The organism is Pseudomarimonas salicorniae, from assembly GCF_023156535.1.
Lineage (GTDB): Bacteria > Pseudomonadota > Gammaproteobacteria > Xanthomonadales > Xanthomonadaceae > Pseudomarimonas > Pseudomarimonas salicorniae.
This window is the reverse complement of record NZ_JALNMH010000008.1, coordinates 113,153-169,596: the sequence shown is the minus strand read 5'-3', so window position 1 is coordinate 169,596 and position 56,444 is coordinate 113,153. Positions and strand designations below refer to the sequence as shown.

47 protein-coding genes and 2 tRNA genes (2 of these 49 running past the window's edge) are annotated in these 56,444 nt (G+C 69.3%); 16 read left to right on the top strand and 33 right to left on the bottom strand.

The window, feature by feature from the left end; translation table 11 throughout:
• Together M0G41_RS10865 and M0G41_RS10860 are read right to left on the bottom strand one after the other, a co-directional pair.
• Window positions 1-516, bottom strand: the 5' portion of a protein-coding gene (locus M0G41_RS10865; RefSeq protein ID WP_248209219.1) for an ABC transporter ATP-binding protein. It extends 453 nt beyond the left edge of the window; 516 of the gene's 969 nt are visible here — the first part of the coding sequence; the start codon lies at window positions 514-516; its stop codon lies off the left edge, out of view.
• 11 nt (window positions 517-527) lie between these two features.
• Window positions 528-938: a GntR family transcriptional regulator gene (locus M0G41_RS10860; protein ID WP_248209218.1), complete on the bottom strand. Its 411-nt coding sequence runs from the start codon at window positions 936-938 to the stop codon at window positions 528-530.
• 537 nt (window positions 939-1,475) lie between these two features.
• On the opposite strand from M0G41_RS10860, the gene M0G41_RS10855 reads away from it, so the two are divergent.
• Window positions 1,476-2,738: a dipeptidase gene (locus tag M0G41_RS10855; RefSeq protein WP_248209217.1), complete on the top strand. Its 1,263-nt coding sequence runs from the start codon at window positions 1,476-1,478 to the stop codon at window positions 2,736-2,738.
• Between the two features lie 620 nt (window positions 2,739-3,358).
• On the opposite strand, the gene M0G41_RS10850 is transcribed toward M0G41_RS10855, so the two are convergent.
• From M0G41_RS10850 to M0G41_RS10825, 6 genes are all read right to left on the bottom strand, one after another.
• Window positions 3,359-4,552 (bottom strand): sensor histidine kinase, encoded by a 1,194-nt coding sequence (locus M0G41_RS10850; RefSeq protein ID WP_248209216.1) that lies wholly within the window; start codon window positions 4,550-4,552, stop codon window positions 3,359-3,361.
• Entirely contained in the window at window positions 4,549-5,244 is a 696-nt protein-coding gene (locus M0G41_RS10845) for a response regulator transcription factor (RefSeq protein WP_248209215.1), read from the bottom strand. The genes M0G41_RS10850 and M0G41_RS10845 overlap by 4 nt, the downstream gene beginning before the upstream one ends.
• The gene (locus M0G41_RS10840; RefSeq protein WP_248209214.1) at window positions 5,237-6,286 is read right to left on the bottom strand and encodes a type 1 glutamine amidotransferase domain-containing protein; all 1,050 of its coding nucleotides are present in this window, start codon (window positions 6,284-6,286) and stop codon (window positions 5,237-5,239) included. The genes M0G41_RS10845 and M0G41_RS10840 overlap by 8 nt, the downstream gene beginning before the upstream one ends.
• Before the next feature lie 241 nt (window positions 6,287-6,527).
• Window positions 6,528-7,139: a lysogenization protein HflD gene (locus M0G41_RS10835; protein WP_248209213.1), complete on the bottom strand. Its 612-nt coding sequence runs from the start codon at window positions 7,137-7,139 to the stop codon at window positions 6,528-6,530.
• Window positions 7,136-8,227 carry a tRNA 2-thiouridine(34) synthase MnmA gene (gene mnmA, locus M0G41_RS10830; protein WP_248209277.1) on the bottom strand — a complete coding sequence of 364 codons (1,092 nt, stop codon included), beginning with the start codon at window positions 8,225-8,227 and terminating at the stop codon, window positions 7,136-7,138. Before mnmA ends, M0G41_RS10835 begins: the two co-directional genes overlap by 4 nt.
• A 14-nt stretch (window positions 8,228-8,241) precedes the next feature.
• On the bottom strand, window positions 8,242-8,724 hold the full coding sequence (locus tag M0G41_RS10825; RefSeq protein ID WP_248209212.1) for an NUDIX hydrolase: 483 nt from the start codon (window positions 8,722-8,724) through the stop codon (window positions 8,242-8,244).
• A 73-nt stretch (window positions 8,725-8,797) separates the two neighbouring features.
• Here M0G41_RS10825 and clpS point away from each other — a divergent pair, with 73 nt between their 5' ends.
• Both clpS and clpA read left to right on the top strand, forming a co-directional pair.
• Window positions 8,798-9,124 (top strand): ATP-dependent Clp protease adapter ClpS, encoded by a 327-nt coding sequence (gene clpS / locus M0G41_RS10820; RefSeq protein ID WP_248209211.1) that lies wholly within the window; start codon window positions 8,798-8,800, stop codon window positions 9,122-9,124.
• Between the two features lie 75 nt (window positions 9,125-9,199).
• On the top strand, window positions 9,200-11,473 hold the full coding sequence (gene clpA / locus M0G41_RS10815; RefSeq protein WP_248209210.1) for an ATP-dependent Clp protease ATP-binding subunit ClpA: 2,274 nt from the start codon (window positions 9,200-9,202) through the stop codon (window positions 11,471-11,473).
• Between the two features lie 51 nt (window positions 11,474-11,524).
• Here clpA and M0G41_RS10810 read toward each other — a convergent pair whose 3' ends face one another.
• The gene (locus M0G41_RS10810; RefSeq protein ID WP_248209209.1) at window positions 11,525-11,878 is read right to left on the bottom strand and encodes a hypothetical protein; all 354 of its coding nucleotides are present in this window, start codon (window positions 11,876-11,878) and stop codon (window positions 11,525-11,527) included.
• 151 nt (window positions 11,879-12,029) lie between these two features.
• Window positions 12,030-12,248: a translation initiation factor IF-1 gene (infA, locus tag M0G41_RS10805; RefSeq protein WP_248209208.1), complete on the bottom strand. Its 219-nt coding sequence runs from the start codon at window positions 12,246-12,248 to the stop codon at window positions 12,030-12,032.
• A gap of 607 nt (window positions 12,249-12,855) precedes the next feature.
• Between infA and hisS the strand changes: the two genes are divergently transcribed.
• Window positions 12,856-14,247, top strand: coding sequence for a histidine--tRNA ligase (gene hisS, locus M0G41_RS10800; protein WP_248209207.1), 1,392 nt, complete (start codon window positions 12,856-12,858; stop codon window positions 14,245-14,247).
• A complete protein-coding gene (locus tag M0G41_RS10795; RefSeq protein WP_248209206.1) occupies window positions 14,240-16,135 on the top strand; it encodes an HAL/PAL/TAL family ammonia-lyase in 1,896 nt (631 codons plus the stop codon). Before hisS ends, M0G41_RS10795 begins: the two co-directional genes overlap by 8 nt.
• Before the next feature lie 402 nt (window positions 16,136-16,537).
• On the opposite strand, the gene M0G41_RS10790 is transcribed toward M0G41_RS10795, so the two are convergent.
• The 6 genes from M0G41_RS10790 to M0G41_RS10765 form a co-directional block, all read right to left on the bottom strand.
• The gene (locus tag M0G41_RS10790) at window positions 16,538-17,398 is read right to left on the bottom strand and encodes a M15 family metallopeptidase (protein ID WP_248209205.1); all 861 of its coding nucleotides are present in this window, start codon (window positions 17,396-17,398) and stop codon (window positions 16,538-16,540) included.
• Entirely contained in the window at window positions 17,388-17,936 is a 549-nt protein-coding gene (locus M0G41_RS10785) for a PH domain-containing protein (RefSeq protein WP_248209204.1), read from the bottom strand. The genes M0G41_RS10790 and M0G41_RS10785 overlap by 11 nt, the downstream gene beginning before the upstream one ends.
• Complete coding sequence (locus tag M0G41_RS10780) at window positions 17,933-18,115, bottom strand: type II toxin-antitoxin system antitoxin (protein ID WP_248209203.1); 183 nt, start codon at window positions 18,113-18,115, stop codon at window positions 17,933-17,935. Before M0G41_RS10780 ends, M0G41_RS10785 begins: the two co-directional genes overlap by 4 nt.
• Window positions 18,116-18,158: 43 nt before the next feature.
• Window positions 18,159-19,022, bottom strand: a complete 864-nt coding sequence (locus M0G41_RS10775) for an SPFH domain-containing protein (protein WP_248209202.1) — start codon at window positions 19,020-19,022, stop codon at window positions 18,159-18,161.
• Window positions 19,023-19,088: 66 nt separating this feature from the next.
• Window positions 19,089-20,045, bottom strand: a complete 957-nt coding sequence (locus tag M0G41_RS10770; protein ID WP_248209201.1) for a hypothetical protein — start codon at window positions 20,043-20,045, stop codon at window positions 19,089-19,091.
• A complete protein-coding gene (locus tag M0G41_RS10765; protein WP_248209200.1) occupies window positions 20,042-21,505 on the bottom strand; it encodes a transglutaminase-like domain-containing protein in 1,464 nt (487 codons plus the stop codon). Before M0G41_RS10765 ends, M0G41_RS10770 begins: the two co-directional genes overlap by 4 nt.
• A 74-nt stretch (window positions 21,506-21,579) precedes the next feature.
• On the opposite strand from M0G41_RS10765, the gene purT reads away from it, so the two are divergent.
• Window positions 21,580-22,773, top strand: a complete 1,194-nt coding sequence (gene purT / locus M0G41_RS10760; protein ID WP_248209199.1) for a formate-dependent phosphoribosylglycinamide formyltransferase — start codon at window positions 21,580-21,582, stop codon at window positions 22,771-22,773.
• A gap of 4 nt (window positions 22,774-22,777) precedes the next feature.
• On the opposite strand, the gene M0G41_RS10755 is transcribed toward purT, so the two are convergent.
• A complete protein-coding gene (locus tag M0G41_RS10755; protein WP_425511249.1) occupies window positions 22,778-23,935 on the bottom strand; it encodes an endonuclease/exonuclease/phosphatase family protein in 1,158 nt (385 codons plus the stop codon).
• A gap of 20 nt (window positions 23,936-23,955) precedes the next feature.
• Window positions 23,956-24,669: an arginyltransferase gene (locus tag M0G41_RS10750; RefSeq protein WP_248209197.1), complete on the bottom strand. Its 714-nt coding sequence runs from the start codon at window positions 24,667-24,669 to the stop codon at window positions 23,956-23,958.
• Between the two features lie 89 nt (window positions 24,670-24,758).
• Between M0G41_RS10750 and M0G41_RS10745 the strand changes: the two genes are divergently transcribed.
• The 3 genes from M0G41_RS10745 to M0G41_RS10735 all read left to right on the top strand — a co-directional run bounded on the left by M0G41_RS10745 (window position 24,759) and on the right by M0G41_RS10735 (window position 25,732).
• Entirely contained in the window at window positions 24,759-25,364 is a 606-nt protein-coding gene (locus tag M0G41_RS10745; protein WP_248209196.1) for an adenylate/guanylate cyclase domain-containing protein, read from the top strand.
• A 101-nt stretch (window positions 25,365-25,465) separates the two neighbouring features.
• A tRNA-Gly gene (locus M0G41_RS10740) sits at window positions 25,466-25,541 on the top strand.
• A gap of 117 nt (window positions 25,542-25,658) precedes the next feature.
• Window positions 25,659-25,732: transfer RNA gene (locus tag M0G41_RS10735), tRNA-Cys, on the top strand.
• Between the two features lie 139 nt (window positions 25,733-25,871).
• Here the strand turns inward: M0G41_RS10735 and M0G41_RS10730 are convergent.
• Together M0G41_RS10730 and M0G41_RS10725 are read right to left on the bottom strand one after the other, a co-directional pair.
• Entirely contained in the window at window positions 25,872-26,996 is a 1,125-nt protein-coding gene (locus tag M0G41_RS10730; RefSeq protein WP_248209195.1) for a hypothetical protein, read from the bottom strand.
• A 72-nt stretch (window positions 26,997-27,068) separates the two neighbouring features.
• The gene (locus tag M0G41_RS10725; protein ID WP_248209194.1) at window positions 27,069-27,884 is read right to left on the bottom strand and encodes a hypothetical protein; all 816 of its coding nucleotides are present in this window, start codon (window positions 27,882-27,884) and stop codon (window positions 27,069-27,071) included.
• A 115-nt stretch (window positions 27,885-27,999) separates the two neighbouring features.
• Between M0G41_RS10725 and mtnA the strand changes: the two genes are divergently transcribed.
• Window positions 28,000-29,046, top strand: coding sequence for an S-methyl-5-thioribose-1-phosphate isomerase (mtnA, locus tag M0G41_RS10720; protein ID WP_248209193.1), 1,047 nt, complete (start codon window positions 28,000-28,002; stop codon window positions 29,044-29,046).
• Between the two features lie 9 nt (window positions 29,047-29,055).
• Here the strand turns inward: mtnA and M0G41_RS10715 are convergent, their stop codons facing one another.
• From M0G41_RS10715 to M0G41_RS10680, 8 genes are all read right to left on the bottom strand, one after another.
• Window positions 29,056-30,000, bottom strand: a complete 945-nt coding sequence (locus tag M0G41_RS10715) for a 5-oxoprolinase subunit C family protein (RefSeq protein ID WP_248209192.1) — start codon at window positions 29,998-30,000, stop codon at window positions 29,056-29,058.
• Window positions 29,997-30,713 carry a 5-oxoprolinase subunit PxpB gene (gene pxpB, locus M0G41_RS10710; protein WP_248209191.1) on the bottom strand — a complete coding sequence of 239 codons (717 nt, stop codon included), beginning with the start codon at window positions 30,711-30,713 and terminating at the stop codon, window positions 29,997-29,999. The genes M0G41_RS10715 and pxpB overlap by 4 nt, the downstream gene beginning before the upstream one ends.
• Window positions 30,706-31,140 carry an HIT family protein gene (locus M0G41_RS10705; RefSeq protein WP_248209188.1) on the bottom strand — a complete coding sequence of 145 codons (435 nt, stop codon included), beginning with the start codon at window positions 31,138-31,140 and terminating at the stop codon, window positions 30,706-30,708. The genes pxpB and M0G41_RS10705 overlap by 8 nt, the downstream gene beginning before the upstream one ends.
• An 11-nt stretch (window positions 31,141-31,151) precedes the next feature.
• Window positions 31,152-31,814: a dienelactone hydrolase family protein gene (locus M0G41_RS10700; protein WP_248209186.1), complete on the bottom strand. Its 663-nt coding sequence runs from the start codon at window positions 31,812-31,814 to the stop codon at window positions 31,152-31,154.
• 124 nt (window positions 31,815-31,938) lie between these two features.
• Window positions 31,939-32,922: a 4-hydroxythreonine-4-phosphate dehydrogenase PdxA gene (pdxA, locus tag M0G41_RS10695; RefSeq protein ID WP_248209184.1), complete on the bottom strand. Its 984-nt coding sequence runs from the start codon at window positions 32,920-32,922 to the stop codon at window positions 31,939-31,941.
• Between the two features lie 39 nt (window positions 32,923-32,961).
• On the bottom strand, window positions 32,962-34,248 hold the full coding sequence (locus tag M0G41_RS10690; protein WP_248209181.1) for a peptidylprolyl isomerase: 1,287 nt from the start codon (window positions 34,246-34,248) through the stop codon (window positions 32,962-32,964).
• An 82-nt stretch (window positions 34,249-34,330) separates the two neighbouring features.
• Window positions 34,331-36,622 carry an LPS assembly protein LptD gene (gene lptD / locus M0G41_RS10685; protein ID WP_248209179.1) on the bottom strand — a complete coding sequence of 764 codons (2,292 nt, stop codon included), beginning with the start codon at window positions 36,620-36,622 and terminating at the stop codon, window positions 34,331-34,333.
• Between the two features lie 213 nt (window positions 36,623-36,835).
• Window positions 36,836-38,512: a WS/DGAT/MGAT family O-acyltransferase gene (locus M0G41_RS10680; RefSeq protein WP_248209174.1), complete on the bottom strand. Its 1,677-nt coding sequence runs from the start codon at window positions 38,510-38,512 to the stop codon at window positions 36,836-36,838.
• An 82-nt stretch (window positions 38,513-38,594) separates the two neighbouring features.
• Here M0G41_RS10680 and M0G41_RS10675 point away from each other — a divergent pair, with 82 nt between their 5' ends.
• Complete coding sequence (locus M0G41_RS10675) at window positions 38,595-39,086, top strand: FKBP-type peptidyl-prolyl cis-trans isomerase (RefSeq protein ID WP_248209172.1); 492 nt, start codon at window positions 38,595-38,597, stop codon at window positions 39,084-39,086.
• Between the two features lie 108 nt (window positions 39,087-39,194).
• On the opposite strand, the gene parC is transcribed toward M0G41_RS10675, so the two are convergent.
• Entirely contained in the window at window positions 39,195-41,444 is a 2,250-nt protein-coding gene (parC, locus tag M0G41_RS10670) for a DNA topoisomerase IV subunit A (RefSeq protein ID WP_248209170.1), read from the bottom strand.
• A 117-nt stretch (window positions 41,445-41,561) separates the two neighbouring features.
• On the opposite strand from parC, the gene M0G41_RS10665 reads away from it, so the two are divergent.
• The 3 genes from M0G41_RS10665 (at window position 41,562) to M0G41_RS10655 (ending at window position 46,747) form a co-directional block, all read left to right on the top strand.
• Window positions 41,562-44,504, top strand: a complete 2,943-nt coding sequence (locus tag M0G41_RS10665; RefSeq protein WP_248209169.1) for an EAL domain-containing protein — start codon at window positions 41,562-41,564, stop codon at window positions 44,502-44,504.
• Window positions 44,505-44,612: 108 nt separating this feature from the next.
• Window positions 44,613-45,941, top strand: coding sequence for a 30S ribosomal protein S12 methylthiotransferase RimO (gene rimO / locus M0G41_RS10660; protein ID WP_248209167.1), 1,329 nt, complete (start codon window positions 44,613-44,615; stop codon window positions 45,939-45,941).
• Entirely contained in the window at window positions 45,941-46,747 is an 807-nt protein-coding gene (locus tag M0G41_RS10655; protein WP_248209165.1) for a DUF3025 domain-containing protein, read from the top strand. Before rimO ends, M0G41_RS10655 begins: the two co-directional genes overlap by 1 nt.
• 71 nt (window positions 46,748-46,818) lie before the next feature.
• Here M0G41_RS10655 and M0G41_RS10650 read toward each other — a convergent pair whose 3' ends face one another.
• Window positions 46,819-48,174 carry a Vgb family protein gene (locus tag M0G41_RS10650; RefSeq protein ID WP_248209164.1) on the bottom strand — a complete coding sequence of 452 codons (1,356 nt, stop codon included), beginning with the start codon at window positions 48,172-48,174 and terminating at the stop codon, window positions 46,819-46,821.
• A 120-nt stretch (window positions 48,175-48,294) separates the two neighbouring features.
• Between M0G41_RS10650 and M0G41_RS10645 the strand changes: the two genes are divergently transcribed.
• On the top strand, window positions 48,295-50,475 hold the full coding sequence (locus M0G41_RS10645) for a winged helix-turn-helix domain-containing protein (RefSeq protein WP_248209162.1): 2,181 nt from the start codon (window positions 48,295-48,297) through the stop codon (window positions 50,473-50,475).
• On the opposite strand, the gene greB is transcribed toward M0G41_RS10645, so the two are convergent.
• Complete coding sequence (gene greB, locus M0G41_RS10640; protein ID WP_248209160.1) at window positions 50,462-50,983, bottom strand: transcription elongation factor GreB; 522 nt, start codon at window positions 50,981-50,983, stop codon at window positions 50,462-50,464. The two genes, M0G41_RS10645 and greB, sit on opposite strands and share 14 nt — an antisense overlap.
• A complete protein-coding gene (locus M0G41_RS10635) occupies window positions 50,983-52,623 on the bottom strand; it encodes an AbgT family transporter (protein ID WP_248209158.1) in 1,641 nt (546 codons plus the stop codon). Before M0G41_RS10635 ends, greB begins: the two co-directional genes overlap by 1 nt.
• A gap of 176 nt (window positions 52,624-52,799) precedes the next feature.
• Here M0G41_RS10635 and M0G41_RS10630 point away from each other — a divergent pair, with 176 nt between their 5' ends.
• On the top strand, window positions 52,800-54,203 hold the full coding sequence (locus M0G41_RS10630; protein WP_248209156.1) for a hypothetical protein: 1,404 nt from the start codon (window positions 52,800-52,802) through the stop codon (window positions 54,201-54,203).
• A gap of 746 nt (window positions 54,204-54,949) precedes the next feature.
• On the opposite strand, the gene M0G41_RS10625 is transcribed toward M0G41_RS10630, so the two are convergent.
• Window positions 54,950-56,444 carry the 3' portion of a TonB-dependent receptor plug domain-containing protein gene (locus tag M0G41_RS10625; protein ID WP_248209153.1) on the bottom strand. 1,109 nt of this gene lie beyond the right edge of the window, so the window shows 1,495 of its 2,604 coding nt (coding positions 1,110-2,604); the start codon falls outside the window, past its right edge — the gene reads right to left on this strand; its stop codon occupies window positions 54,950-54,952.

The following is a 56,444-nucleotide window of genomic DNA, read 5'->3' as shown; positions in this document are numbered from 1 at the left end:
CAGCAGCTCGGGGCGCTGGGCGAGGGCCATCGCCAGGTTCACCCCGGCGCGCTCGCCGCGGGACAGCTCGCGGATGCGCTGGCTGGCGTCGACATTGAAGTGCTCGGCGATGTGCCGGTAGCGGGCCTCGTCCCAGCGCGGATACAGCCGGCGCTGCATGGCGACCACCTCGTCGACCCGCAGCCAGGCCGGCAGGCTGTGCTCTTCGTTGACGAAGCCGATGCGCGCACGGTCCCCGGCGCTGAGCGACGCGCAGTCACGGCCGAGGATGCGTGCGCGGCCGGAGGTCGGCGACTGGAAGCCGAGCAGGATGCGGAACAGCGAGGACTTGCCCGCGCCGTTGGCGCCGACAATGGCGTGGATGCGCCCACGCGGGATCGACAGGCTAAGGGCGTCGAGCGCGTTGCGCCGCCCGTAGCTGAGGGTGAGCGCCTCGGTCTCGATCACCGGCTCGCCGGCCGGCAGGGAAGGGACCGGCACGGCGGCCGGGACGACGGAAAGATGGGTCGCTGACATGGTCGTCTCCTTCAGGCCGAGCGCCGCTCAAGGCAGGGCGCCAGCGCTTCGCCGACCCGGTCCAGCACCACCTCCAGCGGATAGCCGAGGCCAACCACCTCGGCCGCGAAACCCTGCACGGCAAGGCCCAGCCGCCGCTCCCGCTCCGCCTCCGAATAGCGCTGCCGCGGCTCGGCGACGAACAGCCCGAGCCCCTGCCGCGAGTCGAGCCAGCCCTCGCTGCTCAGTTCGCCGTAGGCCTTGGCGACGGTGTTCGGGTTGATCGTCAACTGCTGCGCAAGGCCGCGCACACTCGGCAGCTGGGCGCCGACGGGCAGCTCGCCCGTGGCGATCAGCCGGCGCACGCCATCGCAGATCTGCTTCACGATCGGCCGCGGATCGGCGGCGCTCAGCTCAAGCATCAGGGGAACGGTTCGGGACATCGGTGCACCTGCTGTACTGTGACGACTAGTACAGTAGTGACGGTTGGGGGGTGCGTCAACCCCGGATTGGCTGGCCGGGTTCCCTGGAGCAGGCGGGGGCGGTGTTGGGATGCGGTCAGCGCAGCACGCTGCGCTCTACAGGTGGGGTCGGGCGAGGTGCGGCGTGGCGGGTGGCGAGCCGTTCGCGGTTCGATACCTCACCGCGAACGGGGGCGGTGTGGCGATGAGGTTCTACAAGATCTGTAGCGGTCGCTTCTAGCCCCTCCCCTTGCACCGCGAAGCGACGTAGGGGGGTGAGGAGGCGCGCTTGCGAGCCGCAGGGTCGCGCGCCGAGGAACGCCCGGAGGCTGCGCCGGAGGGCCGGGCGGTTGGGAGGGGGTTGGCGCGCCAGCGCCGGGTGCAGGGTTGGGGCGGAGAAAGGACATGCGCTTGCCGATCAGCGCAGCACGCTGCGCTCTACGGGGTGGGTGGTGGGCGCAGGCTGCGATGCGGGCAGATCTGGTCGATACTGGCCAGCCCCGCGTTGACGGACCTGACATGCCGAGAGTGAATGCCTTTCAACGCACCCGCCTGGGTTTCGCGCTTGCCGCCCTGTCGCTGTGCGCCACGTCGGCGCTGGCGGCGCCTGCCGCCTGCGAGCGGCGGGAGGTCAGCGAGGACCAGGCCTGGGCGCTGCATTCGAAGCTGCTGACCCTCGACACCCATATCGATCTCGGTCGCGGCTATGCCTCGCATACGCTGGATCCCGGCCGCTTCACCCGGGCCCAGAACGACCTGCCGAAGATGCGCGCCGGCGGGCTGGATGCCGCCTTCCTGATCATCTACACCGGGCAGGCCAAGGTGGACGGCGAGGGTTACGCGGCGGCGAGGGCGAATGCCGAGGATGACTTCCGCCGCATCCAGCGCCTGGTCCGCGCCTATCCGGACCAGGTCGCGCTGGCGCGCTCCGCCGACGAAGTCGTCGAGCTGCATCGGCAGGGACGCATCGCCGTGCTGCTCGGGATGGAGAACGCCTATCCGCTCGGCGACTCGGTGGCCGATGTCGGCCTCTGGGCCGAGCGCGGCGTGCGCTATGTCGGCCTCACCCATATGGGACACAACCAGTTTGGCGGCAGCTCGAACCCGAATGCCGAACTGGGCGACGGCACCGAGGATGCCGGCCTGACCGAACTGGGACGCGAGCTGGTCCGCAGCCTCAATGACCACGGCGTGCTGGTCGATATCTCGCACGTCGGAAAACGATCCATGATGGAGGCGACCCGTCTGTCGCGGGCGCCGGTGATCGCTTCGCACTCGGGGGCGAGCGGCGTGTATGCGAACGCGCGCAACCTCGATGACGAGCAGCTCGACGCGATCCGCGAGAACGGCGGCGTGGCGCAGATGGTGGCTTTCCGCAGCTACGTCGCCGAGGTCGATCCCGCCCTGGCCGCCGGCATCGCCGCCCTGCGCAGCGTGTACATCGGGAACGGCTGGGATGCGGCCAGCGACGCCGACATCGAGGCCTACGCCGCGGGCGTCGCCGCGCTGCGCGCCAAGCATCCGGACGTCACCCTGGCGCAGTTCGTCGACCATATCGACCATGCCGTGCGGCGCATCGGCATCGAGCATGTCGGCATCGCCTCCGACTTTGATGGCGGCGGCGGTGTGCAGGGCTGGGACGATGCCTCAGAGACCGCCAACGTCACCCGCGAGCTGATGGCCCGCTGCTACAGCGAGTCGCAGATCCAGGCGCTGTGGAGCGGCAATCTCCTGCGCGCCCTCCGCGCCGCCGAGAAGGCGAAAAGCCAGGCTGCGTCTTGACGCAACGACGCGCGTCGCACGGTGCGACGCGCGTGATCCCGTCGGCGGCGCTGACCGTGCGACCCTCAGGTTGTCCCAACCGGACGTTCCGCCGCCCGTCGCGCGGTTGCGTATTGCCAGCGATGTGACCGGGGCTTGCCAGCCTGGATGACCAGCGTCGCCAGCCGCTCTGACCGCGATAGGAATGCCGTTTGCCCACTTCCGGCAGTCTTCTGACCGGCTGATACCGACCCGGAGTGAGCCGTCGCCGATGCGAGCTTCGGGCGCGAAGTTCGCATTCGCCCCGGTCCCGCTGTAGGAGCCAGCTTGCTGGCGATAGGCGCCCCGGATGGGACGATCGCCAGCAAGCTGGCTCCTACATTCGGGTGTTGTGGAATGTCTGCTTCGCGCCCGGAGTTCACCTTCCGCTACGCTCACTCCTGGCCGGTTCCGGCCGGTCGCACCACTGTCGGTCGTGGTCAGTCGAACTGCCGGGCGTGGTCAGAGTTGCTGGCAAAGGCGGTCAACTGGCGTGGCGAACGTGGTCAGATGGGTGGCGGGTTGCACGCAGTCGCGCACGGGGTGCCAAGGACGCCGTCGAACGCCTGACCTGACGCATCGCGAATCGCGCCGGCCTTCAATCAGTCCACAGACGACGCCACCGGCGCCGCATGCACCCGAAACCTGGTGCCCTCGGCATCGCAGTCCAGCGTCCAGCCGATTCGCGACAGCAGGCGCTTCGACAGCTCCAGCCCGAGGCCGAAGCCGGGCCGGTCGTTGCCCTCGTCCCAGGAATTCTCGACGCGGAGCGAATTCCGCCCCAGCTGCACGCTGACCTGGCCCGGCGCGCCGTGCTGGATGGCATTCAGCAGCAGGTTGCCGAGCACCGCTTCGACGGCGGCCAGCGGCAGCGACCAATGCAGCGGTGCCGCGACTTCGCAGTGCAGACTCTGTCCGCGCTGCCCGGCCAGCGGGGCCAGCTCATCGCAGAGCGCGCGCGCCGCGCTGCCGATCTCGACCGGCTCGGTGACCGGCGTCTGCTCGCCCAGCCAGAGCACCGCCGCGCTGGCGCGGTCAAGGCGCTGCAGGCTGCGCTGCAGTCGGAGGTAGCTTCCCGGTGCCGAGCCGGTATCGGTCAGGGAGGCCAGCGCCAGCCGCGCTCCCTGCAGCGGAGTGCGCAGCTCGTGGGCCAGGAAGCGCAGGGTTTCGCGCTCGCGCTCGACGGCCTCCAGCCGCTGTTGCAGGGAGTCGGCGAGGGCCAGCCCGAAGCGCCGGAACTCCTGAACAGGCTGTTCCGTCGCGAGTCGGCGCAGTGCGGCGACGTCGCCTTCGCCCTCGATGGCGTCGAGCAGGCCGGAGAGCCCGCGCTCGATGCGCCGGACGAAGCGCCGCGCCAGCCAGGCTGCGAGCATCAGGATCAGGCCCAGCAGCACCAGCACGCTGGGCGCGATGCGGCGCAGTTTCTCGCCCACGCGCAGCTCGTCGCCGGCATCGATGACCAGGAAGCGCGCCTCGCCGGCCTCGGCGGGCAGGCTGCGCAGGTGCAGGTAGCGGCCGTCCTCCAGCCGGTACTCGCGCAGGGCGCGGGGCGGCAGTGACTCAAGGCCTGGCTGCAGGGCCGCCGGCAGGTCCTCCGTCCGCAGGCGCTGCACCGGTGGGCTCGGGGCCACGCCGCGGGCCAGGGCCGCCTCGGCGTCGAGCAGGCGCTGGTCGATAAAGCTGTCTTCGAGCACGTACAGGGCGGTCGCCGCGACGAGGCCGAATCCGAGCAGCAGGACCAGGACGAAGCCGGCCCACTGCAGGCCGAGCAGCCGGGACAGCGAACGTGCCTTCACGGGGCGTCCCCGAAACGCACGCCGAGGCCGCGCACGCTGTGCACCGGGGCTTCGTCGAAGGCCTCGCGAAGCTGGCGGCGCAGGGCATAGAGATGGGTGCGCAGGTCGTCGTCCTCGCCGGCCTCGCCCCACAGCGCCTCGCCCAGTTCGGCGCGGCTGGCGCAGCCGGGGCTGGCCTGCATCAGGCAGCGGAGCAGGCGCGAGGCCGAGGCGGAGAGCTGCAGCGAAGTCCCGTCGCGTTCGAGCAGCCCGCGCTGCGGATCAAGCCGATAGCCCGCCGCCTCGATCCAGCCCCCACCGCGCGCCGGCAGGTGCCGGCACAGGGCGCGGATGCGCGCGGCCAGCTCGGCTGGTTCAAAGGGCTTTACCACGTAGTCCACCGCGCCGGCGGCGAAGCCGGCCAGGCGGTCCTCGAGCTGGCCGCGGGCGGTGAGGAAGAGCACCGGAGGGGTGTCGGCGGCGTCCTGCTTCAGCCGCCGGCACAGGCTGAGCCCGTCCTCGCCCGGCAGCTGCACGTCGAACAGCCAGAGGTCGAAGCGGCCCTCCAGGAGGCGCGCGCCGGCCTCCCGCGCGCTGGCGGCATGCTCCACCTCGATGCCGCGCGGCGCGAGGTAGTCGACAATGCCGCCGGCGACGTCGAGATCGTCCTCGACCAGCAACACATGCAACTTCGGCGGCGCGCGATCAGTCACGGGCCAGGCGGGCGAGGTCGACCATGCGTCCGATGTCCCGACGCATGCCGGCGATCAGGGCGTGCATCAGCAGCAGGCGGTTATCGACGGTGCCCAGACTCGATTTGAGGTCGCGGGCCGCGTCAAGGCCGTGGCGGTGCAGGTGGTGCATCAGGTCGACGGCCCGCTCCTCCGAACTGCGCGGCCGCGGCGCCGGTTCGACGCCGAGCGCGCGAACGGTCTCCTCGGCCAGCGCCCAGGTCGACCAGGGGTTCTGTCCGGTCAGCACGCGGCCGTCGCGGACGACATTCTCCAGATACATGGGGCCCTCGATGAACTGCGCCTGCGCAGCCAGCCCATCCTGCAGCATGAAGCCCAGCTCGTGCACCGGGTCGTCGATCAGGAACAGCTCCTCGGCATTGCTGAAGCCAGTGACCTGCCGGCCGGCGAGCAGGCTGCGGCCTTCCGCAAGCTCGACGCCGATCAGGGCGGCGGGGCCGTGGCAGACGGCGGCCAGCACGCCGCCGGCATCGTAGACCTCGGCAAGGATGCGCCGCAGCGCCGGGTCGCCATGCAGGTCGAGCATGGCCCCCTTGCCGCCGACGATGTAGACCGCGGCGTAGCGCGCAGGATCGATCTCGTCGAGACGCAACGTTTCACGCACCGCGGCCTGGGTGTCCGGCTCGTTGAGGAAGGCGTAGTCGGCGTCGACCAGGTCGTCGTCCAGCACCTGCGGCGGCTTGCCACCCTGGGGGCTGGCGATGTCGATGGCGAAACCCGCGGCCTCGAACACCCACCAGGCCCGCGACAGCTCGGTCAGTTCATAGCCTGCGCGTTTGCTGCCGCCCAGCATGCGCTCGGCGCTGCTGACCACCGCGAGGATGCGACCACGCTCCGCGCTCGGCGTGGCGGGCACCCAGCCCAGATCCGCGCGTCGCGCCTGCGGGTCTCCGCCGCTGTGGCTGAAGTCGATGCCCTTCAGCCACAGCCAGCCGGCAAGAATCAGCAGCGGGGGCAGGGACAGCAGGGCCAGGGTCCAGCGAATCCAGCGTTTCTTCAGCATGGTGGTCTCCTCGAATCCTTGGGAAGGGTGCGAGGTGAGTCTGGGTGGCTGGGCTCAGGTGAATCTCAAATCGGTGAGCGGCGGCGAAGCTGCGCGCTTTGCGGCCAGGCAGCGCCAAGGGGCAGCGCAGCAAGCTGCGCTGTACGGGGGCATGCGGAATCTGCGGGGTGGCGGGTGTCGTGCCGTTCGCGGTTCGATACCTCACCGCGAACGGTGCCGCGGCCTTGTGCCGCGCAGGCTCCTAGGGGAGGGTGCCGAGCCAGCGCTTGGCCGACTGGGCGATCTGCCCGCGGCGCAGGAAGAGGTCCCAGTAGCTGCCGCCCAGCTGGCGCCAGAGCACGGCCGAGCGGACGGCCGCGAGCAGCAGGGCGCGGATGGCCATCACCACCTCGTTGCGCGAGAGCTGCTGCGGATCGCCCTGGACCAGCACCCGCGGCGACAGGGTGCTGATGGTGCGCGCGTAGAGCTCGCCCAGTTCGGCCAGCAGGGCCGGGTCGGCCGGGCCTTCGCGCAGGTGCTGGGGGGCCAGGCGCAGGATGCCGTCCTGGATCTTCTGCATCAGGTCGCGGCGGCCGGCGAGCTTGCGCTCGACCTGCAGCACGGTGAAGGCGATGCGGCCCTGGGTGGCGCTGCTGCCGGGCTGGCCGCCGGCATGCGCGGCGAGCAGGGAGAGCCCCTTGCGCAGCTGTTCCGGGCCGCCGAACACCGCCTCGGTGGAGTCGGCGTCGATGCGGAAGATCGAATCGATGGCGGTCGCGAGGGCAGCGGGATCCCCCTTGCCTTCGCCGGCCAGCTCGACCACCGCATCGGCTGCCTGCAGCAGACCCGCCAGCGCCAACGCACGTTCCTTCATGCCGCCTCCTGCTTGGCCAGGGCGGGGGCGTCGGTGGCATCGATCACCGCGCCGCCCAGGCATTCATCCTGAACATAGAAAACCACCGACTGTCCGGGCGTGACCGCCCGCTGCGGCGCCGCGAAGCGCACGTCCAGCCGGCCACTTTCGCCGATCTCGACCTCGCAGTCGACATCCTGCTGGCGGTAGCGTGTCTTGGCCGTGCAGGCGAAGCGGCCCGCGGGCGGCGCGCCGGCGGTCCAGCTGGCCTGCGAGGCCTGCAGTTTCCGGCTGAACAGCCAGCGGCTGTCGTGGCCCTGGTCGACATACAGGATATTGCGCTCGACGTCCTTGCCGACCACGAACCAGGGCGCCTGAGGGCGTCCGCGCAGGCCGCCCAGCTGCAGGCCCTCGCGCTGGCCGAGGGTGAAGTAGAAGACCCCGGGATGCTCGCCGAGCACGCAGCCGGCGGGATCGCGGATCTCGCCGGGTGTTGCCGGCAGGTAGCGCGAAAGAAAACTGCGGAAGTCGCGCTCGCCGATGAAACAGATCCCGGTCGAGTCGCGCTTGGCGTGCACCGGCAGGCGGGCCTCCTCGGCGAGCCGGCGCACCGCGGATTTCTCCAGCTCGCCGATCGGGAATTCGGTGGCCGACAGCGCCTCCTGGCCCAGCGCGTGCAGGAAATAGCTCTGGTCCTTGCCGGCGTCGCGGCCGCGGAGCAGGCGGAAGCGGTCGCCGACCCGGTCGATGCGCGCATAGTGGCCGGTGGCGATGCGCCCGGCGCCCAGCGCGCGGGCATGGTCGAGAAAGCTGCGGAACTTGATCTCGCGGTTGCAGAGCACGTCGGGGTTGGGCGTGCGCCCGGCGCGGTACTCGGCAATGAAGTGCTCGAAAACGCCCTTCCAGTACTCGTCGGCAAAGTTCGCGCTTTGGAAGGGCACGCCGAGCTGGGCGCAGACCTTGAGCGCGTCGCGGCGATCCTCCTCGGCGCGGCAGCCTTCGCCCTCCTCCTCCCAGTTCTTCATGAACAGGCCGCCGACCTGCACGCCCCGACGCTGCAGCAGCAGCAGGCTGACCGCACTGTCGACCCCGCCGGACACGCCGACCATGGTGGCCGCCTGGCTCACAGGGCGCGGATCCGGTCCAGCGGCAGGGGCGGGGCGGCCAGGGCGTCGTCGACCGCCTGCATCACCAGCGGGCTGCGCAGGCGGCTGCGCGCGGCCTGCATCTCTTCGGGAGACAGCCACAGGGCGCGCTCGATGCCCGTATCCAGCGGCCGTTCGGCGTGATGGTGCAGGGCCTCGGCAGCGAAGGCGAAACGCAGGAAGTGGATGCCGTCCGGCGCCTGCCACTGGTAGACGCCAACCAGGCCGGTCAGGCGCACCTCCCAGCCCGATTCTTCCAGGGTCTCGCGGACCGCGGCGTCGACAAGGGACTCGCCAGCCTCGACGTGCCCGGCCGGCTGGTTCAGCACCAGCTCGCCGCGCACGCGTTCCTCGACCAGAAGGAAACGGCCCTCGCGATGGATCACGCAGGCGACAGTGAGATCGGGGTGAAAAGGCGCGGCCCCAGTCTCGGCTGGGTTCGGAAACGGCAAGGAATTCATTGCCTTAATGGTACACGACGCGCTCACATCCGGTGCCGCCAAAGGCCGTGCCGGCTGGCGGTATGATGCGCCCATGAGCCAAGGCAATCCCCCCGAACGAGAACACGACCATGGACTGGCGGTCGAGACCGCCAAGCCGGAAACCCAGCGTCCGCAGATGTTCCAGGTGGTGCTGCTCAACGACGACTACACCCCAATGGAGTTCGTCGTCGAAGTGCTGCAGATCTTCTTCAACCTGAACCGTGAACGCGCCACCCAGATCATGATGCACGTGCATACCCGCGGCCGCGGCATCTGCGGCGTGTTCACGCGGGAAGTGGCAGAAACGAAGGTAGCCCAGGTCAACGATTTTTCGCGGCACCATGAACACCCGCTGATGTGCACGATGGAACCGGCCTGATTCGCCCACATCTGTAGCTTGTCGGGGGTGCGTATCCCCGGGAAAGCCCACCGGGCAAAGGAGAAGCAAGACGCCATGTTCAGCAAGGACCTCGAGTTCAGCATCGGCCAGTGCTACAAGCAGGCGCGCGAGGCGCGGCATGAGTTCATGACCGTCGAACACCTGCTGCTCGCGCTGCTGGAAAACCCCAGTGCGCTGGCCGTGCTTCGGGCCTGTCATGGGGACGTCGCCCGGCTCGGGTCGGACCTGCGCGGGATCATCTCCGAGACGGTGCCGGTGCTGCCGGCAGACGACGGCCGCGACACCCAGCCGACGCTGGGATTCCAGCGTGTGCTGCAGCGGGCTGTCTATCACGTGCAGAGTTCAGGCAAGAAGGAGGTCACCGGCGCCAACGTGCTGGTGGCGATCTTCGGCGAGAAGGACTCCCACGCGGTGTACTTCCTCAACCAGCAGGAGATCACCCGTCTCGACGTGGTGAACTATATTTCCCACGGCGTGGCCAAGCTCGGTGGCGAGGCGCCACGCATCGAGGGCGAGCCGACCAAGGACGGCGATCCGGAGGAGGCCAAGGCCAACCCGCTCGGCGAGTTCGCCACCAACCTCAACGAGCAGGCGGCGGCGGGCAAGATCGACCCGCTGATCGGCCGTGCCGAGGAGCTGGAGCGCACCATCCAGGTGCTCTGCCGCCGGCGCAAGAACAATCCTCTGTTTGTCGGCGAGGCCGGTGTCGGCAAGACTGCGCTGGCCGAAGGGCTGGCCAAACGCATCGTCGACGGCGAGGTGCCCGAGGTGCTGGCCGAAGCGACCATCTTCTCGCTCGACCTCGGCGCCCTGGTCGCCGGCACCAAGTATCGCGGCGACTTCGAGAAGCGCCTGAAGTCGGTGATCGCCCAGCTGAAGAAGACGCCGGGCGCGATCCTCTTCATCGACGAGATCCACACCATCATCGGCGCCGGCTCGGCCTCGGGCGGCACCATGGATGCCTCCAACCTGATCAAGCCGGTGCTGGCCTCGGGTGAGCTGCGCTGCATCGGCTCGACGACGTTCCAGGAATATCGCGGGGTGTTCGAGAAGGATCGCGCCCTGGCCCGGCGCTTCCAGAAGATCGACATCGTCGAGCCCTCGGTGGCGGAGGCGGTGGAGATCCTCAAGGGCCTCGCCGCCCGCTTCGAGGAGCATCACCAGGTCGAGTATCACCCTGACGCCCTGCAGGCCGCGGTGGATCTGTCGGTGAAGCACATCGGCGACCGCCTGTTGCCGGACAAGGCCATCGACGTCATCGACGAGGCCGGCGCCCGCCAGCGCCTGCTGCCGGAGAACACCCGCAAGAGCGTGGTCGACGTGCCGGAGATCGAGCTGATCGTCGCCCGCATGGCGCGCATCCCGCCCAAGCAGGTGTCGGCCTCCGACCGCGATGTGCTGAAGCTGCTCGACCGCAACCTGAAGATGGTCGTGTTCGGCCAGGACGAGGCGATCGATTCGCTGGCCTCGGCGATCAAGATGGCCCGCTCGGGCCTCGGCAATCCCGACAAGCCGATCGGCAGCTTCCTGTTCGCCGGCCCGACCGGCGTCGGCAAGACCGAGGTCACCCGGCAGCTGGCCATGCAGCTCGGCATCGAGCTGGTCCGCTTCGACATGTCCGAGTACATGGAGCCGCATTCGGTGTCGCGCCTGATCGGTGCGCCCCCGGGCTACGTCGGCTTCGACCAGGGCGGCCTGCTGACCGAGAAGATCGTCAAGACGCCGCACTGCGTGCTGCTGCTCGACGAAATCGAGAAGGCCCATCCGGACGTGTTCAACATCCTGCTTCAGGTCATGGACCGCGGTGTGCTGACCGATACCAACGGCCGCGAGGCGAACTTCCGCAACGTGGTGCTGGTGATGACCACCAACGCCGGCGCTGTGCAGGCCTCGCGTCGCTCGATCGGCTTCACCCAGCAGGACCACAGCAGCGACGCGATGGAAGTCATTCGCCGCACCTTCACGCCGGAATTCCGCAACCGGCTGGACACCATCATCCAGTTCAAGGCGCTGGACATCGACCACATCCTGCGCGTGGTCGACAAGTTCATCATCGAGCTGGAAACCCAGCTGCAGGAGAAGCATGTCGCCCTCAACGTCGAGCCCGAGGCCCGGCGCTGGCTGGCCGAACACGGCTTCGATCCGCAGATGGGCGCCCGCCCGATGGCGCGCGTCATCCAGGACAGGATCAAGCGTGCCCTGGCCGACGAGCTGCTGTTTGGCGCCCTGCTCGGCGGGGGCCGGGTCACCGTCCGCGTCGAGGATGGCGAACTGAAGGTCGACTGCTACGCTGACGCCGATCGCCTGCTGCCGGCGACGGTGGACTAGCTCGGGTCTGCGGGCCGCCCGAGGGGTGGCCCGCAGGACGAATCCGGGCGCTCAGCGGCCCCTTGAGGCCAGGGCGAAGGTGTCGGCGTCGATCTCCTCGATGCTGGCCACCCGGCAGCTCCCGGAGCGCGCGCTGACTTTTCCCGGGCCCGCGCAGAGCACATCCGCTTCGCCCTGAGTGCTCAGGCGCAGCTTGGCCGCGGCCGGAATCGCGCCACACTTGCCGCCTGCCAGGTTGAGCCGAAAGTGGCGGCCGTCGTCGCGTATCAGCAGCTGCTGCCCGCCGCGGTAGAAGGTCTGGCGCTCGGCGCTGAAGCTGAAGCAGGTCTCATCGGCGGCATCGGCCGCCAGTGCAGGCGCCGACAGCGCGCCGCAGCAGAGCAGGGCATGGACATGAAGTTTCATCATCGGCTCCTGGTGATGCCGCCGGTGTGGCGGCAGGAGCCAGCCTGCTGATGCGGGCCGGTAGGACGCATCGCCCACAAGGCGGAGCGATTTCCTCAAGGGAAACCGTCGGGGCAGGAATCTGCGAGCGCCGGAGGCCCGACGCGGCAACCTACTTCATGCGGTAGGTGATGCGGCCCTTGGTGAGGTCATAGGGAGTCATCTCGACCTTGACCTTGTCGCCGGTCAGGATGCGGATGTAGTTCTTGCGCATCCGGCCGGAGATATGGGCGGTGACCACGTGGCCGTTCTCCAGCTTCACGCGGAACATCGTGTTGGGCAGGGTCTCCATGACCGTGCCTTCCATCTCGATGGAATCGTCTTTGGACATTCTGTCTGCGTTGTCGGGGCGGGGATGGCGGCTCTTGCGGCCGCCAAGCGCGCCATTGTGCCATGGATTGGCCGCGGAGTCAGGTGTCGGGCGGATTCCTGGCCGTGGATCCGCCCGGGCAGGGGCTTGAGGGCGTGCTTCGGGCGCAAAACGGACGTACCGCAGAGTCCGAATGTAGGAGCCAGCTTGCTGGCGATAGGCGCCCCGGAAGGGACGATCGCCAGCAAGCTGGCTCCTACACACGCAACGGCGCTGTCAGGCCCGGTTGGCGCCGCAAACCAGACCCTGCCGCAGTCAAATTGTGGGAGCGCCCTTGGGCGCGACCGCAGCGCTATGGATTCACCACGGACCGGGGCTGGGCCGTAACTCCGCGGTCGCGCCCAAGGGCACTCCCGCAGTCGGGCTTCGTTGGGCGTCAGCGAAGCTCCATACGGTGTGACCTGGCGCACCGATACGCGCGTTCGGACGGTACGCCCGGTGCGGCAAGCCGCACCCTATGACTGCCTTCTTTTCGCCCGATCCGGCCGTTTCCGGAGCCCGTCCGCTGACGAAGAAGGCGCAGGGGGGCGCTACAATGCGCGGCTTGGCTGCCTTGTGGAGACCGTCCTTGATCAAGCCGCGTACCGCGCCCGGTGTGCTCGAACTGCTGCCGCTGGACCAGATCGCCTTCCAGGGCATGCTGGATACGATCCGCCGCAACTACGAGCGCTTTGGCTTCCTGCCGGTGGAAACGCCGGTCATGGAGCTGTCCGAGGTGCTGCTGACCAAGACCGGTGGCGAGACCGAGCGCCAGGTGTACTTCCTGCAGTCCACCGGCGCGCTGGCGGCGGCCGAGCCGGGCGCGACGCCGGAGCTCGCGATGCGCTTCGACCTCACCGTGCCGCTGGCCCGCTACGTGGCCGAACACGAGCACCAGCTGGCCTTTCCGTTCCGCCGCTACCAGATCCAGCGCGTCTACCGCGGCGAGCGCGCCCAGCGCGGGCGTTTCCGCGAGTTCTACCAGTGCGACATCGACGTCATCGGCAAGGACAGCCTCTCGGTGCGTTTCGATGCCGAGCTGCCGGCGGTGATCAATGCAGTGTTCTCCGAACTGGACATCGGTGAGTTCACCATCTGGCTGAACAACCGCAAGCTGATGCGCGGCTTCATGGAAGGGCTGGGCGTTGCCGATCCCGAGCGCCAGACCCTGCTGCTGCGCGAGGTCGACAAGCTCGACAAGCGCGGCGCCGAGGCCGTGCGCGAGACCCTGACCGGCGCCGACTTCGGCCTGTCCGCGGCCGAGGCCGGCCGGTTGCTCGACTTCGTCCAGATCCGTTCCAGCGGCCATGACGACGCCATCGCCAAGCTGGACGCGCTGGGGCAGGGCAGCGAGGCCTTCAACCAGGGCATCGCCGAGCTGCGCGAGGTGCTGGAGCTGGTGCGCGCCTTCGGCGTGCCGGAGTCGCGCTACGCCCTGAACCTTTCGATTGCGCGCGGCCTGGACTACTACACCGGCACCGTCTTCGAGACCCTGCTCGACGCCTATCCCCAGATCGGCTCGGTCTGCTCGGGCGGTCGCTACGAGGACCTGGCCGGCAACTACACACGTTCGAAGCTGCCCGGCGTCGGTATCTCAATCGGTGCCACCCGCCTTTACTGGCAGCTGCGCGAGGCGGGCCTGATCGACACCGCATCGAGTTCCGTCGAGGTGATGGTCGCCCAGCTCGATGAGGCGCGCCTGCCGCAGTGTCTCGAGCTCGCCGGTCTGCTGCGCACCGCGGGCATCAATACCGAGGTCCAGCTGGAGCCAAAGAAGCTCGGCAAGCAGCTGCAGCACGCCGACCGCGCCGGCATCCGCTTCGTGGTCATGCTCGGTGAGGAGGAGGAGGCGCGCGGCGTGGTCGCGGTGAAGGACATGCGCAAGCAGGAGCAGTTCGAGGTGGCCCGCGGCGAGCTGGCCAAGACCCTGCGCGTGGAGATCGAGCAGGCGCGGGCCATGGGAGACGCGCGCCATGACTGATTCTCGTCGGCTTCGCCTCGACGGCGCCAGCCTCAGCCGGGCCGATGTGCTGGCGGTCGCCGTGGGCGGTCGCGGCGTCGAGCTGGATCCGGACCAGCTGGGCGCGGTGCGCCGGGCGGCCGACTTCCTTGACGAGCAGGTCCGTCGCCAGGAGCCGATCTACGGCGTCAGCACCGGCTTCGGCAGCAATGCCGATCGCCTGCTTGGCGCCCGCCGCGCCCGCGATGGCCTGCCCGGCGCGCCGGCCAGCGACCGCCCGCTGCTGGAAGAGCTGCAGCACAACCTGGTGATTACCCACGCGGTCTGCGTCGGCGAGCCCTTCCCGATCGACGTGGTGCGGGCGATGCTGGTGATCCGCATCAACACCCTGATGAAGGGGCATTCGGGGATCCGCGTCTCGACACTGGAGGCGCTGGCCGAGCTGCTCAATCGCGGGGTGATTCCTGTCATTCCGCGCAAGGGTTCGGTGGGGGCCAGCGGCGACCTGGCGCCGCTCTCGCACCTCGCCATCGTCCTGCTGGGCGGCGGTGAGGCCTTTCACGCCGGCGAACGGCTGCCCGGTGCCGAGGCCCTGCGCCGTGCAGGGCTGGAGCCGATCCGCCTGTCGCACAAGGAGGGCCTCGCCCTCAACAACGGCACCACCCAGATGCTGGCCACCGCGGTGCTGGCCATCGAGCGTCTGCAGACCCTGCTGGAGACCGCCGACCTCGCCGCGGCGATGACCCTCGAGGCCTTCGCTGGTCGCGGCCGGGCCTTCGAGGAGAAGGTCCACGCGCTGCGTCCGCATCCCGGCCAGGTCGCCGCGGCGGCCAGCCTGCGCGAGAAGCTGGCCGGCTCCACCCTGATCGACAGCCCCTATCACCTCGTTCCGCGCTTCCGCGCCTGGCAGCCCGAGTCCTGGAGCCTGCCCGAGGACCAGGCCCAGCATTTCGACATCGCCTGGGACTGGGTGCCACCCTCGCAGCGCCACGGCCGCGAGATGTTCTACCAGCGCTTCCTGCCCTTCCGCGGCGGAAAGAAGCACCAGCCGCAGGATGCCTATTCATTGCGCTGCGTTCCGCAGGTGCATGGCGCCGTGCGCGACGCACTGGCGCAGGCGATCCGGGTCATCGACGTCGAGCTGAACGCGGTCACCGACAACCCGCTGCTGTTCCCGGACACGCCGGACGCACAGGTGATCGAGGATCAGGTGATCTCCGCCGGCCACTTCCACGGCATGCCGCTGGCGCTGGCGATGAGCTATCTGAAGGCGGCCATCCCGGTGCTGGCCAGCATCTCCGAACGCCGCCTCAACAAGCTGGTCGATCCGGCTACCAATGACGGCCTGCCGGCCTTCCTGATCGGCAACGAGGATGCGACGGACTCCGGCTTCATGATCGTCCAGTACACCGCCGCGGCCCTGGTCAATGATCTCGCCTCGCGGGCCCACCCGGCCTCGGTGTATTCGATCCCGACCTCGGCCAATGCCGAGGACCATGTCTCGATGGGCGCCAACGAAGGTCGCCACGTTCTCGAGATGACCGAGGACCTGGCCCACGTGCTGGCGCTCGAGCTGTACACCGCGGCCCAGGCCCTGGACTACCGCCGCGACATGATCAATGCGGCAAGACGCCTCGCCAGCCGCGGCGACCTCGATGCGCTGTGCTCGAAGATCAGCAATCCGCCCCCGCGTGATTCGGCCGATTACCCGACCTTCCGCAGCGAATGCGCTGAGCTGCTGCGCCAGTTGGCCGCGGTCGATGAGTTCCAGCCTTCTTCGCGCGTGCAGGCCGTGCTGCAGCGGATCCGCGAGGACATCCCGTTCATGCGCCGCGATCGCGCCATGGACGGCGAGGTGCGGCGGATCTGCGAGCTGGTCGAGCAGGGCGCGCTGCTGAAGGGCGCTTAGAGGGCGCTCCGGGCCAGCGCGTTAGGGCGCGAAGAGGACCTTCATAGGGTGCGGCTGGCCGCACCGGGCGTACCGTCCGAACGCCCGAATCGGTGCGCCAAGGCACACCCTATGGGGCTTGCTGACGCCCAACGAAGCCCGACAGTGGGAGCGCCCTTGGGCGCGACCGCGGAAATCCGCTCTGGTCGCGGTCTGTGGTGAATCCGTAGCGCTGCGGTCGCGCCCAAGGGCGCTCCCAAAAACTGACAGCGGCAAGGCCTGCGTTGCGGCGCAAACCCGACCTTGCAGCGCCGTTGCTGTAGGAGCCAGCTTGCTGGCGATCGTCCCCTATCGCCAGCAAGCTGGCTCCTACATTCGGGTTCTGCGGGGCGTCCGCTTTGCGGGCCGAACTGGACCTGCGGGTCAAGCGCCCTCGCCGGTCCAGAACCAGTGCCAGGGCTCGTAGACGATGCCGTGCGGGTTGTCGCGGGGGTAGCTGAGGCGGAACTCGAAGTCAGCGGCGCGCTGGCACAGCCACGCGAAGGCGGGGGTGTGCTCGAAGCTTTCCTCGGCGGCGGGTTCGCCCGGGGTGCCGATGTCCAGGGCGCGGCCGGTATGGTGTTCGCTGAAGCCGGGCGCTGCATTGACCGCGAGGATCTGCTCGATGCCCTGGCCGCGGCGCAGCTTTCGCTCGATGATGCCGCGCTGATAGTCATAGCCGCGGAAGCCGGAGATCGCCTCCAGTTGCACGCCCTCGTCGCGGGCCGCGGCGCGCAGGCGCTGCCAGGCCTGGCCGCATCCGGCCAGTAGCCACAGCGGACGCCCATAACGATCGGTTCCCGCGAAGCGCAGGCGCGGCGGTTCGGCCATCAGTGGCAGCCCGGTCTGCTCGGCATAGGCGAGGGCGTCGATGCCGAGTCCGGCGAGGTCGCGAAGCAGGCGGACCACCGACGGCTCCAGCGGGGGCAGCGCGGTGTGCTGCCGCGGCAGGTGGGCCAGCCGGGTCAGCCGATGGGACTGGATCGGCCCCCGGGGGCGCAGGCCAAGACAGGCCAGCAGCTGGCCGATGCCGCGGGCAAGGCCGCTGCAGCCGGCGCCGATCGGACGCAGCAGGTAGCCCGCGGTGCCGCGCTCCAGTGTCGCGATGAAGCGCCCGTCGCGCTTGCGCCGCAGCAGCAGCTGGGCGCGGGCGAGCTGTCGCGCATCGGTATTGGACCGGGCGCGCAGGCGGTCCGCCGGCAAGGCATCTACCTCGTCCGCGTTGTACAGCCAATCAGCCTGCATGGGCCGCCTGCAGCGCCTCGCGCAACGCCTGCGGGCGCTCCGGGCTCAAGAGCAGGATGCCGCCGTCATGTCTCGGCAGGGCAAGGACGCGGGCCGGATCGGTGACCAGGCAGAAGGCCTTGCTCCGATTGCGCAGGCGGAAATGCCCGGCGCTGTAGCCCGGCAGGGCGAACCCGTTGGTTTTCAGCATCGGCCGGAGCTCGCTGTGTTCGGCGAGGTCGACGGCGCGCGAACGCTCAAGGTCCAGATCGGCGATCGGCACGCGCAGGTGGTAGAAGGCGGCCACTACGCGAAGCTGACCCGCTTCGAGCCGGATGCTTCGACGGCGCATCAGACCGAGCAGGGTCAGGGTGATCGCGGTCGACACCGCGGCTGCCGCGGAGAAGGCCGCGGCGCCGCCGGTTACGCCCAGGGCCACGGTCAGCAGGATCGCGCCCAGCGGCAAGAGCATGCCGAGGACCAGCAGGGTGACCCAGGCGCGTTTGGGCGGCGCAGGCACCGGGTGTTCGCGCGTGCGCTCAAGGCGCTGGATGCTCATTCGCTGTCCTCCACCGGGTCCACCTCCCGGGGTTTCAGTCTGCCTGATCTGCGCAGCGCCTCGCGCAGCACGTACTCGATCTGGGCGTTCAGCGAGCGCAGGTCGTCCTCGGCCCAGCGCTGCATGGCCTGCAGCACCTGCTCGTTGATGCGGAGGGGGAATGCCTTCTTCTCGCTCATCGCGATGCCGCGGCCGCCGGGGTCAGGCGGCGGCCCGGGCTCCTCAGTACAGGGTGCCGGTGTTGACCACCGGCTGCGTCGCGCGATCGGAACAGAGCACCACCAGCAGGTTGCTGACCATCTGCGCGCGGCGTTCCTGGTCCAGCTCGATCACCCCCTTCTCCTTGAGGTTCTCGAGGGCCATCTCGACCATGCTCACCGCGCCCTCGACGATGCGCGTGCGGGCGGCGATGACCGCATTCGCCTGCTGGCGCTGCAGCATGGCGTGGGCAATTTCCGGTGCGTAGGCGAGGTGGCTGATCCGCGCCTCGAGGACCTCGATGCCGGCGGTGGCCAGGCGCTCCTCAAGCTGGCGCTGCAGGTCATGACTGATCTCGGCAGCGTGGCTGCGCAGCGCCACCTGGTCGGGCTCGTGCTGGTCGTAGGGATAGCTGGTCGCCATGGCGCGGATGGCGGCCTCGGACTGCACGTGCACATAGCTTTCGTAGTCGTCGACGTTGAACACCGCCTCGGCGGAATCGACCACCTTCCAGACCACGACCGCGGCGATCTCGATGGGGCTGCCGTCGGCCTCGTTGACCTTCAGCTTGCTGCTCTCGAAGTTGCGCACCCGGAGCGACACCTTGCGTGCGCCGTAGAACGGGTTGTTCCAGCGCAGGCCGGCCTCCTTGACCGTGCCCACGTAGCGGCCGAACAGGGTGAGGACGGCGGCCTGGTTGGGCTCGACCATGTAGAAGCCGAGCATGCAGATGCCGGTCGCGATCAGCGCGATGACCGCCGGAATCGCCAGCAGCGGACCGGCGATCCGGGCACCGCCGATCAGCAACCAGAACTCGAGCACGATCAGGCCGATGAAGACGAGAAGCAGCGGAATGCCCGCCGCGGAACGGATTGCCTGTTCTTTCATGACCGCCTCTCCTGAATCACCGTGGGTGCTCCGCGGCGTTCCCGCGAAGCTAATATCAAAGTGATATCAATGTGAGGCTTGTGACTCGGTTGATTCAGCTTCTGTTTGGTTTTGGACGCCCATCCCGGGGACCGGCAGGGCAATCAACGGGACCGGCAATTTCTCCGATCCAATCAGCAAGCTGAGGCCATCTGCCGAGAACGTGACGGCTTCCGCCTGCGGTAGCCATGGGAAGGCGAGCACGATGGGCTCTCTGGCGGCCGCGCTGGTCCAGCTCTGCCCGGGGCTGCGCGGATACAGGGTCACCCGCCGGTAGTTGAGCACTGCCAGCCAGCGGTTGTCCGGCGAGACCGCGGCCGAGGTGATCTGCGAACGGTAGCGTCCGTAGACCGGATTGCGCTCCAGGTCGGCGGCGGTCGGCTGCTCGATGCCACGCAGCGTGCCCAAAGCCTCGGCTACCTCGACCTGGTCGCCGCGCGGCGCGGCCGGCAGGCGGAACAGCTCGGGTGGCACGCGCTTCTTGGAGACCAGCAGCAGCTCGCCGGTTGACTGGTCGACCGCCAGCGCCTCGCAGTCGCGGGCTCCGTCCGGCCAGCGGAAGCGCATCTTCCAGTGCACCTGCGGGCGCCCGTCCTGCAGGGTGGCCGGCTCGCGAACCGCGTAGATGGTCAGCTCCTGGCGCAGCCCGCCGTTGTCGCCGGTGTCGGCGATCAGCAGCAGGTCTCCGTCGGGGTGTCGCTGCAGGGCCATGTCCTCCCAGTCGAGGTTCCGGGCGCCGCGCAGGTGCAGGGTGGCGCGCACCTCGCCCCGGGGGTCGAGAGCAAAAAGCTTGGCCCGGTCGCCGCTGTCGTTGTGGGTCCAGATGATGCCGGGGTGCCGATGGGAAGCGGCAAAGCCGCTGATCTCGCCCACCCGTGGGTCGCGAATAAGGGCCCGGTACTGGGCCTCGTCGACCTCGACCGCCTCGGGCGCTTGGCTCAACGTGGCCAGCGCAAGGGCAGCCAGCACCCTGCGCCAGATCACGGCCCCCCTCCTGCCTTGCGGGTCGAGACCTCGACCAGCTCCAGACGACCGAGCAGCTCCAGCCCGCTGTAGAAGTCGAACGGTTCGCCATCACCCATCGCCAGGCCGATGTGCGCGGCGCCGAACGCGGGCAGGGCAGCGTCGTACCCCTTCCAGCGGTCGTCGATCCAGGCCATCACCCAGGCGTGCGGGACGAATACGTCCTGGCGTCCAGCGTAGCCGGGGGCGTAGGCCAGGCCGGTGACCACGCGGGCTGGGATCCCCTGGGCGCGAGCCAGCGCTGCCAGCAGTACGGCGTGTTCGGTGCAGTCGCCCTCGCGCAGCTCGATGACCTCGGCCGCCGAGGCGTACCCCACGCGAAGCGACTTGTGCTCGATGTGGCGGCGCACCGCTTCCTGCAGCCGGTACATCCGGCGCGCCGCCGAGCGGCTGCGGCCGACCGCCGATTCGGCCATCGCCCGGACCTCGGGGTCGTCACTCTGCAGCCAGCGCGCCGGTGCCAGGTCGGCGTCGGTCGGCGGCTGGTCGGCAGCCCCTTCCGGATCGATGCGCAGGCGGGCGACCCCGGCGGCATCGGCCTGGCCCAGTCGCTGGCCGGGAATGCCGCCGAGCGGAGTGAGGGCAAGATCACCAGCGCGCAGCGAGAAGTACAAGGGCCGCTGACGCTCGCGCTGGCTGATCGCGCGCGGTGCACGTAGAAGGGTGCTGGCCAGCACGTCTGCGGCGACCGGCGGCGCCGTGGCGCATTCGCGGCTGCAGGCGCGCAGCAAGAGTTCAAGACCGAGCGCCGGCAGGCGCATCTGCCGGGCATCGCCGGTCTCGGGGTCGACCCACAGCTCGCTGCGCACGCCGGCGCCGGCGGGGCCATGAACCTGGCGGATCCGCAGGAGCTGCGCCGGCCCTCCCTCCAGCTCGACGGTCTCCATCGCCAGGCGGGCGCTGGACAGGGGCAGGGCGTTGAGGGAGGCCGGGTCGAAGGCGAGCACGTCGCTGCGCACGGTTTCGCCGTCGAGAAGCGGTTTCATCGCACGTCGCTGGCCCTCGTTCAGCACCGCGCCCTCGGGCCAGGGGAATCGCTTCTCGCTGCGCTGGCCACCCTGTTCGATGCGGGCGGTCACCGTGCCGGCCTCGACCCGCGCTTCGACCGCGGCGAGCGTGCCGGTGGTGGCGAAGCGGCTGGAGAAGGCCAGCGGCTCGCCGTCGGCCGACTCGCGGGTCCACTCCGCGGACTCGACGGGCAGGCGCTCTCCGTTGCGCTGCAGGATCAGCACCAGCTCGCTGCGCGTCTCGATGGCGCCGTCCACCTCGCTTCGGCTGCGCTGCATGTGGCCGATATGGTCCTTGCCGAGATGGATGGCGTACCAGCGCGTTTCGGCGCGCAGCGGCGGGCTGGCAATGCCGCTGGCCAAGCAGAACAGGAGCAGGAAAAGACGCGCATTCATCGCCGCGAATGATGCCATGGGGGCGCGGTCCGGCGCGCCCAGCCGGTACACTTCGCGCCGTCGCGATGGGCGGCGCTCTGGAGCATGCGGGCATGGTCAAGCTGGGTACGCCTCTGGCACCGTCGGGATTCCGGGTCCTGCTGCTCGGCTCCGGCGAGCTGGGCAAGGAGGTCGCCATCGAGCTGCAGCGTTTCGGCGTCGAGGTGATCGCGGCTGACCGCTACGCCGACGCACCGGCCATGCAGGTCGCCCATCGCAGTCATGTCCTGAACATGCTCGACGCGCAGGCGCTGGAGCGTCTGATCGCCGAGGAGAAGCCTGATCTTGTCGTGCCCGAGATCGAGGCTATCCACACCCCGACCCTGGTCGAGCTTGAGCGCCGCGACGGCCTGCGGGTGATCCCGACCGCACAGGCGGCCCGGCTGACCATGGATCGCGAGGGCATCCGGCGTCTGGCTGCCGAGAACCTCGGGCTGCCGACCTCGCCCTACCGCTTCGTCGACGACGAGCAGGCCTTCAGCGCAGCCGTGCGGGAGATCGGCATCCCCTGCGTGGTCAAGCCGGTGATGAGCTCATCCGGCAAGGGCCAGAGCGTGATCCGCTGCGAGTCGGATATTGCCGCTTCCTGGCGCTATGCCCAGGAAGGTGGGCGAGCTGGCGGCGGCCGGGTCATTGTCGAGGGCTTCATCGACTTCGAGTACGAGATCACCCTGCTGACCGTGCGCCACGCCAAGGGCACCTCTTTCTGCCCGCCGGTGGGGCATGTGCAGGTGGATGGCGACTATCGCGAGAGCTGGCAGCCGCAGCCGATGTCGGCGAAGGCCTGGGACCGCGCCTGCGATGTCGCCCGCGCCGTGACCGAGGCGCTCGGCGGCTACGGCCTGTTCGGCGTCGAGCTGTTCGTCCGCGGCGACGAGGTCTGGTTCAGCGAGGTCAGCCCGCGGCCGCACGACACCGGCCTGGTCACCCTGATCTCCCAGGAGCTGTCCGAGTTCGCCTTGCACGCGCGGGCCATCCTCGGTCTGCCGATCCCCGAGATCCGCGACCATGGACCCTCGGCCTCGGTGGCCCTGTTGGCGGAGGGTCGTGGGGTGCCGCGCTTCGGCAGTCTGGACGTCGCGCTGGCCGAGCCCGGCACGGCATTGCGCCTGTTCGGCAAGCCCCGCGTCGAGGGCAAACGGCGCGTGGGCGTGGCCCTTGCCCGGGGCGAGACGCTCGAACAGGCCCGAGCCAAGGCGCAGCGCGTCGCGGCCGCCCTGTCGATTGGCCTCGATCCGCTGGACTGAGGGCTCAGCGCGGCTTGGCCGGGCGCAGGTCGACCCAGACCAGGCGGTGGTCGCTGCAGTCCAGCCAGGCGGCTTCGGGCTGGTCGCCCGTGGGCCAGAACACGCCCGAGGCCACGACCTCGAAGTCCACCGAAGGCAGCACGTAGTCGACCCGCATGTTTCCGGTGCGTGCGCCGAACTGCGCGGTATGGGTGGCCGGGTCGGTGCGCTTGGGCGGGCCGCGGTCGGTGGCCTGTCTGCCGCCGTCGCTGCGCGGCGCGGGGTAGTCGAGGACGCGCGGGTGCGAGGTGAGCTGCTGCACCGCGCCGGGCTGGGTGTCGCCATCCTGCGGGTCGGCGTTGAGGTCGCCAATGATGACAAAGGCGCGCCCGGCCGGCAGGCCGCCGCAGCGGCCCTGGTCATCGCACAGCCAGCTCTGCTCGCCGCCGTCGAGGTAGTGCTTCCACAGCTTCAGTTCGTCATGGTTGCGAAGGCCGTTGAGGTTCTCCGGCCCATCGAACACCGGCGGAGTGGGATGGGCGGCGAGCAGGTGGAGGGTGCCGAACGGAGTCGCCACCGGCACGTCCCAATGGGACTTGGAGGACAGACGCAGCTGCGCCCAGACCGCGTCGCTGTGCAGCGGGCGGCCGTCGGGGTGATGTGGCCGGGATGCGTCGGGCAGGCGGCTCCAGGCGAACCGGCGGAAGCTGCGCAGCGCGGCGGCGTCGATCGGGTGCCTTGATAGCAGCAGCATGCCGAACTGGCCGGGATGACGACCGAAGCCCCAGGCATCATTCGGCCCCTCGACCTTGCCATCGCCATTGATGTCGAGCCCGGACGGCACCCCGGTGTTGACCGGGCCGGCATAGGCATGCGGATAGTCGAGTGGCGCATCGCCCGCCTGCGAGCGACCCAGGTAGCGCTGCCTGAAAATGTGCGCCGCCAGGCCTTCAGGGTCGTGGTCGAACTCGTTGATCAGCACGATGTCCGGGCGCACCCGCTGCAGGATGGCCGCCGCGTGCCGGGCCGGCTCGTGGCCCTCACGCAGGCGCTGCGGGAGCCGGCCGGCGTCGTCGTTCAGGGATGCATTGAACGTGGCGATGCGCAGCGCGGCCGGGGGGGCGGACACAGCCTCACCGGCGCCGAGCAGTAGCAGGGCGATCAGGACGCAAACTTTCATCAGCCGAGTATCGCACGCGCCGGTCAACCGTCGATGACGGCCTCGCGCCACTCGCCGTCGACCAGCACCTGCGAGGGGCCGAAGCGGCGCTTGTAGTCCATCTTCGGGTGTCCGGCGATGAAGAAGCCCAGGTAGAGCCAGCGCCTTCCGCTGCGCCGGGCCCACTCGATCTGGCGCAGGATGGCCAGCGTGCCGAGGCTGCGCTCGGCGAGGTCCGGGTCGAAGAAGGTGTAGACCGCGGACAGCCCGTCCTCGAGCAGGTCGGTGACCGCCACCGCGACCAGCTGGCCGCGCCGGCGCAGCTCGGCAAACACCGTCGGGCTCCATCGCGCGCTGACGAAGGCGTCGAAGTCATGCCGGCCGCCCTGGTCCATGCCGCCACCGGGATGGCGTGAACGCACGTAGCGCTGGTAGAGCGCGAAGTGCTCCTCGCCGGCCCGCTCCAGAGGCTGGATGTCGCCAATGTCGGCGTTGCGGCGCAGGCAGCGGCGCTGGCCGCGGCTCGGGGCGAACGCGCGCACATCGACGCGCAGGGGCTGGCAGGCGCGGCAGCCCGGGCAGCGGGGTCGGTAGACATGGGTGCCGGAGCGGCGGAAGCCGTGCTCCAGCGCCTGGCCGTAGAGCAGGGGCACGCGCTTGTCGTGCGGGTCGAGCAGGAGGTCCTGGGCGCGGCGCTCGCGGAAGTAGCCGCAGGGATGCTCGGCGGTCAGGAACACGCGGATGCCGTGATGGCTCATGGTCCAAGCATAGCGCGGCATGCTGCGGGCGGCGGGACAGTCCGGCCACGCGGGCTTACCCTGTCCACCGACGATCCGGAGGGCCGTTCATGCACCCGAGATTCCAGGCGCTGCTGCTCCGCTACTCCCGGCTGGCCGATCCGGAGGAGCGCGGGCAGCTCGAACGCGAGATCTGGGCCGAGTACGGCTGCGAGCGCGCGGTCCTGGTGGTCGACATGTCGGGCTTCTCCAGCCTCACCCAGCGCCACGGCATCGTCCATTACCTGTCCATGGTGCGCCGCATGCAGATCACCGCCGAGCCGATCGTGCATGGCCACGAGGGCGTGATCCTGAAGTTCGAGGCCGACAATGCCTTTGCCATGTTTCCCGAGGTGGACGCTGCCCTGGCCGCCGCCTTCGAGCTGAACCGGGCCTTCGAGGCAGCCAACGTCGAGACCCCCGACGAGCTCGACATCCGCATCTCCTGCGGCATCGACGCCGGGCCGATCCTGGTCGTCGAGCAGAAGGACTTCTTCGGCGATGCGGTCAACCGCGCGAGCAAGCTCGGTGAGGACCTCGCCGCCCCGGGCGAGGTGCTGCTGAGCGCCACGGCGGCCGGACGGCTGCGCGATCCCTCGCGCTGGCAGCTTGCCGAGATCAGCTTCAGCGTCAGTGGCCTGTCGCTCCCCGCTTGTCGCGCCAAGCCCGCGGAGTGAGGCGCCAGGCGGCTCTCCGCCCGGGAGCGAAAAATCATCGTCATCCGGGTGAAAAATTCTGTTGACTTCGTCTCCGGGATCCGCATAATGCGCGGCTCAACGCGGGAATAGCTCAGTTGGTAGAGCACGACCTTGCCAAGGTCGGGGTCGCGAGTTCGAGTCTCGTTTCCCGCTCCAGATTTCAGCAAAGCCCCGGTCTCCGGGGTTTTGTTTTTTCCGGGGTCGTTCCGCGGACGCCAGAGTCGAAAAGGACTCGCGCCTGCGCGCCGATCGCGGCACAATTCGAAGTCACCTGGCCTGGTGGCAGAGTGGTCATGCAGCGGACTGCAAATCCGCGTACGCCGGTTCGATTCCGACCCAGGCCTCCAAATCGGGATTCGCGAGAGTCCGAGTAAGTCCGGAAACCCTGCAGAAATGCGGGGTTTTTTGTTGGTCGAGGCGCCGGCCATCCGAGGGGGCCGATCGCCACGCCTTGACGGACTCGAGATGCTCGGCGACGAGCGCCCTCTACGGAGAGGGTCGGTCCTCGGGTGCGGGGGAGGCGTCGCCGCGGACAGTGGCCTGCGGTCGCCCGGAACGCCGCTTGAGCGTGATCACCATCGCAATGAACGCGACCACGGCGACGATCACTACGACCAGCGCGACGGTTAATAGCCCGAATAGCACCGGCACCAGCATCCCGATCCCGCCCAGCGTGTAGTCCCTGGACACTGGAGGGGCGGTGGTCGCTGACAGGTCCAGAAGCACGCTGGCCAGCGCCATGCCAATCAGTACGACGACGAAGCCTCCCAGCCAGCGCGGTGCATCCTTCAGCAGCATGCTCCAGCCGAAGCGGAGGCCGGGGGCCAGGAGCAGGGCGGCGATCGCTGCCACCCAGCCGAGCAGGACATCGGAAAACTGGGTGAACAGCCAGACCGGCGCGAGCAGGGCGCCGAACCAAGGTCGACTGTAGGGCGCCAAACGTTCGACCCAGAAATCGCACATGCCACCCAGCGGGTGGGTCTCCAGCCGTGCCGGATCGCTGCAGGACAGGCTCGATAGCAGGCCCTCCGCGCTAAGGCCGCCTATGAGTGGCGTGCCGAAGGCGAGGCAGAACAGCACCAGGCCTGACACCGTGACAATCAGGGTGATGCACAGGGCCGCCCACAACGAACCCTCCGCGAGCATCCGCCGCCGGAACGAGAGTTGGTCGAGATGCCTTGCTTCTGCCTGCTCCGCTTCGCGCTCGCGGACCCAGACGGCCTGGCGCGCCGCGAAGCCGGGGTCATCTGCGGCGACTGCCGGGGGCACCGGCTCGACAGGGGTGGCGATGACGGCGTGGCGCGGCGTTCGGCGGTCGATCTGTCTGCTGAGGAAAACCAGGCCCAGCCATCCGCCCAGCCACAGGCCGCTCTGGTCCCACAGCTGGAAGGCCGTTTCCACCGGCGGCACCCGCGACAGCCAGGGCAGGAGGCCGTTGCCCGGCAGCATCGCAAGGCCACTGCAGCTTGCGGAGCAGCCCAGGGCCCAGAGGCCCCATTCCGCGATGAGCGGTCCGAACAGCACCATCGCCACGCAGTAGGCCAGCAGGCCATAGGCGATCAGACGGGTGCGCAGGCTGGTCCGGGCCGGCAGGACCAGCTCAGTGGTCATGCGTGCAGTCCGCGAGGCAGTCGGGTCGGAAAGCCCTGTGCGGCGCGCCTGGGCTGCCGCGAAAGACGGCGCTCAGCGGAGCCCCGGAATCAGCGCGGTCAGCGCGCCGCGGAACGGCTTCAGGGCGAGGCCGAGGGCCTCGGCGCTCCATTTGAACAGCCGCGACTGGTCGATGCCCGACAGGCCGCGGAGGAGGTCGGAGAGATCCCTGGCGCCGGTGCCGGGCAGCTTGCACAGCGCCTTCGCACGCTTGCCGACGGCGTAGGTGCTGGCCACGGCCGCGGCGATGTCGGTGGTGATCGCCGCCAGCGGCAGTACCCGGGCCAGGATGGGGCGGTAGAGCACGCCGCTGAGCTGCTTCACCAGCTGATTCACCGTCGCCTTGGAGAGCTCCTTGGCGCCGACGTTGGCGGCGGTCGCCAGCAGGATCACGCCGCGCTCTTCGAGGTCGCTCAGTTCGACGTCGTAGAGCTGGATGATGTCGCGCACCAGCTGCTGCTGGATCCTGGACAGGGCGACGCCTTCGCCGACCGAACCAAGGATCACCGGGGCGAGGCGGCCGAGAAAGGGCACCCGGCGGGTGATGGTGGCGATGGCGGCAGCGGTGCCGGCCTTGAGGCAGGTGGCCTGGAGCAGGATGTTGAAGCGTCGTTCGCGCTCGGTCTCGGTCAGGACGCGGCGCGGTGGAATCCTGGCCGGGATCTGTTCGGGCGCATCCGGAGCATCGTCCGCCCGCAGCCGCCGCGCCTTGGCAGGCGCCTTGCCCGCGCTCGCGGTCTTCGCCGTAGCGCGCTTGCGCGGCGTCCGCTTGGCAGCCGGCTTGGTGGCCGCCTTCTTGCTGGCTGCCTTCTTGACCGCTTTCTTTGCCGGGGTCTTGCGCGTTGCCATGCCCGCAGCATAGCGGCGTCGGCCTCGCTTGCAACAGGGGCCGATGTTCATCGCCCAACGCTAGACTAGGCGGCTGATGACCATGGCCCCCGGCCGGGCCCGCAAAGGAACGCCCATGGACTATTCACGATATGACCGCGTGCGCGCGGTGGCCTGGACCGGCGAGGCGCTCCGCCTGCTCGACCAGCGCAAGCTGCCCTTCACCCAGGGGTTCATCGAGCTCGACGATAGCGATGCGGTGGCCAAGGCGATCCATGACCTCGTGGTGCGCGGGGCGCCGGCCATCGGCATCGCCGCGGCCTGGGGCGTGGTGTTGGCTGCGCGCAATCTCGAGGCAGCGGACGGGCCGGCCGCCCTGGTCGCGCTTGAGCCGGCGATGCAGCGCCTGAATGCATCGCGGCCGACGGCCGTGAACCTGGCCTGGGCTCTGGCGCGCCTGCGCGCGGTGCTGAGCCGCGCAGGCAGCGACTGGTACGCCGTCCTCACCGCGGAGGCCGAGGCCATCGAGGCCGAAGACCTCGCGGCCAACCGCCGGATGGGCGGGCTGGGCGCGGCCCTGATCGAGCCCGGGAGCGGGCTGCTGACCCACTGCAATACCGGCTCGCTGGCGACCTCGGGTTTCGGCACCGCGCTGGGCGTGGTCCGCGCCGGCGTTGCCGAGGGCCGGGTGGCGCGGGTCTTCGCCGGAGAGACCCGGCCCTGGAACCAGGGCGCGCGGCTGACGGTGTGGGAGCTGCTCGAGGACGGCATCGACGCCACGCTGATCGCCGACAGTGCGGCCGCCCACCTGATGGCCAGCGGAGCGGTGCAGTGGGTGGTGGTGGGTGCCGACCGGGTCACGGCCAACGGCGACGTGGCCAACAAGATCGGTACGCTGGCGCTTGCGCTGGCAGCGCGCCATTTCGGCGTCGGCTTCATGGTTGTCGCGCCCTCGTCGACCGTCGACCTCGACACCGCCAGCGGCGCCGACATCGAGATCGAGGAGCGTGATCCCGCCGAGTTGCTGACCCACCTCGGTCAGCGCACCGTGGCCGACGGCGTGAAGGCCTGGAACCCGGTCTTCGATGTGACCCCGGCCGAGCTGGTCAGCGCCCTCGTCACCGAGCGCGGCGTCGTGCTGCGCCCCGATGCCGATTCGATGCGCAGGACTTTCGGCGCCTGAGTCGCGGTCTCAGCCGGCCCCGGCGCGGCGCGCGGCCAAGGCGGTTTCCAGCCGGAACCAGCCGGCCTGCAGGGAGCGCCACGCGGCATCCGCGGCGGCGCGGTCGACCAGCAGGAAACGCACGCTATCGCCGGGCCGAAGCTGGCCCAGGCGGTCCCGGTCCGCACGGATGACCCGTCCGAGCAGCGGGTAACCGCCGACGGTCTGAGCCTCGACGCCAAGCAGCAGCGGCTCGCCATCCGGCAGGATCTGCACATCTCCCGGTGCCACCGGCGCCGAGACCCGCTCGGCCGCGGACTCGATAGCCAATGCCGGCCCCTGAAGACGCAGCGCCTTGCGGCTGCTACGGCCATCGACCTGCCACTCCAGTGCGGTGAGGTCGGCGGGCAGCGCGGCATCGGCGTCGGGCAGGATGCGCAACACCTCGGCGGGCAGCCCCATGCGCTGCCGATCCTCGGGGGGCTCGGCCCACCAGCGCACGCGGCCAAGCCTGGGCGGGCGGGGCGTGCGCAGGCGCAAGCGGTCGCCGCGCTGCAGGGCATGGCCGAAACCGGCGCCGAGATCGGTCGAGGCGCTGCCCAGAACCTCGGTAACTTCAAGACCGCCGGCGAAGGCGAGATAGCAGCGCGCGCCGTGTCGGCAGCGCGGAAGCTGCAGGGTGCTGCCCGCCTTGATGTCGAACGGCTGGCCGGGTTTGACCCGGCGACCGTTGAGCAGGGCCCCGGGATCGGCCCCGGCCAGGGCGGCGAGGGCGCCGCGGGTGAAGCGAAGCGTCGGGCCCAGCAGGGTGATCTCCAGCGCAGCGCAGCCTGGCGGGTTGCCGACCAGCAGGTTGGCAAGGCGCAGGGCGCCGGCGTCGGCCGCCCCGGCCTGGCCAACGCCCAGCGCGCGATGGCCGAAGCGTCCGGCGTCCTGCACCGTGGTCTGCAGACCGGGGCGGGCGACTTCGATCATGTCGGGTGCTCGGACAGCTCGGCGAAGCGCCCCGGGCTGATCGGCACGAAGCGCACCCGCGCACCCGGGGCGAGACGGGCGGGAGGGGCGGGAGGGGCTCGCTGCGGGTCGAACAGCCGCCAGGGCGTGCGACCGACCAGCTGCCAGCCGCCGGGGCTCGGCTGCGGATAGATGCCGGTCTGGCCGCCGGCAATTCCGACGCTGCCGGCGGCGACGCGAGGCCGCGGCTGGCTGTGGCGCGGCAGTGCGAGGCCCGGGTCCATGCCCAGAAGGTACGGAAAGCCGGGCGCGAAGCCGAGCAGGGCGACCTGGTAGACGGGATCGGTGTGGCGTTCGATCAGTGCTTCCACGGTCAGGCCCAGCCGCTCGGCCGCAGCGTCGAGATCGGGGGCCTGCGTCGCGTGGTAGCAGACCGGCAGTTCGACGGGCGTCGCGCTTCCGGAGGGGCGCAGGTCGTTGCTGATCCCTGCGGCAAGCGCCGTGACGTGGGCTTCGATGGCCGGGCGGTCAAGCTGTGCCTGCGGGTCGAAATGCAGGGCAAGGCTGCTGTAGCAGGGCACCGCGTCGACCATGCCGGGCAGTGAAAGTCCGCGAATCGCCTCGTTCCAGAGGTGGACCTGGGTGTTCAGGGCGGTGTCGATGGCGGGTGGCCAGCGCAGGCAGAGGCAGTCCTCTCCCTGCCAGACCAGCCGCGGCGCCGCGGTATCAGGCATCCACGGCGGCGCGCAGCTCGCGGACACGCTGGACCAGGGCCTCGGGCTCATACGGCCGGGCGTGGATCCGCCCCCACACCGGGGCCGGCCAGGCGGGATCGTCGCGGTAGCGGGCGATCAGATGCACGTGAAGCTGGGGCACGAGGTTTCCCAGCGCCGCTATGTTCAGCTTGTGCGGGCGGAACAGCTGCTTGAGCACGCGTGAGACGCGGTTGACCTCCTCCATCAGCTGCGCCTGCTGGGCCGGGTCGAGGTCGATCAGCTCGCGCGCCTCGGCAACCCGCGGCACCAGGATCAGCCAGGGATAGTTGCTGTCGTCCATCAGCCGCAGCGAGCTCAGCGGCATCTCGGCGATGGGGTGGGAATCGTGCGCCAACTGGTCGTCGAGGACGTAGGGTGGGGGGAGGATGCGGGCGGCGTGCGACATGATCGCCTCCATCAGGGCTTGAGGTGGCGGGTGAAGAAACTGATCGTCCGGTCCATCGCCTCGCGGGCGCTGGCGGCGTCGTAGTCGGCGCGGGCGTCGCAGTTGAAGCCGTGCCCGGCCGGGTAGCTGTAGACGGTGGCTTCCGGATGCGCTTCGCGGTGGGCGGCGACGTCCTCGGGCGGGACGATCGGGTCGTGCTCGCCGAAGTGGAACAGCATCGGGGCCTTCAGTCGCTCGCGCAGGAAGGGCACGGTGCGGCCGCCGTAGTAGCTCACCGCCGGCAGGCCCAGCCGGGTGTTGCCGAGATAGGCGACGGTGCCACCCCAGCAGAATCCGGCGATGCCGACCTTGGCCTCGCCCTGCAGTTCGGCGACCACCGACTCGATGTCCATCAGGGTCTTGTCGAACCCGATCCGGGCGACCAGCTCGCGACCGCGGTCGACGCCGGCAGCGTCATACTCAAGCTCGATCTGGTAGTCGACATGGTCGAAGAACGCCGGTGCGAGGGCGGTGAATCCGTGCGCGGCGAAGCGGTCGACCTGCTGGCGGATATGGTGGTTGACGCCGAAGATCTCCTGAACCACCACCACCGCCCCATGCGCCGGAAAGGGCGGGTCGGCACGCCAGCCGGAGATGCGGCCGTTCGGGGTCGACAGCGAGACGGGGTGTCCCATGGGCGTCGGGTCCGTTGGAGTCCCGCCTAGGGTACGCCGATGCGCCGGCCGCGGGCACCCGGGGATCCCGGGCGGCGGGCCCGCGCCTGGTCGGGCGATGACCCTGGCGCTGGGCCGGGCGCGATCAGGCCGTCCGCTGGCGCGCGGCGAGCCGCGCGCAGAGCGCCTCGGCGGCCACCAGACTGTCCGGCAGGGCGATGCCGCGGCCGGCGAGATCGAGGGCGGTGCCGTGGTCGACCGCGACGCGCGGATAGGGCAGGCCGAGGGTTATGTTCACCGCGCGCTCGAAGCCCGAATACTTCAGCACCGGCAGGCCCTGGTCGTGGTACATGGCGAGCACGGCGTCGGCGCGCTGCAGCCGATGCGGCAGGAAGGCGGTGTCGGCCGGCAGCGGGCCCTCCAGCTGGAAGCCCTCGGCGCGCAGGGACTCCAGCACCGGCGCCAGGGTCTCGATTTCCTCCCGCCCGAGCAGTCCATCCTCGCCGGCATGCGGATTGAGCCCGAGGACGATGATCCGCGGCGCGGCGATGCCGAAGCGCTCGCCCAGGTCGCGATGCAGGATGCGCAGGGTCGTTTCGAGGGAACGGCGGGTGATGGCGGCCGGGACCTCGGCCAGCGGCAGGTGGGTGGTGGCCAGGGCCACGCGCAGCTCCGGCGTGGCCAGCATCATCACCACCTCGCAGCCGGCCCAGCCGGCGAGCAGTTCGGTGGTACCGCTGTACTCGATGCCGCCGGCGTTGATCGCCGCCTTGTGTATGGGACCGGTGACCATGCCGCCGAGATGACCGCCAAGACAGGCCTCGGCGGCCGCTCTCAGGCAGGCGATGGTGCTGGCGGCATTGGCGGGGTCGGTCTGGCCGAACCGGCTGGGGACGGCCTGGCGCACGGCATGCAGCGGCAGCACGCCCGGCGCCGAGTCCTGCTCCGGGTCGACCAGGCGCAGCGGCAAAGAGAGGGCGGCGGCGGCCGACTGCAGGGTATCCGGATCGGCAAAGGCGACCAGGTTGCCAGCGGTGGGCTGCTGGGCGAGGCGCACCGCCAGTTCCGGCCCGATTCCCGCCGGTTCACCGGGGACCAGGGCCAATCGGGGGCGGGAGTCGGCGCGCATGCCGCAGGCCTCGCGCCGCGCGTGCGGCGCGGCGGGCGATCAGCCCAGGCGCATGTCGACGTAGGACTCTTCACGCAGCTGGCGCAGGAAGCGGGTGTATTCCTCTTCCGCCTTGCGCTGGCCGATGGTCTCGCGGGCGCGATTGCGCTCGGTTTCCTCGGTCACGTCCTGCTGCCGCGAGCCCAGTCGCTGTACCAGGTGCCAGCCGACGTCACTCTCGAAGGGCTGCGACAGCTCGCCGTCCTCCAGGCGCAGCACGGTCTCGCCGACCGCATTGCCCCAGGCGTAGGCCTGGAACCAGCCCATGTCGCCACCGTTGCCGGCGGTCATGTCGTCCTGGGAATGCTTGCGGGCCAGCTCGGCGAAGTCGGCGCCGGCCTCGATCTTGGCGCGCAGCTCGTCGATGCGGCGCTTGGCCTCGGCGCTGTCGACCAGCTCGTTCTTGCGGATCAGGATGTCGCGGGCGTTGTACTCGGTCACCGTCTCCTGGGCGTCCTCGCGGCGGTCGATGGCCTTGAGCAGCAAGAAGCCATTCGGATCGCGGATCGGCTGGCTGACCTCGCCCACCTTCAGGCCCTGCAGCACGTTGCCGATCAGCGGCGGCAGGCCGTCCAGGCTGCGCCAGCCCATCTCGCCGCCTTCGAGGGCATTGGGCGCGTCCGAGTAGCGGATGGCGGCGGCCGAGAAGTCCATCTCGCCGCGGACCAGCAGGTCGCGCACGCCGTCGACCTTCTTGCGGGCGGTCTCGAGCTGCTCCTGGCTGGGGTTGTCCGGAACCGCCACCAGGATCATGCCCACGTTCACCTGGCCGCGCTGCAGGCTGTTGCCGGTCAGCAGGATGTCGATCTCGGTGTCGCTGACGTTGACCCGGCTCTGGATGATGTTCTGGCGCAGGCGCTGGGCAATCATCTCGTCGCGCAGGGTGCGGCGGAACTCGTCGAAGGCCATGCCGTCGCGGGCCAGCTGCTGGCGCATCTGCTCGACGCTGATGCGGTTCTGCTCGGCGATGCGGACGATCGCCTGCTCGACCTCGGAATCGCCGATGCGGATGCCGGCCGATTCGGCGCGCTGCAGCTGCAGGCGAAGCAGCACGAGGCGCTCGAGCACCTGGCGCTCGAGCACGTCGCGCGGCGGAAGCTGGTTCAGGCGCTCGGCGTACTGCGAGTAGATGCTGTTCAGCGCCATGTCCAGCTCGCTGCGCAGGATCACGTCCTCCTCGACCACGGCGACGATGCTGTCGAGGTCGGTGGTGGACTGGGCGGCCAGCGGGTTGGCGGCGCCAAGGCCGGTGAGGACGAAGGCGAGGAGCAGGATCAGTCTGGTCATGGGCAGGCGAGAGAGGTGGAGGGAGGGCAGGGGCCGGTGCATGCAAGCATGGCGTGGCTGGCTGCCGGCTGAGCGGAGCCGCTCAGCGCGAGTAGCCGAGGATAGCACGCTCCAGGAACTGGCCCGTGTTGCGACCAAAGCTGGCAAGCCCCTTCAGCTCCAGCTCCACGTAGAGGGCGTTGTTCTTGTCCGACTCGCGATTGCGCACGTAGTGGCGTCCAAGCACGCGGACGGCGACGCAGCAGCTTTGCCATTCGATGCCGGCAAAGGCTTCCAGCGTGCCCTCGTCGCGCAGCGAGTAGTTCCAGCGGCCGATCCAGCGCCAGGCCTCACCCAGGGGCAGGGCAAAGGAGGCGTCGACCTGTTCCAGCTCGGCGCGCCGGTAGCGATAGCCGAGGTTGCCCAGTGCGCCCCGCTCGCCGCGCCACTGAAGGCGCGCGCCGCTCACCGTGGTGCGGTCGATCTCGGGGTCCCACTGCTGGCCGATACCGAGGCTCAGCGAACGGGTGATGGCGACATCGGCCATGGCGACGTAGGCCGACTCGCTGCGCCGGGGCGGCAGGGTCCTTTCAAGCCCGACCCGCGGCGGGTCAAGGTACCGGATCTGGCCGATGGCAAGGCCCAGGCGCTCGCGTCCGCTGTCCTGCTCGAACCAGCGGCTGGACAGCGCCAGGGTCACCTGGTTGGCGTCCGTCTGCCGGTCGGCGCCGGAGAAGGCATTGCTTCGGAACAGCTGGTCCCAGCCGAAGGTCAGGGGCTGGGTATCGAACAGCGGTAGGTCGTCCTGGTTCTCGAACGGCACGTGCAGGTAGTACAGCCGCGGCTGCAGGGTCTGCAGCATGGATTCGCCGAACAGCCGGGTGCTCCGCTCGAAGTTCAGCGCCGCATCGAAGCTGCTGATCGGCAGGGCGCGCGAGGGCGAGCGATTCGGCCAGAGTCTGGGCGGACCGAAGGCGCAATCGATAATCGGGCATTCCTCGATGCCGCGAAGGAAGTCGTCGCTGAGCTGGTAACCCGTGTAGCGGTAGGCCAGGCGCGGGCGGACGTAGCCGGCAGCGCGCTCGAAGTCCAGTTCGATCCACGGCTGCAGGTCGTATCGCTGAGCGGCGCCGCGCTGGTAGAAACTGGGCGCGCCAGCCTCGTCGTGGTCGAAGTGCACCGCCTCGGCGTCGAATCCGTAACGCCATAGGCTGCCCAGTGAGCGGTCGAGGGCAAAGCGGGCCCGAGGCAGCTGGCGGTAGGGCTCGGCGCTGTCAGGCACCAGTGGATCAGTGATCTGGAAGTCGCGGGTGAGCACGCTGGCCTGCCAGCCCGGACCGCGCCCGTAGAGCCCGGCCCGGCTCTCCAGCAGGCTGGTGGCCCGTGCCGTGAGCGAGTCGCCGAAGTCCTCGAAGTAGCGATCGTCAGAGACGTGATTGAGGTCGGCGTCGACCCGCCAGAAACTGCTCAGTACGCCGGTGTGGCGCAGCCTCAGCGAGCCGCGGTCGCGACCGCTGAGGTCATCGTCGGGCAGCCAGTTGCCTTCGATGATCCCGCCGTGACGCTCGGTGAGGTAGCGGTACTCGGCGCCCAGCATGACGCCGCGACGACCGAGGATGCGCGGTGTGAGCGTCGCATCCATGTTCGGAGCGAGATTGAGATACCAAGGCACGCGCACGTCGATGCCGGTCTCGTCGGCGTAGCCGAGGCTCGGGAAAAGCAGGCCGGTTCGCCGTCGCTCGTCGATCGGGAAGCTGATCCAGGGCACCCAGAGCACCGGCACCTGGCCCACGCGCAGGGTCGCGTCCCGCGCCACGCCGAAACCCTGAGCCCGGTCCAGCTCCAGCTGCCGGGCGTGAAGCGCCCAGGCCCGGTCGTCCGGATTGCAGGTCGAGTATTCCAGCCCGAACAGGACCGCCAGTTCGCCTTCCAGCCTGATGCGCTCGGCGCTGCCGTTGCCGCGGGCGGCGATCAGCCGGTAGTCGACGGCATCCAGCTCGCTTTGCCGGCGCCCGAGATTGCCGGCGGCGGACTGCGCCTGCAGCGCCAGCTGGGCATCCTGGTAGCGCACATCGCCCGTCGCCCGGTAGTCGCCGGAGCCGTGGGTGTAGTCGAGCTGCTCGGCGGCGATCCGGCGTCCCGGCTGCGATGCGGTGACGCCCCCCTCCCAGCGCGAGACCCCCTTGATGCTGCCGCTGACGGCGCCGGCCTCCAGCTGAATCGCCTGGTCTGCGTCATCCAGCGGCCGCAGCGGCGCCATCCAGCCAAAGCCCGGATTCCCCCCGCACAGCCGCCACGTCGGGTCGTCGGCGCTCAGCGGCTGGGCGCCCAGCGGTGCGGTGCACAGGGCAAGAACGATGCAGGCGGCAAGACGGGAGCGGTTCGACACGAGCACGGCAGCACTTTGCGAGGGCAGCGGCGAAGCTTGCCGGATGCGGGGGGATTGGACAATCACGGGGGGAAGGGGCCAGGGCTCAGGGGCCAGGGCTCAGGGGCTAGGGGCCAGGGAGCCACGCTTTGCTCCTCCCCTTGCGGCGCTTGGCGCCGTAGGGGGAGGTTGGGAGGGGGTTGAGGGCGCCGCGGTCTTCCCTGAGGAGGGCTGAACCGATCAGCCGCTCCTGGCGCGCCGGCGCCGGGCCGGGGCGTTCACTTCAGTGGCGTCCTGTATCCGCGCCTTGGGCTTGGGCCTGCGTGCGGTCTTCCTGGCGGCGGGCTTGGTCTTGCTGTTGGCCTTGGCCTCGCTCTTCGGCTTCGGCTTCGGCTTCGGCTTCGGCTTGGCCTTGGCTTTGCTCTTTCCCTTCGCAGCGGCGGGCTTGGCGGCCTGCTTCGCAGGCTTGTCCGCGCTGCGTCCCGCCGGCCTGGCCCTGGCGCCGGGGGCCAGCAGCAGGGCCTCGAGTTCGGCCAGTGCCTCACCGGTATAGGTCGCCACCCGTTGCATGTGCGGCAGGCTGTCGCGGCAGCCGGTGAAGCCGAAATTGAGGTGGCCGTCGTAGCTCTGGCAGGTGATGTTGAGCGCCTGGCCGTGGGTGACCAGCGAGACCGGATAGCTCGCCTCGAGCCGGGCGCCACGGAAGTACAGTGGCTTCTCGGGGCCGGGCACGTTGGAAATGGTGATGTTGAACATCGGCCGCGTCCGGCCGCCAATGCCGGTCAGCAGCGTGCCCATGTAGGGCGCCATCAGCAGCAGGGTGTACTGCAGCATCGCCTCGCGCGGCATGCTCTGCACGTGCTCCTTGGCGCGCCGGGTGCTGGCCCGGATGGTCTCCAGCCGCTCCAGCGGGTCGGCGATGTCGGTGCCGAGGGTGCTGATGATGAAGGTGATCGCATTGCCCGATTCGGCGTCGTCCCTGGGCCGCACCGAGACCGGAATGCCGGCCGTCAGCGACTTTTCGGGCAGTTCGCCCAGTTCGTCGAGGAAGCGGCGCAGCGCGCCACCGCAGAGCGCCAGGACGATGTCGTTGAGGGTGGCGTCGGTGGCCTTGGCCAGCGCCTTCAGTCGATCCAGCCGGAAGCGCTGGGTGGCAAACCGGCGTGGGCCGTGGATGCGGCCATTGAGCACCGAAGTCGGCGTGTCGAAGGGAATCTTGAGCACGTCCTCCTTGTTGCGCACGGCGCCGATCATGGCACCGAAGGCACGCGCAACGTCGGGCACCGTGCCGGCCTGGAAACGTGCCTTATCCATCAGGTCCGCGGCGATCTGCGCTGCGGTGGCGGCGGGAGCTTCCGCGCGGCTGCGCTTGCGTCGCTCCGGCTTCTTCTCAGGCTTGATTGTCCAGAACGGCTGGATCTTCTGGCTCTGCTTCGAGTCGGTGCTCATGGCCCGAACCAGCAGTTTCACCCCGCCGATGCCGTCCATCAGCGCATGGTGGACCTTGGTGTAGAGAGCGAAGCGGCCCCCCTCGAGACCTTCGATCAGCTCGACCTCCCAGGGCGGTCGGGACAGGTCAAGCGGCTGGCTGTGCAGGCGCGCGATATGCTGGCCGAGTTCGCGCTCCCCTCCGGGATGCGGCAGCGCCGAATGGTGCACGTGGTGCTCGAGGTCGATCTCCTCGACCTCCTCCCAGACCGGCACCAGTCCCTTGAGCTTGGGGGACTTCAGCCGGCGATTCCAGGGGGGCTGGACGTGGTCGCTGGAGCGGAACACGGCCATGATCCGGCGTACGAAGTCCGGACCGGCATCGGCTGGCAGCGAGAACGGCATCAGTGCCCCGACATGCATCGGGGTCTCCCGCGATTCGACCAGCAGCCAGGAAGCATCCAGCAGGTTCAGAGCGCGATTGCCCATCGGGGTTCCCCTTGTCCTGAGGGGCAAACACTAGACAATGCGCAGGGCCGGCGCCAGCGGGGCGCCAAACGGAACTTGCCTGATGACGCGATCAGAACGTGCAGCCCTGCCGGATCCCGGCACCCTTCTGAGGGCGCCGCGGCCGGCCGTCGCTGCGTTCGCCCTGCTGCTGGTCGGGCTACTCGCCTGCAGCGGCCCCGCCCCCAGCGGCCACGGCAGCATCGACAGCCTCCGCATCGAGGACACGCAGCCTGGCGAGGGCGCCCTGGCCGAGACCGGCATGCGGGTGACCGTGCACTACACCGGCTGGCTGTACGACGATCGCGAGCCGGACCGCCGGGGCGAGCAGTTCGACAGCTCCCGCGAGCGCGGCCGGCCGTTCACCTTCCTGCTCGGCGCCAAGCAGGTCATCCGCGGCTGGGACGAGGGCGTGCAGGGCATGCGCGTCGGCGGAAAGCGGATGCTCTGGCTGCCCTCGCTCTACGGCTACGGACCCCGCGGAGCTGGGAGCGCCATTGGCCCAGATGCCTCCCTCGTCTTCGAGGTGGAACTGCTGGCTGTGGAGGCGGACTGAAACGGATGCCCTTGGAGAACGCCGTTTCGTAGCGTGTAGGAGCCAGCTTGCTGGTGATCGGCGCATCGGAAGTCCTGATCGCCAGCAAGCTGGCTCCTACGCCGTCAGTTACCCTGCCTGCACGGCGTCGACGCGCTGGAAGCCCCGGGGCAGCTGGTTGCCGCGGGTGGCGCGGTTGCCACCATAGGCCTGCAGGTCGCGCCAGCTGAGGGTCAGCTTGCGCTGGCCACAGAACAGGGTCAGCTCGCCACCCTGCTTCACCGCAGCGATATGGCTGACCAGCTCATCGCCGCTCTTCAGCTTGGCCGGCGGGATCTGGATCAGCTTGTTACCCTTGCCCTTGTCGAGCTCGGGCAGCTCGGTGAGCGGGAAGACCAGCAGGTGGCCGCCGCTGGTGATGCTGACCAGTACGTCGGTGTCGGGATCGGTCACTGCGCTCGGCGCCAGCACCTCCGCGCCAGCGGGCACGGTGAGCAGCTGCTTGCCGGCCTTGTTGCGTCCGGTGAGGTTCTCGAAGCGGGTGACGAATCCGTAACCATGGCTGGTCGCCAGGACGAAGCGGGCATCGTTCTCGCCGGCCACCGCGGCGACGAAAGCGGCCCCCGAGGGCGGTGCGAAGCGCCCGGTCAGCGGCTCGCCGGCGCCGCGTGCGGAGGGCAGGGTATGCGCGGCGGTGGAATAGGCACGGCCGGTGGAGTCGAGGAAGGCCGCCTGCTGGTTGCTGCGCGCCCGGGCGAAGCTGAGCAGCTTGTCGCCCTCGCGGTAGCTCAGCGAGGCCGGGTCGATCTCGTGGCCCTTGGCGGCGCGCGCCCAGCCCTTCTCGGAGAGCACCACCGTCACTGGCTCGCTGGGCACCAGCTCGGTCTCGGAGATCGCCTGTGCAGCCTCGCGCTGCACCAGGGGCGAGCGGCGGTCATCACCGAACTTCTTGGCGTCGGCCAATAGCTCGTCCTTGACCTTCTTCTTGAGCTTGGCCGGCGAGGCCAGGGTCGCGATCAGCTGCTCGCGCTCCTTGCTGAGCTCGTCTTGCTCGCCGCGGATCTTCATTTCCTCGAGGCGGGCCAGCTGGCGCAGCTTGGTGTCGAGGATGTAGTCCGCCTGTTCGATGGTCAGCGCAAAGCGCTCCATCAGGACGGCCTTGGGCTCATCCTCGGTGCGGATGATGCGGATCACCTCGTCCAGGTTGAGGAAGGCGATCAGCAGGCCATCGAGCAGGTGCAGGCGGCGCTCGACCTTGTCCAGTCGATGCTTGAGCCTGCGGGTGACGGTATCGGTGCGGAAGCGCAGCCACTCGCCGAGCAGGGCCTTGAGCGGCTTGACCTGCGGCCGGCCATCCAGGCCGATGATGTTGAAGTTGACCCGGAAGCTCTTCTCGAGGTCGGTGGTGGCGAACAGGTGGCCCAGCAGGGCCTCGATATCGACCCGGTTGGAGCGCGGCACCAGCACGATGCGGGTCGGGTTGGCGTGGTCGGACTCGTCGCGCAGGTCTTCCAGCCAGGGCAGTTTCTTGCCGCGCATCTGCTGGGCGATCTGTTCCATCACCTTGCTCGGGCTCACCTGGTAGGGCAGGTCGGTGATGACCACGTTCTGTCCCTCGCGCTTCCAGGCCGAGCGCGCACGCACGCTGCCACCGCCGGTCTCGTAGAGCTTCAGCAGGTCGGCGGCGGGGGTGATGATCTCGGCCGCGGTGGGGTAGTCCGGGCCGCGAAGGTGCTCGCACAGGTCACGGGTTGTCGCGTCCGGGTCGTCGAGCAGGCGGATGCAGGCGCTGACGACCTCGTTCAGGTTGTGCGGCGGAATGTCCGTCGCCATGCCCACGGCAATGCCGGTGGTGCCGTTCAGCAGCAGGTGAGGCAGCCGCGCCGGCAGCCAGGAGGGCTCCTCCAGCGTACCGTCGAAGTTCGGTGACCAGTCGACGGTGCCCTGGCCCAGCTCGCCCAGCAATACCTCGGCGATCGGCGTCAGCTTGGACTCGGTGTAGCGCATCGCCGCGAACGACTTCGGGTCGTCGGAGGAGCCGAAGTTGCCCTGGCCGTCGATCAGCGGATAGCGGTAGGAGAAGGGCTGGGCCATCAGCACCAGCGCCTCGTAGCAGGCGGAGTCCCCGTGAGGGTGGAACTTGCCGATCACGTCGCCGACAGTGCGCGCGCTCTTCTTCGGCTTGGCGGTGGCGCCAAGGCCCAGCTCGCTCATCGCGTAGATGATCCGCCGCTGTACCGGCTTCAGGCCGTCGCCCAGAAAGGGCAGTGCACGATCCAGCACGACGTACATCGAATAGTCGAGGTAGGCGCGCTCGGCGTATTCGTGCAGTGGGATCTGCTCGAATCCGTGGAAGCTCGGTCGGGTGAGGTCGGTCATCTGCAGCCGGGTCCGGATGGGGCAGCCGCGCAGTATAGCGACGCGGCCAGATCCGCGGCTGGATACTTTGGCCCCAAGGGTCTAGAGTCGGACGACGCTCCCGCACTGGACCCTTGGATGGCCCCTCCCCAGCGCGCGCTGGAGGCGCTCTGCGCATCGCCCGTTCAGGCGCTGCACCTGATCGACCTGGCTTGCCGGATGGGGCAGCTGCAGCCGTGGAGCCTGATGCTGCACCCCGAACGCATCGCGCTCCGACCCGAGGCGGCTCAATTGCACGGGCTCCCGGGAAGCGGCCCTTGGCCGCTGCGGGAACTGCTCGGCTGCTATGACGAGGCTTCAGCTGAGCGGCTCGCGCACGCGATCCGGGCCTGCCTGCGCCACGGAGAGACCTTTGACCTGAGCTTGCCGCTCGAGGCCCTCGACGGCGAGCGGCTTTCGGTACGCTGGGCAGGACGCGCCGGCGACGAGGGCGTGGTCGGGGTGCTTCGGGACGACACGGCAGCAGCCGGCGAGTCCTGGCGGGAACGGACGCGGCAACGCTATCTCGCCGCCATGGCGGGCGGCGCGACCATGCGGCCGCTGCTGGCGTCGATGATCGAAAGCTTCGAGGCGCGCCATCCCGGTGCCATCGGCTCCATCCTGCTGGTCGATCAGGCGGCCGGAACGCTTCATCCCTGTGCCGCAGCCGGCCTGCCGGCTGACCTGCTGAGCAGGCTGGATGGCGTGCGGGTCGGCGGGGAGGCGGAAAGTGAAGGGCCTTGCGGCCTGGCGGCATACGGTGGCCAGCGGATCGTGGTGCCGGATCTGGCCGCGGATGCCCGCTGGCCCGGGTTCGCCGCACTGGCCGCACAGCACGGGCTGCATGCCTGCTGGTCGACGCCGGTACCCGACGTGAACGGTCGCGCGCTGGCGACCTTCGGCGTCTACTACCGCAGCCCACGCGGCCCCGGTCCTGGCGAACTGCGCGACATTGACGCGCTGGTCTCGCTGGTCGGTTTCGCGGTCAGCCAGTCAGCTCTGCTAGAGGACGTCCGCCACCTGCTCGACTCGGCGGCGGAGGTGATCTGCGTGTTCGATGACCATGGCCGCTTCGTGCGCGTCAACCGCGCCGCGGAGTCGCTGTGGGGACGCTCGCCGGAGTCGCTGGTCGGCGAGAGCGTCGACCTCCTGGTTCACCCTGACGACCGCGCCCGCACCCGGGAGGAGATGGCCAGGGTGATGGGCGGCATCCCTGCCCGCGAGTTTCCCAACCGCAATGTCACTGCCGACGGCCGCGTCCTGCACATGCTCTGGTCGGGCACCTGGTCGCCCGAGAACCGGCGCATGTACTGCTTTGGTCGCGATGTCAGCGCCCAGCGCCGGGCCCAGGCGCAGATGCGCCTGCTCGAACGCGCCGTCGAATCCAGCCGCAGCGGCGTGCTGATCGCTGACGCGCGCGCCGGGGACTTCCCCCTGCTCTATGCCAACGCCGCGATGGAGCGCATGACCGGCTACCCGCGCGAGGCGTTCGCGGGTCGAAACTGCCGGTTCCTGCAGGGCGCGGACCGCGATCAGCCGCAGCGCAAGCTGCTTCGTGAGGCGCTGAAGAAGGGCCGCGAGTGCAACGTGGTGCTGCGCAACTACCGGGCCGACGGCAGCCTGTTCTGGAACGAGCTGTCATTGACCCCGGTGCGCGACGAGGCCGGAGCAATCACCCACGTACTGGCCGTCAGCAACGACATCACCGAACGCCGGCGCTTCGAGGAGGATCTGGCCCGGGCGATCAGCCACGATGCGGTTACCGAGCTGCCGCGCTACGCGGCGCTGGAGCAGTCGGCGCTGCCGGGCAAGGCCGATGGCCAGGCTGACGGCGGCCGTTGGTGGCTGCTTTTCATCGATGTCGACCGCTTCCATGGGGTCAACGAAAGCATGGGCGACCAGATCGGCGATCTGGCGCTGCGCCAGATCGCCCAGCGGCTCCGCGACACCCTGGGCGGGAGCGGGCGGCTCAGCCGCTTCGCCGGCGACGAGTTCGTCGCCGTGGTGCCGCAGCTGGACCGGCAGGCGGTGGTTGAACTGGCCGAGTGCCTGCGCAGCGCCGTGGCAAGGCCGATCAGCGGGGCGCCGTTCGAGCTGCGACTGACCGCCAGCATCGGCATCAGCGGTCATCCCGAGCACGGCCGCACACCCGGTGAGCTGCTGCGCCGGGCCGAGGCGGCGATGGCCCAGGCCAAGCGCGAGGGCCGCGACGTGGTCTGCGTGTATTCCGAAGCCACCATGCAGGACTTCGAGGACCGCCTCTCGCTGGGCGTGCACCTGCGCGGCGCGGTCGAGCGCGACGAGCTGGAGCTTCACTACCAGCCGCAGTTCTCCGCAGAGGACGGCTCGCTTTCCAGCTTCGAGGCGCTGGTGCGCTGGACGCGCTCGCCGTTGGGTCCGGTGCCGCCCGGCCGTTTCGTTCCGATCGCCGAATCGCTGGGGCTGATGCCCCAGGTGGGCGGGCGGGTGCTGGAGCTGGCCTGCCGGCAGTGGCGCGCCTGGCAGGCGGCGGATCTGCCTCCGGTGCCGCTGGCGATCAATGTCTCGGCCCAGCAGATCCTCCGCGCCGATTTCGCCGCCCGCGTCGCCGAGACGCTCGCCGAGCACGAGATTCCCCGCGGCGCGCTGCAGTTCGAACTGACCGAAAGTTCGCTGATGGAAAGCCTCGACCGCGTCCGCGACACCCTCGACCGGCTGCGTGACCTCGGCATCAGCCTGGCGCTCGATGACTTCGGCACCGGCTATTCCTCGCTCGCCTACCTCAAGCGCTTCGCCTTCGACAAGCTGAAGATCGACCGCAGCTTCGTCTCCGACCTGCGCAGCGAGGGCAGCGACGCGGCCATCGCCCGCACCATCATCGCCATTGGCCACGAGCTGGGCATGCGGGTTTCCGCCGAGGGTGTCGAGACCGCAGAGCAGATGCGCCTGCTGCGCGGGCTGGGCTGCGACGAGCTGCAGGGCTTCCTGCTCGGGCGCCCGGAGTCCGCGGAATCGCAGCTGGAGCTGGTGCGGACAGGGCGCATCGCGCTCGACTCACTCTGAACGGACCTTACCGGCCGCCGCGCCCCGAGGATTTCCCGGCCTGCGCGGGCGCGTCGAATCCGGGATAATCCGCGGGTTCAGGGCCGTGTGGCCCCATCCGGATGTCCCATGCCCCAGCCCAATCCCAAAGTCGGCTTCGTCAGCCTTGGCTGCCCCAAGGCCCTGGTCGATTCCGAGCGCATCCTCACCCAGCTCAAGGTCGAGGGTTACGACATCGTGCCGACCTATGACGATGCAGACGTGGTGGTCGTCAACACCTGTGGTTTCATCGACTCGGCGGTGGAGGAATCCCTCGACGCCATCGGCGAGGCCCTGGCCGAGAACGGCAAGGTCATCGTCACCGGCTGCCTCGGCAAGCGTCCGGAGCAGATTCGCGAGGCGCACCCGGACGTGCTGTCGATCAGTGGTCCGCAGGACTACACCAGCGTCATGGACGCCGTGCACAAGGCCTTGCCGCCCAGGCACGACCCGTTTGTCGACCTGGTCCCCGACTATGGCCTCAAGCTGACGCCGAAGCATTTTGCGTACCTGAAGATTTCCGAGGGCTGCAACCATCGCTGCAGCTTCTGCATCATCCCCTCGATGCGCGGCGACCTGGTCTCGCGTCCGGTCGACCAGGTGCTGCGCGAGGCCGAGAAGCTGGTCCGCGGCGGCGTGCGCGAGCTGCTGGTCATCTCCCAGGACACCAGCGCCTACGGCGTCGACCTGAAGTATGCGTCGGGCACCTGGCGCGACAAGGCGCGCCGCACGCACATGCAGGACCTCTGCGAGGGCCTGGCCGAGCTGGACGTGTGGACCCGTCTGCACTACGTCTACCCGTATCCGCACGTCGACGAGATCATCCCGCTGATGGCGGAGGGCAAGCTGCTGCCCTACCTGGACATCCCGTTCCAGCACGCCAGCCCGCGCATCCTCAAGCTGATGAAGCGCCCCGGCGCCATCGACAAGGTGCGCGAGCGCATCCACCGCTGGCGCGAGATCTGTCCCGAGATCACCCTGCGCAGCACCTTCATCGTGGGCTTTCCGGGCGAGACCGAGGACGACTTCGAGCAGCTGCTGGACTTCATCGACGAGGTCGAGCTGGACCGGGTCGGTGCCTTCGCCTACTCGCCGGTCGAAGGCGCGGCTGCGAACGCGCTGCCCGATCCGGTACCCGAGGAGGTCAAGGCCGAACGCCTGGCCCGCTTCATGGCCCTGCAGGCCGAGATCAGCGAGGACAAGCTGGCGGCCAAGGTCGGCACTGTGCAGCAGGTGCTGGTCGACCTGGTCGATGGCGAACTGGCGATCGGACGCTCGAAGGCCGACGCGCCGGAGATCGACGGCACGGTGCAGATCCAGGATGGCGCCGAGCACGGCCTGCGCCCCGGCGACTTCGTCAACGTTCGGATCATGGGCAGCGACGAGCACGACCTCTACGGCCTGGTCGCCGAGGGCTGATGCGCTTTCGCGCGCCTCCGCGCGACGCGGTGCCGCCGGCCTGCTTCGATCACCCGGTCTTCGCCGACTTCGAGCGCTGGCGCGGCTTGCTCGAGGGCGAAGCCTGGCCGGACTGCGCGGCGCTGGAGTCGGCGGCGGCGGAGCAGGGCATGGACCTGCGCTTCGTTGCCCAATCGCCGGCGTTGCTCGAAGACGGCCTGCACTACGAGCAGCGCATCGCCGCCGGCCGTGGTATCGCCACCCGGGAAGCCAACTGGCACGACCTGCTGAATGCGCTGATCTGGCTGCGCTGGCCATCGGTCAAGCGGGCGATGAACGCCCGCCAGGCGGCCGACGTCGCCCGGCTGGGCAACAAGCAGCGTTCCCGCGGCCAACAGGCCCTGACCCATTTCGACGAAGCCGGTGTGCTGGTGCTGCTGCGCGATCGTGCGGCGCTCGATGACTGGGACCGCCACGCCTGGGACCGGCTGTTCCCGGCCCTGGCGGCGGAGGACGTTTCGGTCGTGGTGATCGGCCACGCCCTGCTTGAACACGCCCTCGAACCCGGACGTCTGCTGGTCGGTAAGGCGCTGGTAGTCATCGACCCCCGACTCGACCGCGAGGCGGCTGTGGGCCGGGTCTCCGCCGCCATCGCCTGCGGCGACCTGTTGCAGGATCCTCAAGAGATGCGCCCGCTGCCCCTGATGGGGCTGCGGGGCTGGCATCCCCGTGGCGGTGATCCCGGTTTCTGCCGCGAGGCAGAATGCTTCCAGCCGGTCCGCCCCGGACGCCGCTACCCCGACCCACTGGCGGCGCCCCTTCCGTAGAGCGCGGCTGACTGCGCTTTCGCAGGGCTCCAAGGCAGGCGAGCAGGCTCGCCTGTACCTATTGCCCCGAGCTACTTCGCCTCGGCCGCCGGCCGATGGGTGAACCACGCCGCCAGCACCACGCCGTCGGCCAGCACGTCGATAAACAGCCCCTCGCCGCTGCGCGCCGGTCCGCCGAACCAGGTGCCGGCCATCCACTCGTGGCCGCTGACGCTGGCGAAGCCTTCGGCCTGGCAGCGTTCGCTGGCTGGATTGGGCGCGATGCGTTCCAGCGGGTAGCCACCGTCACCAAAGCCGGCGCTGTCCGCCGCGCTTGAGGCCCAGCTGAACTCTCCGCTGTCGCAGCCGGTGAAGTCGATGCGCAGCCGGCCCCAGCGCTTTTCGGCCAGCTCGGCGGCATTGAAGCGATCACCGAAGCCGGTGCCGGTGCTGCTGAAAAGCTCCAGCTCCAGCCGTTTGCCCTCGGGCAGGCCGGCCCCCGTGACCCAGTACTGGCTGCCGATCTGGGCAGTGTCGAGCACCGGCTCGGGGGCCGCGGTGGGCGGGAGGATGGTCAGGAAGGTGGCGCCGCTCAGGCCGCCGCTGCCCGCCGGGACCAGGGTGCCGAGGCGCTGGCCAGTACGTGGGTCGACCCGCTCGACCCGATCGCCACCGAAACCGGTGACCAGGAGGTTGCCGTCGGCCGCGTAGGCCATGCCGTTGGGACCGAACTCGAACTGCGCCAGGCGGCGGTCGAATCGTCCGTCGCGGTGGTAGCGCAGGATCTCGCCAGAGCCCTCGCTGCTGACCAGCACGCCGCTTCCGTCCGGCTCGAAGAGGATGCCGCGGGTGCGGAGCAGCCCGCCCGAGCCGCTGGCGATGAAGGTCTCGCTGCGACCGGTGGCCGGATTCCAGCGGATGACGTTGTGGCTGTCGAATCCGGGCACGTAGAGCAGGCCGTCCGGGCCGAACACAAGTCCGTTGTCGACGCCATTGGCGCCATCCGCCCGGCGAACGACCTCGCCCTTGGCGGCGCCGGTCTGGCCATCGAAGCGGAATACCGAATCGCTGTTGTAGCCGCCGAGGTACATGTCGCCGTCGGGGCCGAAGGTGACCCCTGTGATCCCGGGGTTGCCGGTCACGCTGACGAAGAAGTCCACGAACTCGAAGCTGTCGGCGCGGTAGCGCACGATGGTGTTGCTGCCTTCGGCCACCACGTAGAGCAGGCCGTCGCGCTCGCGCACCGCCTGGGCGCCATTGAGGCGGGTGCGCGCATCCAGCTCGCGCAGGAAGCCGCCGGTACAGCCGTCATAGACATGCACCGTGGAGTGGTAGCCGGAGACCAGCAGCCTTTCGCAATCGGCGCGGGCGGGCGAGGGGACGCCTAGAATGGTGAGGCAGGCGGCTAGGCCGGCAAGGCCGCGCAGCACGGTGGGAAGCGTTCGCATGGGCTGGTCTCCAGCTGGTCGATGACCGCGGCAGCATCCGCTCAGGCTGCTCCAGGTGCCTGATCTTGATCGGAATTCGATCTCCTTTTTTTCTCCATTCGAGGCGGGGACGGCCAAGTAGTGCAGGACGCGGACGACAGCAGACAGCCAGCGGCTGGCCCGGCATCGGAGACCCTTCGGATCGGCGACTGGCTGCTGGTGCCCTCGACCCACACGCTCAGTCGGGGAGGCGAGAGCCATCGGCTGCCGCGTCGCCTGGTCGATCTGCTGGCCTGTCTTGCCAGTCGGCCGGGCGAAACCTTTTCCCGCGAGGCCCTGCTGGAAGCGGTCTGGGCGCGGAAGGTGGTCGGCGACGAGGTGCTCTCCCGGGCCATCGCCGAGCTGCGAGGTCTTCTGGGCGACGACGCACGTTCGCCGCGATACATCGAAACCCTGCCCAAGACCGGCTACCGGTTGCTGGTGCCGGTGATGCGCATGGCGGGCGAGGCCGATGCGATAGCGACTCGCGACCCGGCCGCGCCGGTTGAGGTCAGCGAGCTTACAGCGGACACCAGTACACCGCCCCCCGCCGCGTCGGGGCGTCTGGCAGGTGTGATCGTCGGCCTGCTGCTGGTCTCGGTCCTGATTGCCCTGGCGGGCTGGTGGGCCTGGTCCGGAAAGGAGGGTCAGACCTCGGCCACGCCTGAGTCGACCGGCTGGACCGCGGCCGATCTGGTTCGCGAGCACCCGTTTCGCAGCGGCCCGCATTGGGGTTGGCAGCCGCGATACTCGCGCGATGGGCGCTGGCTCGCCTATGCGATCAACGATCTCGAGACCGGCGAGAGCTGGCTCGAGTGGGCGACCGCTGATGGCAGTGCTCCGCGGCGCATCGAAGGCGGGGTGGGCCGGCTGGCCGCGCCGGTCTTCTCGCCCGACGGCACGCGACTTGCGTTCACTGCATGGGACGGGTCCGATTGCACCCTGCGCGTGGTCGACCTCCCCGCAGGGCTGCCCAGAGACCTCGGACCCTGCGGCGGCAGCCAAAGCTATCCGCTTGACTGGCCGCGCGAGGATCGTCTGCTCTACACCGGCCCGTCGGGGGACGAAGCGGGGCCTGCTGCGCTGTGGCGCACCGACCCGTCGACCGGACAGAGTGCGCGACTGACCACGCCACCGCCCACCGCACTGTATGACAGCCACCCGCGGCAGAACGCCGCGGGCGATATCGCCTTCCTGCGCGGCCCCCATGGACAGCGCGAGCTGTGGCTGCGCCAAGGGGACTCCGAGCGCCGCCTGCTGCCGGGAGCGCACCGGATTCCCGATCTTGCCTGGACCGCAGACGGCCGCGCACTGATCGTGGCCAGCGATCGCGATGGGTTCCCGGCCCTGCATTGGCTGAATCCTGTCACGGGCGAGCTGCGCCTTCTTGGCGGACGCGGCGCGGCGACCCTGGACATCGGGCCGGATGGCAGCCTGCTGTACGAACGCCGCCGCTATGACGCCAACCTGTGGCGCTACAGCGAGGGGGGCGAGCCGGAGCGTGTGACCGATTCGACCCGCTACGAGGCCTTCGCCGCCCCCTCGCCTGACGGCGACGCCCTGGTCTACGTCAGCAACCGCGATGGAAATGGTTCAGTCTGGTGGCAGCGCGGAGCGACTGAACACAGGCTTTCACTTCCCGATGCCGAAGCCTGGGTGCGCCCGCAGTGGCTCGACGCCCGGCACCTCTTGTTGACCCGCTATGTTGCCGGCGGCCAGACGCGCATCGAGGTCTTCGACCTGGCCGGCCAGCGCCTGCTCGACGCGCACCCGCTGGCCGGGCCGGGCTTCGCTGCTCAGCCGCTCGGCGGCGAGCGGATCCTGTATGCACGCGGCCACGGCGACAGCGCCGGGATGCGCCTTTGGCTGCGCGATGCCACGGGCGAGCGTGAGCTTGGCGCCGCGCGGGCGGTGGCCGACTTCCACGCCGGCGATGGCTGGATCGCCTGGGAGTCACGCGGAGACACCCACTGGCAGCTGCTGCAGGTCGATGCGCTCGACGAGCCGCCTCAGCGCCTGCCCCTGCCCGCAACGCTTGGCGCCTGGGGACTGCACGCGGGCCGGCTGGTCTACGCAGCCCGCGAAGGGGAGAGCTGGGCGTTGTTCCTGCAGCCCCTCGATGGATCGCCCGCGAGCCGCTGGCTGGAGCTGCGAGGGGCGCCGGCCGACGGCCGGGTGGTGGTCGACAGCGAGGGCACCCATGCCATCCTCAGCCACGTCGATGCCTTCTCCACCGACCTGATGCGGGTACCGCCGGCGCCGCGGGGCGTCAGCCCGGACTAGCCGCCAGCAGGGCATAGCCGACGCCGGCGATGACGAAGTGTCGTCGGCCGCCGGGCAGTTCGACGCCGATCTCGTCGTCCACCGCCCGCCCCAGCAGCGCGCGCGCCAGTGGCGAGTCGATGCTGATCCAGCCTTGCCGCGCCTCGGTTTCGTCGGGTCCGACGATGCGATAGGCGAACGTCTCACCGCTGTCGGCATCCTCGAGTTCCAGTTCCGCGCCGAACCAGACCCGCTCCGGATGCGAGGGCGGCTGTTCCACCACCTTGAGCTGGGGCAGGCGGCGGGTCAGGTAGCGCACTCGGCGGTCGATCTCGCCGAGCTGCTTCTTGCGGTAGGTGTACTCGGCGTTCTCCGAGCGGTCGCCCTCGGCCGCGGCGGCGGCCAGGGCCTTGACCACCTCAGGTCGTTCCACCCGCCACAGTCTGTCGAGCTCGGCCTTGAGCCGCTCGAAGCCGGGGCGGGTGATGATCGCGGTCGAGGCCTCCGCGGGCGGACGCCAGCGCCCCATCAGGTGCCGGGTGCGACCGGAATGTACTGCAGCGGTGCCCCCGGCCCGATCGGCAGGTCGAAGGCCAGCCAGAGCACGAACAGCGCGGTCCAGCCGATCATGAATACCACCGAATAGGGCAGCATCACCGAGATCACCGTGCCGATGCCGGCGCGTGGCTCGTAGCGCTGCAGGAAGGCGATGATCAGTGCGAAGTAGCTCATCATCGGGCTGATGATGTTGGTCACCGAGTCGCCGATGCGGTAGGCGATCTGGGTCAGCTCCGGCGAGTAGCCGAGGATCATGAACATCGGCACGAAGATCGGTGCCATCAGCGCCCACTTGGCCGAGGCCGAGCCCATGAACAGGTTGGCCACCGCGGTGAGCAGGATGAAGCCGCCCATGATGATGATCTTGGCCAGCACCCAGCGCCATCCGCTGGTGTCGCCGCTATCGCCGAGTACGAAGGTGCGCAGCGAATCCAGCAACTGAGCGCCCTCAACCGCGAACACGAGGCCGAGCTGGGTCCAGTTGAAGTAGGCGACGAACTGCGCGGCGAAGAAGGTCAGGACAAGGTAGACGCCAAGCGTCGACATGCTCTGGCCCATGCCCTTGATGACGTCGGTGTCGTTCTTTACCGTGCCGGCGACCGCGCCGTAGGTGACGCCGGTGACCACGCCGTAGAGGAAGATCATCGCCACCACGCTGCTCAGCAGCGGCGAGCTCAGCAGGTCTCCGGTGGTCGGGTCGCGCATGAAGCCCGCGCCCCAGAACAGGCCCTGGGGCAGGGCCGCCCAGACCAGTACAAGGGTGATCAGCAGGGCCGCTGCGGTGGCCCACTTCAGGCCTCGCCATTCCTCAGGCTTCAGCCGCTGCGCCTCGGGGTCCTGCTCGGGCTTGGCGGCGCCGTCTTCCTCGGGGTTGCGTGTCGGGCCGTCGGGGAAGCGCGGGGCAACGATGCGTTCAGTGACCAGCCAGCCGAGCAGGGTCACCACCGGTGTCGAGGCGATCATGAAATACCAGTTGGCTACCGGGGTCACGGTGTAGCCGGGATCGATGATCCGCGAGGCCTCCTGTGACAGGCCGGCCAGCAGCGGATCGATGGTGCCGATCAGGAGGTTGGCCGAGTAGCCGCCCGAGACGCCGGCGAAGGCCGCCGCCATGCCGAGGATCGGATGGCGGCCGGCTGCGAGGAAGATCAGGCCGGCCAGCGGCACCAGCAGCACGTAGCCGATCTCGCTGGCCATGTTCGACATCACGCCGGCGAAGACCATCACCGGGGTCAGCAGGTAGCGCGGTGAGCTCAGCACCAGCAGACGCAGGGCCGCGCCGATCAGGCCGGAGTGCTCGGCCACGCCAATGCCGAGCAGCGCCACCAGCACAGTGCCCAGCGGGGCGAAGCTGGTGAAGTTGGTCACCATGCTGGTCGACATGCGGTGCAGGCCTTCCAGCGAGAGAAGGTTCACCACCCTGATGGACTCGCCCGTCGCCGGATGCGGGGCGCTGACGTCAAAGTAGGCCGCAATGCCGGACAGCAGCACCACGATCGCGGCCAGCAGGGCGAACAGCGTGGCCGGGTGGGGCAGGGCATTGCCGCCGCGCTCAACGATATTCAGGAAGCGGTCGATGGCGGACTTGCGCGGGGCAACGGCGTCGGTCATGCAGCACTCCGGAGGGATACCAGGCGGCGCGCAGTCTAGCAGCCCGCGCCGGGAGCGCCGGGTGCGGCGCAGCATCGCCGGCTTGCGGTAACCTCCCCGCGCACCTGGGAGGGGATGGCATGGTCGAGAAGGCGGATACGCAAGTGGCGGGCGTCGATGAGACAAGAGCCGGGAGGGTGAGCTTCGAGCGCCTGCGCGAGCGCACCGACGAGCTTGAGCTGATCATCTCGGGCCTGTCCCTGTTTGCCCTGGTTTCGATGCCGGGCTGGCTATGGAGCGCCTACGAGACCTATGTGCCGCGGATGAGCCTCGGTATCGCCGCGGCCAGCGCCGTGCTGGTGCCGATCGCCAGCGCGATGTGCCTCACGATGGCCCTGCTGTTCGTCCTCCACCTGGCGGTGCGGGCCCACTGGGTGGGCCTGATCGGCCTCAAGGCGGTGTTCCCTCACGGTGTGCGCTGGGAACGCATCGGTGGCATTGGCCGGCTGACCACCGCACGCTTGCGCCGCCGTCTGCCCAGCCTTGACCAGGGCATCGCCCGAGCCGATCTGGTCGCATCGACGCTGTTCTCGCTCATTACCTTCTCGGCCATGGCGCTGGCCGTGCTCGGCTTCTGGCTGTTGCTGCTGTTCCTCATCGCCGGAATGTTCGGACCGGCGCTGGGTGGAACCAATACCTTCGTCAACACTGCGATGGGTTGGTTCATCCTCTTCTTCTTCGGGGCACCATTGCTACGCTGGCTGCTTGATGGTGTGCTGCTGCGCTGGCTTCCCGAGCGCATGCAGGTCGCTCCGCTTCGGGCGCTCGTTCACCTCGCGGCCTGGGTCGAGGGACTGTTCTTCCCGGCACGGCTGCTCGGCAGCATCCGGCTCACACTGCAGAGCAATCTGTCCCCGCGGCTGTTCTTCATCCTGTTCATGGCCGGGGTGATGGGTGTCACGGTGCTGGCGAACATATCGTTCCAGCGGGCGCGGCAATTCGATGCGCTCGATTCGCAGCGTTACGTTACGGGCGGAGACATCGCCGGAGGGATGCGGAGCGCCTATTACGAGTCGCAGCGCATCGGTCGCGATGCGCTGCTGCCGCGCCCGTTGATTCCGGATCCGGTCATCGAAACTGCCTGGCTCCCACTGTTCCTGCCCTACGTGTCCCTGCTCGACGACCCGCTGCTGGATCGACGCTGTGCCCCGCGCGAAGAGGGAGCCGGTCCCGCCTTTGGCTTCGACCCTTCCGACAGCGACGCCGAAGCCATCGAACGCGAGGCGCGGCGCGACGCCGCTGCGAGGTCTGCGGCCGATTGCCTGAGCAGCATCTGGGAGGTCAGTCTCGACGGCCGACCGCAGTCGCTGGAGGGTTTCATGGTCACGGAGCGCGCCGATCTCGGTCTGCGCGGGCTGTCGGGCTGGCTGCCGCTCAATGGCCTGACGCCGGGCCCCCACCGTCTGGTGATCGTCTGGCGGCCGCGCCCCGAGCAGGACGAGCTGGTCGAGGACTACGTACCGCAGCGCATGCGCCACGTGATCCCGTTCCTGTGGTCGCCCGAGGCCGCGGCGCTGCCGGCAGAGCCGCCGCTGCCCTAGCCCTGCTGCGGGCCTTCCACGACCTCCCGACAGTTGTCGCCGCAGGGAACGCGTTATCCCGGCGCCTATCTTGCCGTTCGCCCATGTGCATCGAATTGGCCGGGTCTCGTTGAAGGGCGAGAACGCAGTCGAATGCGACGGGATCCATGCGCGCAAGAAGGGCGCGAAGCAGACCTTCCGCAAAACCCGAATGTAGGAGCCAGCTTGCTGGCGATCCTCCCGTCCGGGGGCGCCTATCGCCAGCAAGCTGGCTCCTACATTCAACGGCGATGCAAGGTCCGGTCTGCGCCGCCAAGTAGACCTTGCCGCAGTCAAATTGTGGGAGCGCCCTCGGGCGCGACCGCTGCGCTACGGATTCACCACAGACCGAGGCCACAGCGAATTTCCGCTGTCGCGCCCAAGGGCGCTCCCACAGTCGGGCTTCGTTGGGCGTCAGCGAAGTTCCTTGGCGCAAGGATACGGGCGTTCGGACGGTATGCCCGGTGCGGCAAGCCGCACCCTATGAATGTCTTCTTTGCGCCCTGTGTTCGCCATGGGAGACTGGCAACGCCGGTGGGACCGGGGCCGGGTGCCGCGCGGGACGCTTTCCGCGCATGTTTCAAGCTCTTCGTGCCGGATCCCCGGGGCGGCCTCGAATCGGGCCTCGGGTTTCCCAACGGAGTCCGCCAGCGTCAGGGCCTGGAGCGTGGCTCCGGATGGCGGAAGCCTCCCGCGGCGGCAGGGCGCCGCCGCGGGTCGGGCAAGGGCTAGAAGTCGTAGCCGACGCGCAGGTAGTAGAAGCCGCCGTTGAAGCCCCACGGGGTGTGCGCCGGGTACTCGGCACCGACCACCGCTTCGCCGTACGGGTTCTTTTCCGGGTACTTGTCGAACAGGTTCTGCGCGCCGACACGCACGTAGGCCCCGTTGTCGAAGTTGTAGCCGACTTCGGCGTCGACGATCACCGCGCTGTCGCCGTAGATCGGCAGGCAGTCCGGGCCGACCACGCAGCCGGAGTCGACATGATCCTCGTAGAACGATCCGTAGTAGCCGAAGCGCAGGTTGCCGGTCCAGTTGTCGCGGACGTGGTTGATCGAGAACGTGCCCTTGGTGCTGGGCAGGGAGTCCTCGAGGATCTGCACGCGAGCCTCGCCGATGATCTCCGGGGTGAACTTGTCGACCTCGGTCTCGTTCCAGTTCGCCGCCAGCGAGTATGTGGTCTCGCCGCCGAAGTGGTCGGTGGCGTAGCTGACCACCAGGTCGACGCCCTGGGTCGTGGTGTCGAAGTCGTTGATGAAGAAGCGCACGGTGCTGAACGACAGCGCATCACGGACGCCCGCGGCGAGCAGCTCGGCACGGTCCTGATCGGTGAGGTTGAAGTTCGTGCTCTGGGCGATGCGGTCGTCGACCTCGATCTGGTAGGCGTCGAGGGTGGCCAGCCACGGGCCTTCCGCCCAGACCAGGCCCAGCGAGATGTTGGTCGACTCTTCCGGCTGCAGCTGTCGGCCGCCGAAACGCTGCGCCACCGGGCTGGTCGGAGACAGGGTCGCGGTGTCACGCAGCTCGCCGTCGATGAACTGGGTCGTGACCTGGGTGACGTTCGACTGACCCGGCGTCGGCGCGCGGAAGCCCGTGCTGACGGCCCCGCGCAGGGCGAAGGCGTCGGTGACCTGCAGGCGCGAGGTCAGCTTCCAGTTGGTGGTGGTGCCGAAGTCCTCGAAGTCCTCGAAGCGTACGGCGCCTGCCATCAGGAAGTTCTCGGTGAAGCTGAACTCCGAGTCGACGTAGACGGCGTAGTTGTCGCGCGAGAAGGTGCCGGCCTGCCGCGGGTTGAAGCCCGGGAAGCCGTTGGAGCCGATCAGGAAGCCCTGCGAGGCCAGCGGGCCGACCTCGAACGAGGCCTGGTCGCCGGCGATGACCTCGAACTCCTCCTCGCGGTATTCGAGACCGGCGGCGAGGTTCACCGGGTAGGCGGTGAAATCGGTGTCGATGCTCTTGGCGAAGTCGGCGTTGAAGCTCTGTTCGTTCTGGATGTTCGAGCCCGGACGGAAGGTCAGGCCCGCCGGCTGATTCGGGCCGAGCGAGGCATTGATGGTGTTCAGCAGGTAGAAGTCCACCTCGCTGCGACCGTAGGAGGCACTGAAGTCGTAGCGGATGCCGTTGGACCATTCGCCACGGGCGCCGGCGACGAGGGAGCGGTCGCGGACGATGCCGCCAAAGCGCGGGGTGAAGCCGCCGGGCAGGGTGGAGAAGAAGGTGAAGCAG

Excerpts from the sequence above, each read along its gene's own strand:
- M0G41_RS10860 (WP_248209218.1), bottom strand. The coding sequence starts at position 938 with ATGTCCCGAACCGTTCCCCTGATGCTTGAGCTGAGCGCCGCCGATCCG.
- M0G41_RS10855 (WP_248209217.1), top strand. The coding sequence starts at position 1,476 with ATGCCGAGAGTGAATGCCTTTCAACGCACCCGCCTGGGTTTCGCGCTT.
- M0G41_RS10840 (WP_248209214.1), bottom strand. The coding sequence starts at position 6,286 with ATGCTGAAGAAACGCTGGATTCGCTGGACCCTGGCCCTGCTGTCCCTG.
- M0G41_RS10835 (WP_248209213.1), bottom strand. The coding sequence starts at position 7,139 with ATGAAGGAACGTGCGTTGGCGCTGGCGGGTCTGCTGCAGGCAGCCGAT.
- mnmA (WP_248209277.1), bottom strand. The coding sequence starts at position 8,227 with ATGGTCGGCGTGTCCGGCGGGGTCGACAGTGCGGTCAGCCTGCTGCTG.
- M0G41_RS10825 (WP_248209212.1), bottom strand. The coding sequence starts at position 8,724 with ATGAATTCCTTGCCGTTTCCGAACCCAGCCGAGACTGGGGCCGCGCCT.
- clpS (WP_248209211.1), top strand. The coding sequence starts at position 8,798 with ATGAGCCAAGGCAATCCCCCCGAACGAGAACACGACCATGGACTGGCG.
- clpA (WP_248209210.1), top strand. The coding sequence starts at position 9,200 with ATGTTCAGCAAGGACCTCGAGTTCAGCATCGGCCAGTGCTACAAGCAG.
- M0G41_RS10810 (WP_248209209.1), bottom strand. The coding sequence starts at position 11,878 with ATGAAACTTCATGTCCATGCCCTGCTCTGCTGCGGCGCGCTGTCGGCG.
- infA (WP_248209208.1), bottom strand. The coding sequence starts at position 12,248 with ATGTCCAAAGACGATTCCATCGAGATGGAAGGCACGGTCATGGAGACC.
- M0G41_RS10795 (WP_248209206.1), top strand. The coding sequence starts at position 14,240 with ATGACTGATTCTCGTCGGCTTCGCCTCGACGGCGCCAGCCTCAGCCGG.
- M0G41_RS10790 (WP_248209205.1), bottom strand. The coding sequence starts at position 17,398 with ATGCAGGCTGATTGGCTGTACAACGCGGACGAGGTAGATGCCTTGCCG.
- M0G41_RS10785 (WP_248209204.1), bottom strand. The coding sequence starts at position 17,936 with ATGAGCATCCAGCGCCTTGAGCGCACGCGCGAACACCCGGTGCCTGCG.
- M0G41_RS10780 (WP_248209203.1), bottom strand. The coding sequence starts at position 18,115 with ATGAGCGAGAAGAAGGCATTCCCCCTCCGCATCAACGAGCAGGTGCTG.
- M0G41_RS10775 (WP_248209202.1), bottom strand. The coding sequence starts at position 19,022 with ATGAAAGAACAGGCAATCCGTTCCGCGGCGGGCATTCCGCTGCTTCTC.
- M0G41_RS10765 (WP_248209200.1), bottom strand. The coding sequence starts at position 21,505 with ATGGCATCATTCGCGGCGATGAATGCGCGTCTTTTCCTGCTCCTGTTC.
- purT (WP_248209199.1), top strand. The coding sequence starts at position 21,580 with ATGGTCAAGCTGGGTACGCCTCTGGCACCGTCGGGATTCCGGGTCCTG.
- M0G41_RS10750 (WP_248209197.1), bottom strand. The coding sequence starts at position 24,669 with ATGAGCCATCACGGCATCCGCGTGTTCCTGACCGCCGAGCATCCCTGC.
- M0G41_RS10745 (WP_248209196.1), top strand. The coding sequence starts at position 24,759 with ATGCACCCGAGATTCCAGGCGCTGCTGCTCCGCTACTCCCGGCTGGCC.
- M0G41_RS10730 (WP_248209195.1), bottom strand. The coding sequence starts at position 26,996 with ATGACCACTGAGCTGGTCCTGCCGGCCCGGACCAGCCTGCGCACCCGT.
- M0G41_RS10725 (WP_248209194.1), bottom strand. The coding sequence starts at position 27,884 with ATGGCAACGCGCAAGACCCCGGCAAAGAAAGCGGTCAAGAAGGCAGCC.
- mtnA (WP_248209193.1), top strand. The coding sequence starts at position 28,000 with ATGGACTATTCACGATATGACCGCGTGCGCGCGGTGGCCTGGACCGGC.
- M0G41_RS10715 (WP_248209192.1), bottom strand. The coding sequence starts at position 30,000 with ATGATCGAAGTCGCCCGCCCCGGTCTGCAGACCACGGTGCAGGACGCC.
- pxpB (WP_248209191.1), bottom strand. The coding sequence starts at position 30,713 with ATGCCTGATACCGCGGCGCCGCGGCTGGTCTGGCAGGGAGAGGACTGC.
- M0G41_RS10705 (WP_248209188.1), bottom strand. The coding sequence starts at position 31,140 with ATGTCGCACGCCGCCCGCATCCTCCCCCCACCCTACGTCCTCGACGAC.
- M0G41_RS10700 (WP_248209186.1), bottom strand. The coding sequence starts at position 31,814 with ATGGGACACCCCGTCTCGCTGTCGACCCCGAACGGCCGCATCTCCGGC.
- pdxA (WP_248209184.1), bottom strand. The coding sequence starts at position 32,922 with ATGCGCGCCGACTCCCGCCCCCGATTGGCCCTGGTCCCCGGTGAACCG.
- M0G41_RS10690 (WP_248209181.1), bottom strand. The coding sequence starts at position 34,248 with ATGACCAGACTGATCCTGCTCCTCGCCTTCGTCCTCACCGGCCTTGGC.
- M0G41_RS10680 (WP_248209174.1), bottom strand. The coding sequence starts at position 38,512 with ATGGGCAATCGCGCTCTGAACCTGCTGGATGCTTCCTGGCTGCTGGTC.
- M0G41_RS10675 (WP_248209172.1), top strand. The coding sequence starts at position 38,595 with ATGACGCGATCAGAACGTGCAGCCCTGCCGGATCCCGGCACCCTTCTG.
- parC (WP_248209170.1), bottom strand. The coding sequence starts at position 41,444 with ATGACCGACCTCACCCGACCGAGCTTCCACGGATTCGAGCAGATCCCA.
- M0G41_RS10665 (WP_248209169.1), top strand. The coding sequence starts at position 41,562 with ATGGCCCCTCCCCAGCGCGCGCTGGAGGCGCTCTGCGCATCGCCCGTT.
- rimO (WP_248209167.1), top strand. The coding sequence starts at position 44,613 with ATGCCCCAGCCCAATCCCAAAGTCGGCTTCGTCAGCCTTGGCTGCCCC.
- M0G41_RS10655 (WP_248209165.1), top strand. The coding sequence starts at position 45,941 with ATGCGCTTTCGCGCGCCTCCGCGCGACGCGGTGCCGCCGGCCTGCTTC.
- M0G41_RS10650 (WP_248209164.1), bottom strand. The coding sequence starts at position 48,174 with ATGCGAACGCTTCCCACCGTGCTGCGCGGCCTTGCCGGCCTAGCCGCC.
- greB (WP_248209160.1), bottom strand. The coding sequence starts at position 50,983 with ATGGGGCGCTGGCGTCCGCCCGCGGAGGCCTCGACCGCGATCATCACC.
- M0G41_RS10635 (WP_248209158.1), bottom strand. The coding sequence starts at position 52,623 with ATGACCGACGCCGTTGCCCCGCGCAAGTCCGCCATCGACCGCTTCCTG.